We start from the raw sequence: 44,600 nt of genomic DNA on the forward strand, positions 1-44,600 counted from the left end.
AGCTGCTTCGCGCGGGCGGCGCCATGTGCGTGGTCCCCACCAAGGTCGGCTATATTATCGCCACCACCGATTCGGCCGGGCTGGAACGCAAATTCGCGGTGAAGAACCGCAAACGCAATAAGCCCGCCGTGGTGCTGTGCGGCTCCATGGAAGAACTGGAAACCCTGGCGCAACTCACCCCGGAAATTCGCGATTTTTACCAGAAGAACTGGGACGAAGACATCCTCATGGGCTGCATCCTGCCCTGGCGTGCCGAGGCTGCCGAACACTACATTCCGGAAGAAGGCGAAGCGCGTAATCTGGTGCGCGACGGACGCGGAACCTCCTGTTTCGTGATTCGCTACGGTAGGGCTGCCGAGCAGATCGCGGCGGAGCTGTGGGAGAAGGATGAGAAGCTGGTCTTTGCCTCCTCGGCGAACCCTTCCGGGCGCGGGAACCGCGGCAAGGTGGAAGGGATCGGAACCGATATCGCCACCGAAGCGGACCTGGTGATCGAAGCCGATGACTACGTGACGTCCATCCAGCCCGATGCCTCAGAAGCCACGCGATGGGAGCAGGGGGTAATGGTGTCTTTCGTAGATGAATCCGGGAAACTGGTGCCCGAACAGAACGGGCAGCGCATGGTTGCCCCGGCGCCGGTACTTATCCGTAAGGGTGTGTACCTGGATCGGATTCTCCAGCTGCTTTCCGAATCATTCCTCAGCTGGGATTTCCGGCAGGGAGCATACTACTAAGCCACTAAAGAGCTTCGCGAATCCCGAGCCACTGGTTCCACCCGTGGTGGAGCACCAGCCAGGCCATAAGCCCGTAACCGGCCTGGCGGGGCGTATAGCCCCCGCTCAGGTCCATATCGGTATTCCACTGCTCGTGGTCAACCAGCGGGCTAAAAGTATCCACGAAGGGGAAACGGCGCCGCTCCGTGACATCCCGGTAGGCATTGGACAAATTGAGCTGCACATCGCGGGGCAGATCCGGGCGCGGGGGCGGGCCCACCACGAAGGGGCGCATCCGCATACGGTCCGCGGAATCCAGCAAGTTCGCCAGGTGCAGGCGCGCCCGCGCCATGGTGCCCCCGCGCTCCAGATCGTGACTACCCAGCCCGATAACCAGGCGCGCCTCAATATCCGGTCCGGTACGCAAAGCAACTTCCCGCTCCCAGCGCTCCGCCATCTCCGAAATCGTTTCACCGGGCACAGCCAAAGTGAGGGGGAGAAGCGGAGGATCGGTGAGAGTGCGTGCCATAACGCGGCCCGTCCATCCGAGGGCCCGCGCATCGCCGTACCCGGCCACCAACTCATCGCCTATGAAGATGACACGTAAAGAATCCACGGCTGCCTCCCTTGTTACTACGTAAATCCTACCGTGCTCGCCGCGCGGGACGCAGGAATCGCTAGACTGCAAGAAGTACCTACCCTGGAGTTTATGTGACCAACGCTCTTCTCTTACTTCTTGGCATCCTCCTCACGCTGGGAACCGCGCTTTTTGTGGCCGCGGAATTCTCCCTGGTGGCCCTGGATCCTGCCGCGGTGGAATCACGCGCCGCTGAGGACCCGGCCGCCGCCAGTGTGGCCGGACGCCTCCACCACCTCTCCCTCTTCCTGTCCGCCTGCCAGGTGGGCATTACCATCACCACGATCCTGCTCGGCTACGTGGCTCAACAACCCCTCACGGAAATATTGACGGGCTGGCTCGGTGCGGCCGGGGTGGCACGTGCTGCGGCGGTTGCTATTGCCGCGGCCGCGGCCTTCCTCCTCGTCAATCTCTTCTCCATGCTCGTCGGGGAATTGGTGCCGAAAAATATGGCGCTGGCCGAACCTCTGCGCACCGCGGCCCGGGTGGGCGGGCCCCTGCACGCCTTCAGCGTGGTGTTCAAACCCGTGATCGTGTCTTTCAACGCCACCGCGAACTGGTTGCTGCGCCGCATGGGCGTGGAACCGGCCGATGAAATCTCCGGGGCGCGCTCGGGTCCGGAACTGGGTGCCCTGGTGCGCCAATCCGCGGCAGCAGGAACCCTGGAGCCCTCCACCGCACGCCTGCTGACCGCCTCCATCGGCGCGGGCGGGCTCACCGCCATCGATATTATGACCGACCGTGGCCGGGTGGAGTACCTGGAAGAAAGCGCCTCCGCCGCGGATGTGATCACCGCGGCGCGTACCACCGGCTTCTCGCGATTCCCCGTGGTGGGTGAGGGCGGCCTCGACGATATTCGTGGATTCGCGCACCTGCGCCCCGCCGTGGCCATTCCCGCCGAACGTCGCGCGGAGGTGCCCGTTACTTCCTCCTCGGTGATGCGCGAAGCGTTTGCGGTACCCGAAACGATGGAATTACCCGAGCTCCTCGTGGTGCTCCGAGATATCGGTGGCCAAACGGCCGTCGTCGTCGACGAATATGGCGGCACCTCCGGAATCGTGACGCTCGAGGACGCCGTGGAAGAAATCGTCGGCAATATTTCGGACGAACACGACCGCCGCGGCGGAGGCGCGCGCTGCACCGCCCCGGGAACCTGGGTGGTGCCCGGATTGCTGCGCCCGGACGAAGCTTTCCGTATCTGCGGGGTGCGCCTGCCCGAAGACGGTCCCTACGAAACCCTCGGAGGGCTGATTATGGCCGAACTTGGCCGCATTCCCGTGGTGGGGGATACGGTGGAGGTCGACGACGCCCAGCTGACCGTGCGCGCTATGGACGAACGACGCGTGGAAACGGTGGAGGTGAAAATCCATGAGTAATACCCTCGCCCTTATTCTCACCGTGCTGCTGCTCGCCGGAAACGCTTATTTCGTGGCATGCGAGTTTGCGCTCACCGCCTCGCGGCCCTCTCGCCTGGAACCCCTGGCGGAAAGTAATCCGCGCGCCGCGAAAACCCTGGCGGCCTCCCGCAACCTCAATGAAATGCTGGCCGCCTGCCAGCTCGGCGTAACCCTGTGCTCGGTGGCCCTCGGGGCGCTCGCGGAACCGGCGCTCGCGGCCCTGCTGCTGGTACCGCTGGCCGCGGTGGGTGCCGGGGCGGTCCTCGCCCACACCATCGCTTTTGTGCTGGCCCTGCTCCTGGTGACCGCCCTGCACGTGATCCTGGGAGAAATGGTGCCGAAGAATCTCGCGGTCACCCATCCCGAACGCCTCGGAATGCTTTTCGTGCCCTCGCTGCTGATTTTTGACAGAATCTTCCGCCCGGTAACCGGATCCCTCAACTGGCTCGCGGTGCATATCGTTTCCTGGATGGGTATGAAACCCAAAGATGAGGTCATCTCCGCTTTTACCGCTTCCGAAGTAGCAGCGATTGTGCACGCGTCCCAAGCGGCCGGGGTGCTCCAAGATACCCAGGGTCTTATTACCGGGGCGCTGGAATTTTCCGAACACCAGGTGGGGGACACCATGCTGCCCCTAGATAAGGTGGTGACCTGCCCGCGCACCGCCACGCCCGCGCAGGTGGAACGGCTGGTGGCGGACCACGGGTATTCGCGTTTCCCGCTGGTCAGTGGCGGGAATATCGTCGGGTATATTCACGTGAAAGATATTCTCGACGCCGCCCAGCGCGAACTGCCCATTTCCGCCCGCTTGGTGCGGCCGGTGCGCAGCCTGGCCGCCAGTACGGGTGTGGAGGATGCCCTGCGGACTATGCAAACCTCGGGTACGCATATGGCCATCGTGGAAGATAACGGAAAGGTAACGGGTGTGATCTTCCTCGAAGACGTGATTGAGGACCTCGTCGGAGACGTGCGTGATTCCATGCAGCGCCGTTCCTAAAACCGCGAGATAGCGCCGATATAGTGGTGTGTCATGAGTGTGCTTCGGGAGCGGGATGGCGTGGCTAGCGTGCGGGGCACGACGGGTCATGTGGCGAAAACTCTTTGCCTTTCGAGCGCTGACCGTTATCATTTTGTAACAGTAATAGGCCGGTGGAATGACCGGTCTCGGGGTGGAAATTATAAGGAGAGCAGTGAGCGCGGCACACCACACCTCTCGCGGCGGGCGCAGGGCTGTCCGGGCGAGCGAGGCTCCGCAGGAGCGCGTTGGGAAACGCGCCGTGCGCAGCACCGCGGATGTGGGTGCGGAAAGCTCGCGGCTTGCAGGCTCGCACACGGCCCCGTCACACGCCGCGCGCGCATCACACGTAGCGCCTGCTGCGGATGCGATTCCCACTTCGCATGCCGTGTCTGCTTTGCCTGAAACTTCTGCCGGCCGTGCCCGCCGTGCTGCCGCTCCGGTATCCCGTTCAACTTCCCGGGCGGTGCCTACCGCAGAAGGTACTGACCGGGTGCGCGCCCCCGGCAAACGGGCTGAAGCATCACAATCCGCGCGGCGCGGGCGTCGCGCTGCTGCCATCGCCCCGGTCGCAACCGTAGAAACGGCCGCAACGGTAGCAACAGCTGCAGCGCTCGCTCCGGTTGCTTCAACCTCAACACACGCACCGCTCGCAACGGTGCGTGAGCTTCCCGCGCGCGGCAAACGGGCCTGCACCGCGGTACCCGCAAGCACCGAGTCAGATACCGCAGCGCTCCCCACCCCGGAACTGAAACCGCAGGTAGAAGTGGGGCGCGGGGCCGCTTTCGGCGTCGTTCTTCCTTCTTCTTTGACCGTCGCCGCTTGCGAGGCAGCGCCTACCGCAGGAATCGGCGCCGCGGGGGGAATTACCGATAGCGAGGGCACGGAAGTCCTCTCCGAATCGGAAATTGGCGCGGCGCTGCGTGCGGGTGAAGCCCGCGGGCGCGCGCAGAACCGGGAACGTTCAGACCGTATCCTGGCCGGTGCTGCCGCGCAATGGGCGGTGGCGCGTTCCGTTTCTCCCTACCGCAATATTCTTATTGGCGCGGTGGCCTGCCTGGGTATGGTACTTCCCGTCATGTCCACCTTGCAGGGGAATGCGGCGCAGGCCGCCAACCCGGCTTTTGTGGCACCCGTAGCGGAAGAATTCACCACCCCCGCCCAGCTCACCGGGGAAGTCGGTGCGATTCAGCGCGCCCAGGCCCGCACCGCGGCAGAAAATCCGCGTCGTGCCTGCCCCACTTCCGCCGGGGCTTCCGGCACCCGCGCCGCTTTTGATATCCCCACGGATCGCCTTATCGTTAAGCCACTTCCCGAGGGCAGCTACCGCCTCACCTCGCCTTTCGGCACCCGCGTGGATCCGATTTCCGGTGAGGTATCCTCCCACGCCGGGCAGGACTTCGGCGCTCCGGCCGGTACCCCGATCCATGCCATTGCCGACGGTGTGGTCAAGCACGCTGGCGAAGGCATCCAGGGTCGCTCCAATAATCTCATTATTATTGAGCACACCATTAACGGGGAAAAGTTCAGCTCCTGGTATATCCATATGTACGACGACGGAGTTTTCGTCAAGGCCGGTGACAAGGTCAAGGCCGGTGACGTGATCGGAGCGGTGGGTTCGAATGGCTATTCCACCGGCCCGCACCTCCACCTGGAGATTCACGCCGCCAATGACGAACTCCTCGACCCGCTCGCCTTCCTGGAAGAACGTCAAGCCCAGCCTCTCGAGGCGGATTGTAAGTAATGGGGCGACTCTACGATATTGATGGGCCGGCGCTCATCATCGCCCACCGCGGTGGCGGTAACGAATACCCGGAAAACTCCCTGCGCGCTTTCGATGCTGTTTACCGCGCGGGATTTCGGCATATCGAATCGGATGTGCATACCACCGCGGACGGGGTGGCGGTTATTCTCCACGATCCGCTTCTGGACCGCACTACGGACGGGGTCGGCCCGGTCAGTGCACACACCTGGGCGGAAGTTGCGCAGGTCCGTAACGAAGCCGGGGAACGCCCGCCGCGCCTAGACGAAGTCCTTGACGCCTTCCCGGATGCTGTTTTTAATCTCGACGCGAAATCCGATGCGGCCGTGGAACCGCTGGTGGCGGCGGTGCGGCGCACCGGGGCTGCCAGGCGGGTGTGCCTGGCAAGTTTCTCCCAGCCTCGCGTGGAGCGTATGCGGAGTCAGCTCCCGGGAGCCACATTTTCACTGGGCCGCTCCGCGGTGGCCTGGCTTATGGCTCTCTCCCGCTTGCCCGGGGTGCAGGGGGTGCGCATCGCCAAATTCCCCGGCTCGCAGCGCGGCTTCCAGGCCGTTCAGGTGCCGGTCGATATCGCGCTGCCCCGCCCGCGCTCGCTACCCCGCACTCTTTCACGCTTGCGCCGCCGCGAGGAGGAGGACGGTAAGCTCGGGCGCCCGGTTCCCGTGCTCACCGCTCGTTTTGTGCAGCTCGCTCACGCGCAGGGTCTGGCGGTACACGCCTGGACAATTAATTCGGCCGCGGAGGCGGAGAGACTCCTTGACCTGGGTGTTGATGGCATTATTACCGACGAACCGAGCACTATGCGCAACTATTTCGACCGCTCGCAGTACTCGGTGCGGATTTAAACCCCGGTAGCGGGAGGGGAGCGCGGCAGGTAGCGGCGGCGTCGTACCATCTCCCGCACCGCGCTCGCATCGCACGCTCTCAGCGCAACCATCGCGTAAATAGTGACGAAACAAACAAGAAATGCTAGGCTTAAAGTCCCTTGCGGTGCACCGAAGCGCCGCACCGCCACATAAAAGGAGTTGTGATGAAGGCTTGGCAATTTACCAATACCCATGAACCTCTTGTTCTCAATGAGGTTCCTGAACCCACGGCAGGTCCGGGCGAAGTAGTTCTGGAGATGAAGGCGGCCGGTATTTGCCACTCGGATGTTGGTCTGCTCACGGACGAGGGCTGGCTATCTATGCTCGCCAAACGGCCTATCACCATCGGGCATGAAAATTCGGGCGTTGTGGCCGAAGTGGGCGAGGGTGTCACCGAATACCAGGTCGGGGACCGCGTAGGTGTGTGCCCCACCACCGCGGCCGGCGCCCCGGGCTACAGTTTCGATGGCGGTTTCGCTCCAAAAATGGCGGTTCCGGCCGAAGCGCTTGTCCCGCTTCCGGACGGGGTTGATTTTGTTCTGGGCGCCGCGGCAACCGATGCCGGGATGACGTCCCACGCGGCGGTTGTGACCCAGGGTGGCCTGCAAAAGGGCCAAACCGTGGGAATTATTGGCCTGGGTGGGCTCGGGCAGATCGGTGCGCGGGTGGCGGTCCTCGCCGGCGCGGATGTGTACGTGGCTGAAATCAACGAAAAGGTGTGGCCGCTGGCCGAAAAGATCGGCGCCAAGGGCGTAAAAGGGAGCATCAAAGACTTCTCGGATATTACCTTTGATCTCATCGTAGACTTTGCCGGTTTCGGCACCACCACCGCGGACGCCGTGGATATTATCCGCCGTGATGGCACCGTGGTGGTTGTGGGAATGGGCAAGCTGGAATCCCTTATTTCCACGAAGAGTCTCATCCTCAACCAGTGCCGCCTCGTTGGCTCCAACGGCGGTACCAAGGCAGATATTGCCGGGATTTACGAGTTCATGGCCACCGGCAAACTCACCCCGCAGGTCACCACCATCCCCTTCGAGGAGATTCCCGAGGGTATCGAGAAGCTCAAGAACCACGAGGTCGTGGGGCGCCTGGTTGTTGAGTATTAAGTAGCGGTGGCGTGTTGCGCCCGCGCGCGTTGCGGAACGACGGGGCGCTTGTGGAACGACGGCGCAGCTCGGGCCACCAGCGTAGCGCGATGGGCCCGCATATCTTTCGATACGCGGGCCCATCTTGATGCGATTTGTGCCCCGAACAGGATTCGAACCTGCGGCCTTTCGCTCCGGAGGCGAACGCTCTATCCCCTGAGCTATCGGGGCGCACTGCGCTACTTTACCACGTTGGTAGGCGCCGGGAAAAATACCTGGATTCTTACTTGGAGTTTCGCATCTTGTGCGTCCGCGGGTGGCGGTGCAATTTTGTCGGGGTTAGCACGTACACTTAGACACGTGACTCCGGAAGAACTCAGTGCATGTATCGCGGCGGAAATTAACGCCGCACGTAATGAAGGTCAGCTTCACCTCGATGGTGATATTCCCGCGGTGAAAATCGAACGTCCGCGTTCGCGTGAGCACGGGGATTGGGCCACGAATGTGGCCATGCAGCTCGCCAAGCGCGCGGGAATGCCCCCGCGCGATCTAGCCACCCTGCTGGCCGGGCGCCTCGAGGGCGTCGCCGGCATTGCCCAGGTAGAGGTAGCCGGCCCCGGTTTTATTAATATTCGCCTCTCCGCGGGTGCCGCTGGGGAATTAGCCCGCACCATCGTGGAGCAGGCGGAGCGCTACGGCTCCTCGCAAGCCGGCGCCGGGACCACCGTCAATTTGGAATACGTCTCCGCGAACCCCACCGGTCCTATCCACATCGGAGGAGCGCGTTGGGCCGCGGTGGGGGATACCCTCGCCCGGATTCTCAGCTTTACCGGCGCTAATGTCGTGCGCGAATACTATTTCAATGATCACGGCAACCAGATCAACCATTTCTCGGAAAGTTTGCTGGCCGCGGCACTGGGCCGTGAAACACCGGAAGATGGCTACGGTGGAACATATATTTCCGATATTGCGCAGCAGGTTATTTCCCAGGAACTAGCTGCCGGGCATCCCGATCCGCGCACCCTCCCGGAAGCCGAAGCTCAGGAAGTATTCCGCGCCGGTGGTGTGGAGCTCATGTTCGCGGAGATCAAGAATTCCTTGGCTGATTTCCGGGCTGAATTCGATGTGTTCTTCCACGAACAATCCCTCCACGATTCCGGAGCGGTTGCCGCGGCCATCGAAAAACTCCGTGAACGCGGTGTTATTTACGAAGAAGATAACGCGGTATGGCTGCGCTCCACCGATTTCGGTGATGATAAAGACCGCGTCATCGTGAAATCGGATGGGGAAACCGCCTACTTCGCCGGTGACATCGCCTACTACCTCGATAAGCGCCACCGCGGTGCCGATCATGCCGTCTATATGCTCGGCGCGGATCACCACGGTTACATCGGGCGCATGTACGCCATGGCCCGCGCGTTTGGGGATACCGCCGGCAAGGGCGGCAATATGGAAATCCTCATCGGCCAGCTGGTCAACCTCAAGCGTGACGGCGTGCTGGTGCGTATGTCCAAGCGCGCTGGCACGGTGGTGACCCTGGAAGACCTGGTGGAAGCCGTGGGAGTGGATGCGGCACGCTACTCGCTGGTGCGGGCCTCGGTGGATACCACCCTGGAGCTGGACCTCAATGTGCTGGCCTCGCATACCAATGACAACCCGGTCTACTACGTGCAATACGCGCACGCGCGCACCGCTAATGTGGCTCGTAACGCGGCCGAACACGGGGTGCGGCGCGCGGATGCCTTCACGCCGGAGCTGCTGGAACAAGCCGATTCCGATCTCATCGGGCAGCTGGCCCGTTTCCCGGAAGTGATCTCCCTGGCCGCGGCCAATCGCGAACCGCACCGGGTGGCCCGCTACCTGGAAGAACTGGCCGGCGCCTACCACACCTGGTACGGCAAGGCCCGGGTCACCCCGCGCGCGGATGAAGAAGTCAGCGATCTGCACCGCACCCGCCTGTGGGTTAATGATGCAACCCGTCAGGTTCTCGCTAACGGGCTGCACCTGCTCGGGGTCAGCGCTCCGGAGAAAATGTGAGCGCCGCTGTGAGTGCTCTCGAGCAGCTGCCCGCGCCCGTCCCGGATGGTTCACCCACCGGGGTGTGGTCAACTACGGTGCGCCGGGTTCCCGGCGATCTCGAGGTGGGTGGCTGTTCGGTAAGCGGGCTGACCGCGCAATTCGGCACCCCGCTCTACATCCTGGACGAAGTAGATGCCCGCGCTCGCGCCGCCGCCTGGGTGAGCGCTATGCGCGAGGCTTTTGCGGAGTTGGCGGGAGCGGATGTTTACTACGCCTGCAAGGCTTTTGCCAGCGTGGGTGTAGCTAGGTGGATGCTGGAAGAAGGCCTCCACCTGGACACCTGCTCCGAAGGAGAGCTGCGCATCGCCCTGGCGGCCGGAGCGCGGGGGCACCAGCTCGGATTGCACGGAAATAATAAATCCGCGGCGGAAATTGAGCTGGCCCTGGAGCATGAGGTCGCCCACCTCGTAGTTGATTCCTTAGCCGAAGTGGAGCTGGTGGCGGAGGCTGCCGCGCGCCGCGGGCGGGTAGCGGCCGTTGTTGTGCGAATAACCTCCGGTATCCACGCGGGCGGCCACGATTTCATTGCTACCGCTCATGAGGACCAAAAATTCGGCCTGTCACTCACCAGCGGTGCCGCCTGGGAGGCTATCCGGCGTATTAGCGCCAATCCGTGGCTGCGCCTGGTGGGATTGCATTCGCATATCGGCTCCCAAATCGTGGCCACGGATGCTTTTGTGGCTGCGGCACGCGCCATCCTTGACCTGCGGGCTCGGGTGGCGCGCGAGCTGGGGAGTGTTATCCCCGAAATAGATCTGGGCGGTGGCTACGGGGTGCGCTACACCGGTGCGGATCCGATTCCGCCTTCCCCACGTGACTTCGCCACCGTGCTCGCCACGGAAGTTGCCCGGCACAGCGCCCAGAGTGGCATTCCTGCCCCGCGGATATCCGTGGAACCGGGCCGTTCCATTATTGCCCCGGCCGGTATGACGCTCTACACGGTGGGAACCATCAAAGATGTCCACGTGGATACTACCCGCACCCGCACCTATGTTTCGGTAGACGGGGGAATGTCCGATAATATCCGCCCCGCTCTCTACGGTGCGGATTACACCGCGGCACTCGTGGATCGAGTCCAGGCCGAGGATGCAGATTCTTCGCGCGTATGCCGAGTTGTCGGTAAACATTGCGAATCGGGCGATATTGTGGTGCGCGCCGTCGCCCTCCCGGAAGATATTCACGCCGGTGACCTGCTTGTCACGCCGGGAACCGGCGCCTACGGCCGGGTGATGGCCTCCCATTACAATATGCTTCCCAGCCCGGGAGTTATTGCGGTGCGTGATGGCCGGGCCCGCTGGCTTATTCGCGGGGAGACCGTGGCCGATCTCTTCGCGCTGGATGCGGATTACCCGGCCGCGGATTCCCCGGCCACCACTGCTGAAAACTAGGGCGGGTGCCGGCCCTTAGCGCACCTTCAGACCGGCAACCTGCACGGTTAGGACGCTAGCTCTCCGGAAGCACGGCCTCTTTTACCTGCGCGGGCTTTTGCCAGGTATCCGGGGCGCTGCTCCAGGCTGAGATAGCGTCCACTACCGGGCGCAGCTCGGCTACCGCAATCTGCCCGGCTGCCGTGGTATGCCCGGCCTGACCCCAGGTTCCCGCGGACCCGAAAATAGCGGAAGTAATGCGGCTCATGGTGCCCAACGCCCCCATGGCGATGGTGATAAGAGGTATGTGCAATTCCTGGCTGGCCCGATAGGTTGCATTGAGCACCGTGACCACGTCGCCCGGATGGGAGGGAGTCACCGCAATTTTCGCGATGGAGGCCCCGTGCACCTGCAAGAGCCGCAAGCGATTAACGATCTCATCTTCGGGCGGGGTGGAACGGAAATCATGGTAGGAGCCAATCACCGGTATCTGGGCCCGCGCCGCTTCCTGAATAATACGTTCGGTCCAGGCTTCGGTGCGGAACAGCTCCGCATCCACCGCATCCACCAGCCCGGATTGGATGAGGCGTATCACCAGGGGGCCGTAATCATCGGGCAGAATTGCCTTCTGGCCGCCCTCCGCCGCGGAGCGGAAGGTGCCCAGAATCGGTAGGTTCGTGGATGTACGCAAAAGGGTTCCCACCTCGGTGAGGGTGGAAAGGTCCTCGAGGAAATCCACGCGCCATTCCAGGACGTCAATGTCCTGTGCGGGAAGCTTCGCTACCTGTGTCCGCAGCTCGTCACCGTTGGCGGGCGTTATGGACACGAGGATTTTCGTCGGCCCGGAGCCGAAGGCGACGTCCTTGATTTTCACAGTGGGCATCGCGCACCTCGCTTTCTCTTCGTGCATCACTCGATGCATTTTCCATGGGGATATTGTACCCATCTGCGTGGTGAGCACCACACCTCGTTTCGGTGCCACGCGGAGCCCATGCATCGGTAGCGGGCGGGCCAACAGCGCGCATCGGCTCCACCTTCGCTAGGCTAGGACACGCGAGGACAGCTAGGGGGCCGGCACCCGCGCAGGCCGAGCCGGCAGTCGCGCGGCGCGTTCGTCAAGATAAGGAGTAGGCGTGAAGGAAGTCAAGGTTGCCCTGCTGGGGGCGGGAACGGTAGGAAGCGCCGTCGTCCGCCTGCTGCAAGCCAATGCGGAAGAATTTAACCTGCGAGCCGGAGCGCGCCTGCGCGTGATCGGAATTGCGGTGCGTAACCTGGAGGCCCCGCGCGATCCTGCGATTGATCGCGCACTGCTCACCACCGATGCCCACGCCATTATTGCCCAGGCGGATATTGTTATCGAATTGATGGGCGGTATCGAACCGGCGCGCGAATATATTTTGGCTGCTTTTGCCGCCGGTGCCTCGGTGGTCACCGGAAATAAGGCGCTGCTGGCCGAACACGGTCCAGAATTGTACGACGCCGCGGCGCGTGCCGGCGTTGACCTCTATTACGAGGCCGCGGTGGGCGGGGCCGTTCCGGTGGTGTACGGACTGCGCGAATCCCTCGCCGGGGATCGCGTTACCCATATTCTCGGAATCGTCAATGGCACCACCAATTACATTCTCGACGAAATGACTACCAACGGGGAAAGTTTCGATGCCGCGGTGAAAAAGGCGCAGGAGCTTGGCTATGCCGAAGCTGATCCGAGTGCCGATGTGGACGGGTACGACGCCGCGGCAAAATGCGCCATCCTGGCCTCTCTCGCTTTCCACACCCGCGTCCAGCTTTCGGATGTGCATACCCATGGAATCCGCGATATCACCCCGGAGATGATCGCTTCGGCCGGGCGGGGCGGGTACGTGGTCAAGCTGGTGGCTTCCGCCAAGCGGCGCGCGAACGGCATTGAATTGTACGTGGGCCCCACCCTTATTCCTGCTCAGCATCCGCTCGCCACCGTACACGGAGCCTATAACGCCATTGTGGTGGAGGGTGAAGCCGCTGATCGGCTCATGTTTTACGGGCCGGGAGCTGGCGGGAATCCTACCGCCACCGCGGTGCTCTCCGATCTGGTGGCCGCCGCGCATCACCGCGTGCACGGCGGGCTGGCCCCGCGCGAACTGGCTTACGGAGAGCTGCCGATTCTGCCTCCCGCCCAGGCGCGTTCGCGTTTCCAGCTGAGCATGGACGTGGCTGATCACGTGGGTGTTCTCAGCGAGGTTACCGGTACTTTTGCCCGCCACAATGTGTCCATTAGCGGGGTTACTCAAGAATCGCCCACCGCGGACCACCTGTGCCGTCTCACGGTCACCACCCACGAAGCCCTCCAAGCTGATGTGGAAGCGACCATTGCGGATCTCTCCGCCGCCGCGGGGCCGGCAACGGTGAGCACCGCGAGCTTTGTGCGGGTGGAGGTGGCCTAATGCGTATCGCCACCTCCGAAGCGCGGGTGCGGGTCCCGGCGACCTCCGGCAACCTCGGTCCCGGTTTTGATTGCATGGGTATGGCGCATAACCTCTGGGACGAGGTCAGCGTGCGCCTCACCGCCGGTGCCACCCGGGTGAGTATCGAAGGGGAGGGCGCGGATGTTCTTCCCACCGGAGAAGATCACCTCATCGTACGGGCCCTGCGCCGCGGTTTTGAGGCCGCGGCCCTGCCCGGCGTCGGCTTCGAGCTGCACTGCGTTAACGCAATTCCGCAGGGGCGCGGCCTCGGTTCTTCCGCGGCGGCCGTGGTGGCCGGCTTACTTTTAGTGCGCGGCCTCGTGGATCGCCCCGATATATTCGACGACGGCGTGCTCCTCTCCCTCGCCACCGAATTTGAGGGACACCCCGATAATGCCGCACCGGCAATTTTCGGGGGCGCCGTCGTTACTTGGATGGAAGGAACGCAGGCCCGGGCGGCGCGTATCCCCACCGCGGTGGAAACCACTCTCCTTATTCCGGGTGAACAACTCCTGACTGAAAAGGCGCGGGCCGCATTACCGGATACCGTTCCGCACGCAGATGCAGCTTTTAATGCTTCGCGCACCGCGATGCTTGCCCTCGCCCTCGAGCACTACCCGGATTTGCTGTGGCAGGCCACCGAAGATCGCCTCCACCAGGACTATCGCGCCGGGGCGATGCCGGCATCCGCGGACGCGGTACGGGCCTTGCGCGCGGCCGGGTTCCCGGCCGTTATTTCCGGTGCGGGCCCATCCGTGCTAGTATTTTCACGCCTTGACGCTGACACAGTATCTATGATGCAGCGGCGTGGATTTACGGTGAATACTGCTGGAATGTCCACACAGGGCGCCTATCTGGTGTAGACTAAGGTCTAACCGACGTTCTTATACCGGTTATTTCCCACGTACTTGAAATTGTCATAAGTGCGTTAACAACCCCTGAATTCCGAGGAAGGAACCTCGTGACGGAAACCCCAACATCAGGCGCAATCTCAACGATGCGGGTGCCGCAGCTGCGCGCGCTCGCCGAAGAACTCGGCCTGGACATTGACCCGAAAGCTAAGAAGGCGGACCTGCTCGCGGCCATTCGCGAAGTTCGCCCCGCGCGGCGCGGGCGGCCCCGTAAGGAAGATAGCCTCGCCAATATCACGAAGCCGCGCGAAAAGTCCGCTGCTGCCACCACGGCCAAGACCGCAGCGAAGAAAGAAAGCGAAGCGGTTGCTACCGAAGCCGCGGAAGCTGTCGCTCCGACTCGGAAAACACGAACTGTTACCCGCGCAGCGGTATCGGCACCCAGTGCGGAAAGCGCCCCGGTAGCAGCTCCCAGCCGTGAAGAACGGGAAGATCGTGAGGAGCGTAAGGTGCGGCGCCGGGTGCGCCGGGATCACCGCGAACCGGTTCATATCGATTTGCCTGAACCAAAGCCGGAAGCCGGCCAGGCCGCGCGTCGCTCCGATTCCCTCAGCGATGAAAATACCCTCGCGGTTCTGGATGCCATTGGCGATGCCGCGGAACGCCGCGCCGGTGACCACCATGACACCACCTCGGAACGCCGCCGCCGTAAGCGCAACCGGCGCGGTGAAGAACATGACGAGGCCCGCCGCTCTCGGCGCACCGCGGAACGCACCGAACGTACTGATCGCACGGATCACGAGGCGGAGGAGTCCGCGCCGGCTTCGAAGCCCGAACGTGAGGAACGCCAGGAGATTCCGGCCGGCAAGCGCCAGGCGGAGGATACCCTCGTTCCCGTTGCCGGCATTGTGGACGCCCAGGGTAACCAGATGGTGCTGCGCACCGGCGGCTACCTGCCCGGCCCCAATGACGCGCAGATTTCCACCGCGCTGGTGCGCCAGTACGGGCTGCGCCGCGGGGATGCTGTGGTGGGCGCTATTCGTCAGCACGATGAGGATAATTCCTCGCATAATAACCGTAATAACAAGCGTAATCCGCGCCGTCGTTACAATAACCAGAACAATAACCGTTCCGGTAATCAGCTTGTCCAGGTAGATACTATTAACTCCCTGCCCGCAGCCGAAGCAGCGCGCCGCCCGGACTTCAATAAACTCACCCCGGTCTACCCGGATGAGATTTTGCGTCTGGAAACCGAACGCAAGGGCCTGTCCACCCGCGCTATCGATCTGGTTGCTCCTATTGGTAAGGGCCAGCGTGGTCTCATTGTTTCTCCGCCGAAGGCCGGGAAGACCATGATTATGCAGCAGATCGCCAAGGCGATTGCCGCTAATGATCCCGAGGTTCATATCATGGTGGTCCTCGTGGATGAACGCCCCGAAGAAGTGACGGATATGCGTCGCATCGTCAAGGGTGAAGTGATTGCTTCTACCTTTGATCGCCCGGCTTCGGATCACACCATCGTCTCTGAACTCGCTATCGAGCGCGCTAAGCGCCTGGTGGAACTCGGTCAGGATGTGGTGGTTCTCCTCGATTCCCTCACCCGCCTTTCGCGTGCCTACAATCTCGCGGCCCCGGCCTCGGGGCGCATCCTCTCCGGTGGTGTGGATGCCGCGGCACTCTACCCGCCCAAGAAGTTCTTCGGTGCGGCGCGCAATATCGAAAATGGTGGTTCGCTCACGATTATCGCCTCCGCGCTGGTGGAAACTGGCTCGAAGATGGACGAAGTTATTTTCGAAGAGTTCAAGGGCACCGGCAATATGGAACTGCGCCTCTCGCGCCAGCTCGCGGACCGGCGTATCTTCCCGGCGATCGATATCAACGCCTCGGGTACCCGCCGCGAAGAACTGCTTTACAAGCCCGAAGAACTCAAGGTCATCTGGCAGCTGCGCCGGGCCCTGGGCACCCTCGGGGTGGATGAAGCGGCGGACTTCGTGCTCAAGCGGATGCGGAATACCGAAAATAACGCGGAATTCCTCGTGTCGATTATGCGTTCCATGCAAGGATCGCGCGGCGAATAAGCCGAATAAAACACGGCGGGAAGATCCGGCCGGGGGTCGGGTACCGAGCACGCGCAGCACGTCATGATGTGATACGCGCACGGTACCTTGTCTCGGCCGGGCCGCCCGTGCCATAATTTTCTGTCGGCTCCCGGTTCACCGTGATACGGAGAACCGTGCTCGGACCCGGGAGCAGCTACGAACCAAGGAGAGATAATGAAGCAGGGAATCCATCCCGATTACCACGAGGTCTCCGTGACCTGTACCTGCGGTAATGAGTTCACCACCCGTTCCACCTACAACGGTGACCACATGCGCGTGGAAGTGTGCAATAACTGCCACCCGTTCTACACCGGCAAGCAGAAGATCCTGGATACCGGTGGGCGTGTGGCTCGCTTCGAGGCACGCTACGGCAAGCGCAAGAAGTAAGCGCCACGGAAAGGAGCGTCACCGCAAGGGCGCTCCTTTTCTTTTTGCACTATTGTCGGTAGAGCTGCCACAGTCCCGTGGCGGTAGGGCACGCGCGGGGTGCGCGTGAAGAAAGGTCCTCGTTATGGCTGATACACGTCGTGAGGTTGCCGAGCACCATCTCGCTGAATTTGAAAAAATCGAAGCGGATATGGCCAGCCCGGAAGTTCTCTCCTCCCCGGATAAATTGCGTTCACTCGGGCGGCGCTACGCCGAACTCGGGCGGGTGGTACGCGTGTACCGGCGTTTCCTCCAGGCCGAACAGGACCTGACCGAAGCCCGGGAGATCATCTCCCAGGGTGGGGAGGATGCTGAACTCTTCCGCCCCGAACTTCCCGGAATGGAAGAACGCTACGAGGCAGCCTCCCAGGAACTCACGGAAGTCCTCATTCCCCGCGATGAAGATGACGCCCGCGATGTCATTATGGAAATCAAAGGCGGGGCCGGCGGGGAAGAATCCGCCCTCTTCGCCGGGGATCTGGCCCGCATGTACGAACGTTACGCCACCTCCAAGGGCTGGACTTGGGAAGTGCTGGGTGCCAACCAAACCGAGCTGGGTGGCTACAAGGACCTCGAGGTCGCCATCCGTTCCCGCGGGCAGCTTGAGGATCCTTCCGACGGCGTATGGGCCCACCTCAAGTACGAGGGCGGGGTTCACCGGGTGCAGCGCGTACCCGTGACCGAATCCCAGGGGCGCATCCAGACCTCCACCGCCGGGGTGCTTGTTTTCGCGGAAGTGGACGACCCGGGCGAAGTGGAAATCGCCGCCAATGACCTGCGCATTGACGTGTACCGATCCTCGGGGCCTGGCGGGCAGTCCGTGAATACCACCGATTCGGCGGTGCGTATCACCCACCTTCCCACCGGGATCGTGGTGTCCATGCAGGACGAAAAATCGCAGATCCAAAATCGCGAATCTGCTATGCGGGTGCTGCGCGCGCGGTTGCGCCAGCTCCAGCTGGATCAGCAGGCCGCTGAAAACGCGGAATTGCGTCATTCCCAGGTGCGTACCCTGGACCGTTCCGAGCGCATCCGCACCTATAATTTCCCGGAAAATCGTATTTCCGATCATCGCACCGGCTACAAGGCCCATAATCTCGACGCGGTCCTCGATGGGGATCTGGATGCCGTTATTGATTCGGCCCGGATTATGGACGAAGCGGCTCGCATGGAAGCCGCGGAAGAAAAGTAGAGAGCAGCCGAGCGCTATGACCACCTGGGCGGAATTGCTGGCAGGTGCCACCGCGCAGCTCACCGCGGCCGGGGTGGATTCGCCGGCCGCCGATGCCCGCTGGTTGGCCGAAGCGGTGGCGGGCAGGCGCCCCCATCCGCGCGATACCCCATCTCCCGCCCAGTGTGAGCTTTTTGCAAGCTACCTGGCCCGCCGCGCCACGCGCGAGCCGCTGCAGCATATTACCGGGCGGATGTATTTTCGCTACCTCGAGCTGGTTTCCACGCCCGATGCGCTGATTGTGCGCCCGGAAACTGAGATCGTAGCCGAACGTGCCATTGAGCACGTGCGTGCGTGCGTGGCCGCGCAGAGCCGCGGTAACGCCGCATCTCTCAAGAACGACGGCGCAGCGGCGGCGCGCNCCCGCGCCGCCGCGCAGCAGGCAGGCCCCCTCGTCCTCGATTTGGGCACCGGTAGCGGAGCCATTGCCCTGAGTATTGCGACTGAAGTCCCCGCCGCCCGGGTGATCGGCGTCGACACAGATCCCCGGGCCCTGCAACTAGCTGCCACCAATAATGCCCGCTACGGGTCACCCGTCACTTTCCTACACCACGATGTAGCTGAGCCGCTCCCGGAACTGGACCACGCGGTGAGCGTCGTCGTCGCTAATCCTCCCTATATTCCACCCGATACGCCCGTTTGTGCAGAAGTACGGGCCGATCCGGCGCGCGCCCTGTGGGGCGGGGGAGCGGACGGCCTGGACCTGCCCAGGCTTTTTGTCGCGCGCGCGGCGCAGCTATTGCGGGACGGGGGTATCCTCGTTCTCGAACACGCGGAGACGCAGAGCGCGCCCCTGCGCGAGTATGCCCGCAGCGTCGGTTTTACCCGGGTGGCAACCGGCCGGGACCTGGCCGGGCGGGAACGTTTTTTGGAGGCAGAATATGGACACATGTGATGCCGCGGTAGCCGCCCTCGCGCGCGGCGAGCTCGTGGTTCTCCCCACCGATACCGTCTACGGGCTGGGTGCCGATGCGTTTTCGCGCGCGGCTGTCACCCGGCTCCTCACCGCGAAGGGGCGCGGGCGCGATAAGCCCTCCCCGGTTCTTGTCGCGTCGATGGACGACGCCGCACGTTTGACCTCCGGCATCCCGGCCGGCGCCCGCGCGCTCGCGGCGGCGTACTGGCCCGGGGCTCTTACCCTCATCCTCCCCGCGAATGACAGCATCGGCTGGGATCTGGGCGAAACCCACGGCACCGTGGCGCTGCGCATGCCCGATCACCCGCTCGCCCTGGAGCTGCTGCGCCGCACCGGTCCGCTGGCCGTATCCTCCGCGAATCTTACCGAGCACGCGCCGGCCCGCACCGCCGCGCAGGCTCGCGAGCAGCTGGGAGAGAAAGTCGCGGTATACCTGGACGGAGGCACCGCACCGGGCGGAGTGCCGTCCACCATCGTGAGTTTCGCGGGAGAACGGGCACACATCCTGCGCCACGGCGCTATTCCGGACGAGGATATTGCCGCGGTGGTGCCCTTGGGCTGAAGCGGTTCGGCGGCGGCGCACTGATGCAGGAGCCGGGCCGGCTAGACTGAACGGCAGCGGTCAAGGTAAGGAGAGAGCGTGCGCGTTTACCTGCTCATGATGGTGCTCAGCTGCGCCATCACCTACTTCCTCGTCCCCGCGATTCTGCGCCTGGCGCTACGCGTGGGTGCCATGACACAGGTGCGCGAACGCGATATCCACACCGTGCCTATCCCGCGGCTGGGCGGAGTGGCCATGTTCCTGGGCTTTTCAGCTTCTTTCGCTATTGCCTCTCAGATCCCCTACCTGCATCGGGTGCTCGGGCCCGCCTCGCAAGCCTGGGCGATCTGGCTGGGCGCCGGGCTCATGTGTCTGGTGGGTGCCATCGACGATATCTGGGAACTGGATTGGATGACGAAACTGGCCGGCGAGGTGCTGGCTGCCGGGGTCATGGCCTGGCAGGGCGTCCAATTCGTCACGCTGCCCTTTATGGGCCTGACCGTGGGCTCCACTCGCCTTTCGATTTTCTTTACCATCCTCATGGTGGTGATCACGGTGAATGCCGTGAACTTCATGGACGGTCTGGACGGGCTGGCCGCCGGGATCGTGGGCATTGCATCCCTGGCTTTCTTTATTTATTCCTATATTCTTACTCGCAATGCCACCCCGGGGGATTACACGTCGGTGGCCTGCGCGGCCGCGGCGGCCACGGTGGGGATGTGCGCGGGTATCCTGCCGCATAATTTCCATCCGGCCCGTATCTTTATGGGTGATTCGGGAGCGCTCATGCTCGGCATGGTGCTGGCCGCCTCCGCAATCCAGGTCACCGGGCAGATCGACCCGCAATCGACCTCCCTCGGTTACGCGCTCCCGGCATATCTGCCGCTGCTGCTGGCCCTCGCCGTGGTGGTGCTGCCGCTCTCTGATTTCATCTGGGCCGTCACCCGGCGCCTGGCCCGCGGGCAGTCTCCTTTCCACGCCGACGCCGGTCACCTTCACCACCGCCTGCTGCGCCTGGGGCATTCGCATACCGGCACCGTGCTCATCCTCTATTTGTGGACGGCCATTTTTTCATTCACCTGCATTTTGCTTATTGTGTTACCCGCCCGGCACGTCGCCCTGATTGGAGCGGCCGGGGTGGTGCTCGGTTGCGTGGTCACCTTCGGGATGTTCGGGCGACGGCGCAGCTCGGCAGCGCGCGGGGAGCGCATTCCGGAGGAGAATGCCGGAGATGCGCCCATTTCCGAAGTGGAGCCGGTGCGGGAAGCGGAGGAGGCATCATGAGAGCCCAATCCGGGTGGCGAGCTGCCCCGAGCGGAGGCGCCGGGCGATTGCTGCACCGTGCCCAGCTGAGCGCAACACTCGGTTGCGTCGTCGTCGGAATAATCGGGGTGGCGGGGTGCCTGCTTGCCGGCCAGGGCGAGCATGCCTGTGCCATGGGCTGGGCCACCCTCATTGCGCTGATACTCCAGGCGGTCACCTGGGCTAGTGCGCGCTACCTGCCCGGCGGGGCCGGGTGGGCCCTGGGCGGCTACGCGGTCAAACTCGCGGTGGTCTTCGGGGGACTCGGGGCAGTGCGAGCCCTCACGAGCGCGCCGGTGGGAACCGCGGCGCTGGCACTTGCCGGGCTCATTATCTGCGCGCTCGCAATGCAATCTTGGGTGGTGCTGCGCGCTGATCTGCGCGCGGACACACCGTGAGCCTGGCTCTGTGTAGGACTGCGCCGCGCGTACTCTTCGGGACCAGGGCGCTAAGTCCTAGTCGTGCAGAGGCGGCAAGAGTAACGTAGACCACTGTTCACGGCGGCGAAGTTCAAGGCCGTGCGGTGATGACAATTGTGATTTCCACGCTAAGATAAGTTAGCAGTGCCGTTCAGGCGGGGTTCCCGCCGCGGAAAGATTCGATGGAGAGGGTGAGCGCATGGCAGTCGGTTCGTTCGCGAATCTGAGCATGCTCGGCCTGCCGATGGAGAACGACGGGTTCCACGCCCCGGGAGTTGAGGAATTCTTCCCCGCCCCCATCTTCTTCGCCGGCACGCCATTTGAGATGAATCGCGTGATGGTGATTCGTCTTCTTGCGGCTTTAGTTCTTCTGGTTTTCTGCGTTATCTACGCCAAGCGCGCCAAGCTCATTCCGGGCCGCGCGCAGGCCGCGATGGAATCCTTGCTGGACTTCTCGCGGGTGCAGATCGGTGAAGAAATTCTTGAAGGGCAGGCACGGAAGTACCAGCCCCTGCTCGCTACCATTTTCCTCGGTACTCTCTTTATGAACCTGACCGGCGTTATCCCGGGCTTGCAGCTCGCGGGTACGTCGGTTATTGGTATGCCGCTCATTTACGCCGTGGTGGCGTACGTGGCTTTCATTATTGCGGGTATGAAAGAACGCGGGGCGGGTACCTTCTTCAAGGAACAGCTCTTCCCGCCCGGGGTGCCCTGGCCGATTTACATCATCATGACGCCCATTGAGTTGCTCTCCACCTTCATCATTCGGCCCGTCACACTGACGGTTCGTCTGTTGGCCAATATGCTTTCCGGGCACATGTTGCTCGTGCTTTGCTTCCTGGGTACTCACGCGCTCTACTTCTCCATGGGCGGGGGTCTCGGCATTGGCCTGGGTACGGTTACCCTGGTGGCCGGTATCCTCTTCACCGTTTTTGAACTTTTCGTGGCGTGCCTGCAGGCGTATATCTTCGCTCTGCTCACCGCCGCGTATATCCAACTTTCTATTTCCGCCCACTAAAAACAACAAGAAAAGGACAATCCCATGACTGGATCTGCAGCAGTTCTCGCGACCATCGGTTACGGTCTCGCGGCCATCGGCCCCGGCATCGGCGTCGGCCTCATCGGTGCGAAGAACCAGGAAGCTACCGCACGCCAGCCCGAGATCCGCGGCTACCTGCGTGTCAATATGTTCCTGTCCATCGCCTTTACCGAAGCACTCGGCCTGATCGGCTTCGCCGCGGGCTTCGTGTTCGGAGCTTAAGCAATGTATCTCGCTGAAGAACACAGTGTTATTATTCCGGCCATCCCGGATCTGCTGTGGGGCACGGTATCTTTTCTCATCGTCGCCATCGCGGTGTATAAATTCGCCTGGCCTACGTTGACGAAGATGCTCGATGAGCGGCGGGAGAAAATCGAAGAAGGTTTGCTCGCTGCCGAGCGTGCCCGCGAGGAAGTGGCTCAGGAACGTGCCACTATCCAGTCCGAAAAGGATGCCGCGGTGCGCGAAGCCGCGGATATCCGCGCCCAGGCACAGTCCAATGCCTCCGATATTATCGAGCGTGCGCGCCGGGAAGCCGGTGAAGAAGCGCGGCGCATTTCCGCCGCGGCCCAGGTTCAGATTAAGGCTGATACCGACGCCGCCGCGCGGATTCTCCGCGCGGATCTGGGTACCATGGCTTCGCAGCTGGCCGGTCGTATCGTGGGTGAGCAGATTCGCCTCGATCCGAGTGTAAATCAGGGCGTTGTCGATTCGTTCCTCGATAATCTCGAGGAACAGGCGCGAACGGGGGCGTAATGCGGTCCACGAGTAAGCAATCCGCCGCCGCGGTCACCGCCGAGTGGGACGCGCTGCTTCAGGAACATCCCGGCCGGGAAATTGACTTGGCGCGCGAACTTTTCGCCGCTGCAGACGCCATCAATGCCTCTCCCTCCCTGCGTGGAACCCTCGCGGATACCACCCGGGCTGGGGCGGCACGGGAAAGCCTGGCAGGTACCATTTTCGCCGCCCACGTGAGCGCACCGGTTCTTACGGTGCTGCGCGCGGTAGCGGGGCGGACGTGGACGGAGGACGCTGATCTCGTCACGACCGTGGATACCCTCGGCGCACACGCCGTGCTGGTGCGGGCGCGTGGCGCCGGGGTGCTCTCCGGCGTCGAAGATGAGCTCTACCAGCTTATGCGTACCCTTAAAGAAACTCCCGCTCTACGCATCGCGCTCTCCCGCGAGGAATACTCCGCGGAGGAACGCGCCGCGCTCTTTGATCGCGTGGTTCCGAATATTCGGGAGGAAACTCGGGTGCTCGCGCACCGCGCCCTCGCGCGAGTACGGGAGATGACCCTGGCCGCATCACTCATGGAGTACGCGGCCCAGGCAGCTGAGTTGGGTGATGTATCCGGAGTATCGGTGCTGGTAGCCCAGCCGCTCACTCCGAGCCAAGAGGAACGTCTCCAGCGCGCCCTGACCGCGATGTACGGAACTGAAGTTTCCATCCACGTCTCGGTAGATCCGACTGTGGTGGGCGGCATGCGTATCCAGCACGGTTCGGATGTTATTGACGCGACGCTGCAGTCCAGAATTAAAGATGTACGCGATAAAGTCGCGGCCATGCCGGCGGCACCGGCGAGCAACAGGTAAGGAAAAAGAATGGCTGATCTGACAATCCAGCCCGAAGAGATTCGGGCAGCGCTCGATAACTTCGTGCGTAGCTACACGCCGGAGCAGTCCGAGAGTGAGCAAGTTGGTCACGTCACCATGACGGCGGACGGCATCGCCCGCGTGGCCGGCCTGCCCGGTGCGATGGCCAATGAACTTCTCGTTTTCGAGGATGGCACCCGCGGACTGGCGATGAACTTGGAAGAGCGGGAAATCGGCGTTGTGGTTCTCGGCGACTTCTCCAATATTGAAGAAGGTCAGGAAGTGCGCCGCAGCGGTGAGGTGCTCTCCGTCCCGGTGGGCGACGGATACCTCGGCCGCACGGTGGATCCGCTCGGCAAGCCGATTGACGGCCTGGGCGAAATTGAGAATCTCAGTGGCCGGCGTGCCCTGGAGCTGCAGGCTCCCGGCGTAATGATGCGTAAGTCGGTGCACGAACCGCTAGAAACCGGTATCAAGGCGATTGACTCAATGACCCCGATCGGGCGCGGGCAGCGCCAGCTCATTATTGGGGATCGCCAGACAGGTAAAACCGCCCTCGCGATTGATACTATCCTTAACCAGCGTAAGAACTGGGAAACCGGGGATCCTTCCAAGCAGGTGCGCTGCATTTACGTGGCCATCGGCCAGAAGGGTTCCACCATCGCTTCGGTGCGCGGCACCCTGGCCCGCTACGGCGCGCTGGAGTACACCACCATCGTGGCTTCCCCGGCATCTGATCCGGCGGGCTTCAAGTACCTGGCTCCCTACACCGGTTCGGCTATCGGCCAGCACTGGATGTACGAAGGTAAGCACGTGCTCATCGTCTTTGACGATCTGTCCAAGCAAGCCGAAGCCTACCGCGCTGTGTCCCTGTTGCTGCGCCGCCCGCCGGGGCGTGAAGCCTACCCGGGCGACGTTTTCTACCTGCATTCGCGCCTGCTGGAACGCTGCGCCAAGCTCTCCGATGAGCTGGGCGGGGGGTCCATGACCGGCCTTCCGATTGTGGAAACCAAGGCGAACGACGTGTCGGCCTATATTCCGACCAACGTTATTTCCATTACCGACGGTCAGATCTTCTTGCAATCCGACCTCTTCAACTCCAATCAGCGCCCCGCTGTGGACGTGGGTATTTCGGTGTCCCGCGTGGGTGGCGACGCGCAGATCAAGGCGATGAAGAAGGTTGCCGGTACCCTGAAGATTACCTTGGCGCAGTACCGTTCCCAGGCGGCCTTCGCGATGTTTGCTTCCGATCTTGATCCGGCTACCCGCCAGCAGCTCACCCGCGGTGAGCGCCTCATGGAACTGCTTAAGCAGCCGCAGTACACCCCGTACCCCATTGAGGAACAGGTGGTCTCGGTGTGGGCTGGCTCGAAGGGATATCTCGATGATGTCCCGGTGGAGAAGGTGCACGATTGGGAAGCCCGCATGCTCGACTACGTGCGTCACAACTCCTCGGTGCTGGAAACCATTGCCTCGACCGGTGAGATGGATAAGGATCTCGAAGCCGAACTGGAAGCCACGGTAAGTGCCTTCACGGAGTCCTACCGCACTGCCGAAAACCTGCCCGCGGGTGGGGAAGAGGATGTCCCGGCCGAGCAGGCCCGTGAAACTCTCGCGCGGCCAACGAAGGGTTAATCGATGGCCGGCGAACAGAGGATTTACAAGAGCAAAATTCGTGCGACGAGCACCCTGCAAAAGGTGTTCCGCGCGATGGAGCTCATTGCGGCCTCGCGTATCGGCTCGGCGCGCCGGGAAGCGCAGGAACTGGACCCTTACGCGCGGGCGGTAACCCGCGCGCTCGGGCTGGTGGGGCGCCACGATTTTGACGCCCAGCACCCGCTGATGCGCGAGCGTACCGATACCAATCGGGTAGCGGTGCTCGTGGTGACCTCCGATCGCGGCATGGCGGGAGCTTATTCCGCCAACGTGTTGCGCGAAGCGGAACGCACCGTGGAGAATCTGCGCGCCGAAGGTAAGGATCCGGTGCTCTACGTGACCGGGCGGCGCGGCCTGCAGTACTTCAAGTTCCGCGGGGTGAATATCGCCGGGGAGTGGAGTGGCACCTCGGATAAGCCCGATCCGGAGCAATCCGATGAAATCGCGCGCACCCTCCTCGAGGCTTTCACCGCTCCGCCGGAAGAAGGCGGCGTCGCCGAAGTTCACGTGGTCTACACCCGTTTCGAATCGATGGTGAGCCAGGTGGTGCAGGTGCGCCATATGCTTCCGCTAGCCATTGTTGACTACGGGGAAGGTGATTTGGAGGATACCGGATCGGAATTCTCGGGCGGCGGCACGGAAGAAACCGAACCGCTCTACGATTTCGAACCCTCGGCACACGACGTTTTCGAAGCGCTTGTGCCCATGTATGTTCGCAAACGTATCTCCTCGATTCTTCTCATGGCGGCGGCCTCCGAACTCGCCTCGCGTCAGCAGGCGATGCACGCGGCTACCGATAACGCTGCTGAACTTATTGAGAAGTACACCCGGCTCGCCAATAACGCGCGCCAGGCTGAGATCACCACCGAGATCACTGAAATCGTCTCCGGTGCCGATGCCCTAAGTAACGGATAACGCGCTTCGTAACGGATAAGGAACACACTATGACTGCACAACTAGAGGAGCAGACCGCGGACCTGGCCACAACCGGCCGGATTACGCAGGTCATTGGCGCCGTCGTCGACGTCGAATTTCCGTCCGACGCGCTTCCCGATATCAATAACGCACTGAAAACCACGGCTACCCTCCCCGCCGGTGACGGAAGCGTCATCGAGCAGGAGATGGTCTTGGAAGTGGCCCAGCACCTGGGTGATAACGTGGTGCGCACCATCGCGATGAAGCCGACGGACGGTCTGGTGCGCGGCGCCGTCGTGATCGATACCGGTGCCCCCATCACCGTTCCGGTGGGAGACGTGACCCGCGGGCACGTCTTCAACGTCGTGGGCGAACCGCTCAACGTCTCTCCCGATGAGATCGAGGTGAAGGAACGCTGGTCGATTCACCGTCAGGCTCCCGCTTTCGACGAACTCGAGCCGGAAACCCAGATGTTCCAGACCGGCCTCAAGGTTATCGACCTGCTCACCCCGTACGTGCAGGGTGGCAAGATCGGCCTTTTCGGCGGCGCGGGCGTGGGTAAAACGGTCCTCATCCAGGAAATGATCCAGCGCGTGGCCCTCGACCACGATGGTGTTTCCGTATTCGCCGGGGTGGGCGAACGTACCCGCGAAGGTAACGACCTCATCCACGAAATGGACGAAGCCGGGGTTCTTGATAAGACGGCCCTCGTTTTCGGACAGATGGACGAGCCGCCGGGGGTGCGCCTGCGTATCGCGCTGTCCGGTTTGACCATGGCGGAGTACTTCCGCGACGTCGCCAACCAGGACGTGCTGCTCTTCATCGATAACATCTTCCGCTTCACCCAGGCAGGTTCGGAAGTATCCACCCTGCTCGGGCGCATGCCTTCCGCGGTGGGCTACCAGCCCACCCTGGCCGATGAAATGGGTGCGCTCCAGGAACGTATTACCTCCACGCGCGGGCATTCCATTACCTCGCTGCAGGCCATTTACGTTCCCGCGGACGATTACACCGACCCGGCGCCGGCAACCACCTTCGCCCACTTGGATGCAACAACCGAGCTCTCGCGTGATATCGCCTCCATGGGTATTTACCCGGCGGTGGATCCCCTCGCCTCGACTTCGCGTATTCTGGACCCGCAGATCGTGGGCCAGCAGCACTACGAAGTCGCGACCCGCGTCAAGGCAATCCTCCAGAAGAACCGCGAACTTCAGGACATCATCTCCATCCTCGGTGTGGATGAACTCTCCGAAGAAGACCGCCTGACCGTCGCCCGCGCGCGCCGGATCCAGCAGTTCCTCTCGCAGAATATGTACACCGCGGTGAAGTTCACCGGCGTGGAAGGCTCCACCGTTCCGGTTGCGGAAACCGTTGAAGCGTTCCGCCGTATTTGCGACGGCGAGTACGATCATGTCCCCGAGCAGGCCTTCTTCAATATTGGCGGCATCGAGGATCTGGAACGCAAGTACCACGAACTGCGGAGCGAATAATGCTGGACGTTGAGATCGTTTCCCAGCGGGAGTTGGCGTGGCGCGGGAATGCCGAATCGGTGACCGCGCCCGGCACCGAAGGCTCGGTGGGTATCCTCACGGACCATACCCCGCTCGTTGCTCTCCTCACGGAAGGCAACGTCGAGGTGCGCGGCTGCGCGGACGGGCGCGATCGCAGCTTCACAATGTCCGGCTCCGGCTTCCTCACGGTGACCGCGAACCAGGTTATTGTGGTGGCCGATTCGGTCAGCGAGCAGTCGGTCAACGGGCAGTAGGCGGAGAGCGCGAATGAGCTGGCAAAGCGTAGCACTGATCGTCGTGCTGGTTCTCCTCGCGCTCCTCATCTACTTCCTGGCGCGGGTGCGGTACCTCTTCAACCAGTGGGGGTCCTCCCAGGCGGCAGTACGCCGGCAGCACCGCTGGCATACCGGAGTGGTGTTTTTCCGCACCGATGCGCTGGAATGGTTCCGGGTGGTCTCCTTATCGTGGCGCCCGGCGCTGCGCCTCGACCGGCGTTCCCTGAGCATCAACCTGGTTAAAATGCGTGACGATATCGCCACCGCTCGCGTGGGGGATGCTCATACAGAAATTGATATGGCCATGAGCCGCCAAGCGCATACCGCGCTGGTGGCGTGGGCGGATTCGGCCCCGCCCCGGGGAGATTGGGTGTTGTTCTAGATGCGCGTTGTTTTTGCTACCTGTTCGGTGGATTATTCCGGACGTCTCGACGCGCATCTCGAACCAGCCACCCGGCTCCTCATGGTCAAGGCGGACGGCTCGGTGCTGGTTCATGCAGATACCGGTTCCTACAAGCCCCTCAACTGGATGATGGGCCCGACCCTCTTCACCGAAGAAGAACCTAGTGCCGCCGAACGCGAGGCGGGTGTGCGCACCATCTGGAACGTGGAGCACAAGAAAACCGATGACCGGCTGGTTATTCGGATCTATGAGATCTTTTCCGATTACGAGCAAGACCTCGGGGAGGATCCCGGCCTTATCAAAGATGGTGTGGAAGCGCATCTGCAAAAATTGCTCGCCGAACAAGTGGAGCGCATCGCCCCGCAGGCCACGTTGGTGCGCCGGGAATACCCCACCGCTATCGGCCCGGTGGATCTTATGGTGCGCGACGGCGAGGGGGGATATATCGCCGTCGAAATTAAACGCCGCGGCGAAATCGACGGGGTTGAGCAGCTCACCCGCTACCTCGATTTGCTGCGCCGCGACCCCCTTCTCACCCCGCTGCGCGGTATTTTCGCAGCCCAAGAAATTAAGCCCCAGGCTCGTGTGCTGGCCGAAGACCGTGGTATTGACTGTATGATCTTGAACTATGACGATATGCGTGGCATAGACCACCCGGAGGATCGACTGTTTTAGGACGGGATAATGGGGTTCTTATACGGCCGGGCAGCGTTGCCCGGCGGCGTGCGCGAATGCGATATCGCGTGGGACGAAGGAGTTTTCACGCGGGTAACGCCTACTGAAACGCGAACACACACAACTACTAAGAACGACGACGCAGCTCCCGGCCAACAGGCCGCCGCGGCCGCGGGTGCTGATTCCGGCGGGGAGCTGCCCGAGGGTTGGCTTATCCTGCCCGGGCTGGTGGATGAACATTGCCACGGCGGGGGAGGAGCATCCTTCCCGGACGCGCAGGATAGCGCGGAGGTGGCGCAGGCAGCCGGGGAGCACCTGGCCCACGGCACCACCTCCATAGCCGCGGCCCTGACCACCCTGAGCGTGGAGCGTATGGAAGCCGGGGCGCGTCTGCTGGCCGACGCGGTCGAGGATGGGACCCTGGCGGCGATTCTTATCGAGGGGCCTTTCCTCTCCAGCGAGCGGGCCGGGGCCCAAAACCCCGCCTATTTGGAAACCCCGAGCGTGGAGATCGCCAACAGGCTCCTCGATGCGGCCCGCGGGCACGCCTGGGGGATGACGCTTGCCCCCGAGTTATCGGGGGCAAGCGAGGTGGTGGACCTCCTGCTCGAGCGCGGTGTGGTACCCACTTGGGGGCATACCCACGCGGAGGCAGGCCCGGCACGTGAGCTCCAGGAGCGGGCGGTGGCGGGCGGGGCAACCCCGGTGGCCAGCCACCTGTTTAATGCCATGCGCGAATTGCGTCACCGCGCGCCCGGCCCGGTGGCCGAGTATTTAGCTGCCGCGCGCCGCGGCAGCTGCGTCGTCGAACTTATTGGAGACGGCGTGCATATTAGCTCCGAGCTGGTGCGCAATGTGGTTGAAATCGTCGGCCCGGAAAATATTGCACTTATTACCGACGCCATGGCGGCCGCAGGCATGGCGGATGGCACCTATGAATTGGGTGGGCTGCGTGTGCACGTGACCGACGGGCAGGCGCGGCTGCGCGGGGGTAATCTCGCGGGCGGCACCTCGCATCTCCTTGATATTGTGCGCACCGTGGTCGGCGCGGGTGTTGAGTTGAACGACGCCGTCACCATGGCGAGCGCCACTCCGGCCCGTGTGATGGGCTTGGATGACCGCGGGGTGCTCGAAGTGGGCAAACGCGCGGATCTGCTGGTGGTGGATGAGGAACTGCGCCCGCGGCGGGTCTACCGGGCCGGGAAGCTGGTCGCGCAGGACGGCAAGCTGGTGGCGTAGCGGGCGCGCGCATGCTGTAGTGCAGTGTGTGCATGCATGGTCCGGCGAGTGCATGGATATAGCCGGGCGGCTGCGGCGTCGCACGGCGCGCTAGTGGACTCAGCGCGCCAAGCGGCTACCATGGAAGAATGCGCCGGTCGAAAAAGTACTCCCGTCCCGTTCGCCCGCTGAATATCAGCGCGGCGATGGGTGGGCTGCGCTATGAGAACGGCCGGGATGGCGCCACCTACAAAGTGCGGCGCATCGCCAGTGCCGCGAAGGACTATGTGTGCCCGGGCTGCGGCGGGATTATCCGGATTGGCGAACCTAATATCGTGGCCTGGACGGAGGACACCATTTGGGGTGCCCAGTACGGGGTGGATTCGCGCCGCCACTGGCATCCGGGCTGCTGGCAGCACCGCGGCCGCGCCTAAACAGTAGATATCGCTGCCTATGAGCATGCCAAGCGTACTGATAATGGCAGGCGCGTGCCCCTGGAAGATTTCAAGGCGGGTCTCGCGGAAGAGGGCTGAAGAAGCCCGGTGAGGATCGCCAGGGCCGCGGTACCCGGGTTAGGTTCCGGGAACGGCGTTACAATCGAGTTATGAAACTTGCCACACATATTCACGAAGGTGCGGGTATTCCGCTTGTTCTGCTCCACGCTATGCCGATGACGTCCCGGATGTGGGAGGGCGTGCGCGCTGAACTTTCGGATCTGCACACGATTGCTATTGACGCCCCCGGTTTCGGAGACTCGCCTTCCGGTCCTGAGGTCGACGACGCCGCGGGCGCCACCACGCCACATATCAATTCCTACCTGACCGCCCTCGAAGAAACTCTGGCGGAATACGACTCCATCGTCCTCGCCGGAATTTCCATGGGCGCTACCGTCACCGCTGCTTACGCCCTGCGCAATACCCGGCAGATCGCCGGGCTCGCCCTGCTGGACGGCTCGATCTTGGGGCCGGAGCCTTCGCCCTCTCCGCGAGAAAAAGCCATTGAGAAGCTCGCCTCGGGCCAGAGCTGGGATGTGCTGGCAGGCTGGGTGAATACCATGCTGAGCTCGGATGCCAGTCCGGAGCTTAAGGACAAGGTTGCCGCCTATTTCAAGACGGTAGATGCCGGGGCTTTCTCCTGGTTGCAGCAGATGATGCTGACCCGCCCGGATACTCGCGGGGTTATGGAGCTTGATGTTCCCATTCTGCTGCTGCGCGGGGTGGATGATCCGAATGCCAAGCATGAAGAATTTGCTCAGCTGCATGAGGCACGTCCGGATCAACCGTTCGTGGAACTTGAAGGTGCCGGCCACTTCTCCGCGGTGGAAAAGCCGCACGAGGTCGCTACCGCACTGCGCGAGCTCTACCAGGCAGCTACTCGTTAGCCGCTCAGCGCTTGGGCTAACTGCGCCTGAGGGCGTGGCCGGGGGACACGAGAAGTGCTCCGGCCACGCCCTCAAACTATGTTGGTAGATGCTATACGGCACGGCTGCGACCCGCGGGAGTTGTGTTCTAGCGCTGAGCGGCCGCCGTCGTGAGATTCGGGAATCACACGGCTCTCAAGAATCGCATGAGTCTTAGCGGGGCCACGAGGTGTTTTCAGAGCTGTAGTGCATATGTCGTACGTGCGAAGTACACCTCGAAAAAACACCTCTGCCCCAGCTCGTGAGAAGACGCTACCGGTTGTCGGTGGAATCTCCGTGTTCTTCTCTGGCAGTATTGGATTCTGCCGCTGCGGGAGACTGATCCCCTGCCTGATCTCCTGCCTGTTCTCCGGCCTGTGCCTCGCCCGCGGAAGGTGCGTCCGTTCCGGAATGTTCGCCACCCGCGGTACGTTCCTCGGCGCTGCCCACGATTTCATCCAGGGCCAGCGGGATATTCGAGGTAGCCAGCATGGTGCGCATATCCTCCAGGTAGGAGGTGAGGGTGCGCCGCTGTTCTTCCAGGCCCGCCACGTGGGCATCGGCCTGGCGCTGCGATTCTTCCGCGGCTTCACGCGCTTCGCGGCGCATCCGCTCGGCGTCTTCCCGGGCCGCGCTCACCAGTTCACGGGCCTCGGTCTGGGCTGCGCTCAGTGCCGCACTTGCCTCAGCTTCCGAAGATGAAGTCAGGGCATTAGCCCGCTTCGTGGCTTCCGCCAGGCGGCGTTCCGCACTGGCGGCCCGAGTCTCGGCGTCGTCGACAAACTTCGCCATGGCGGTACGCGATTCTTCATCGGAACGCGCGCGGGCCGCGGCCGAATCCGCCCGCAATTGCGCAACTTCACGTTCAGCCTCCGCGCGGATCTTCGCGACCTCTGCCTCTGCTTCGCTCCGCAAACGTGCCACTTCAGTTTCAGCCTCGGTGCGCAATTGCGTGACCTCTTCTTCGGCTCGGGTACGCGCCTGCGCCAATTCCTGGGCGAGAGTCGCGCGCCGCTCCTCTTCCTCGTGGGTGAGCCGGGTGGCCTGCTCGGCCTCATCGTGACGCATTTTCGCCTCCAAACGCTCAGCTTCGCGCTGGGCCGACGTCACCAGCTCCTCGGCTGTGCGCCGCGAGGTCGTTGTCAATTCGGTGGCTTCCGCCTCGGCACGCTGGCGCACCTGAGCGGCCTCGGTACGCGAGGTATCCAAAGTTTCCTGCGCTTCTTTTTCCGCGGCGGAGGTGAGATTTTCCGCCTGCGAGCGCGCCCGGGAGAGCAGTAGCTCCGCATCGGCATTCGCCCGGCTCATGACGTCCATCGCTTGCTGTTCCGCCCCGCGCAACAGTCGCTCCACTCGGGTGCCCAAGCCCGAATAGGACGGGCGTTCATCCTCGCGCAAACGGCTGTGTAATTCGGTGAGTTCACCGGACATACGCAAAACCTGGGCATCCAAACCCGCTACTCGCGACCGAGCTTCGGCGAGCGCATCCGCCAGCTGGTGAATGCGTTCATCGACCTGAGCTTTGTCGTAACCCTTGCGTACTGTTGGAAACAGTTCTAAATCCGCCATAACACCCTCTCCGCGCGCTGCTGGATAGAAATTGCTGCCCTAAGCCTACCGGTCAGCGCACCCGGTGGGGGTAGTGCTTGGCATGTGGTGAACGCTGTGGAGCTCACCACCATCGGCCGGAACGGAGTTTTATAACGGTTAGATAACGGTTAGGCTTTTCTCTAAGCCTAAAAGCGCGGCCTTGCGCCGAAAAATTCCGCCACCGAGCAGGTCACGCGGTAGTTTTAACGTAGGAATTGTCGTCGATGGTCTTTCGCCGGTGCGGTTGTACCGGGCCGCAAGCCGGAGTGAGAAGGGGAATGATGAAGAAGAACGGAGGAGTCGGTCTCGCGCTCGCGGGCTTGGCGATCCTGGTGGTGGGCATTTTGCTCGGCACCGTGTGGAAGCCTGCCTCCAGCGTCTCCGCCACCGTGGCGCCGAGCGGGAAAGGCGTGCTCGTCACGGCCCCCGGCGTTCTGGATATGGGCGGGACCGATGTGGACGTAGCCGTCTCCGGCCCCGCGCAGGACACCATTTCTGTAGGCGCCGGCTTTTCCGGTGACGTGCTCGCGTACGCGGAGGGCGCACCCGGCGCCACCATTACCGGTATGAACGACGACGCCGCACTGACGCTGACCACCTCCCAGGGGGAAGCGGACCCGGGCAAGATCCTCGCCTCGGATATGTGGTTCTCCAAGGAAGAAGCTAAGGGGAAGGTGGAATTCACCTATACCGTGACCTCCCCGGGCGCGGAATCCCTCATTATGCAGACGTCCTCCGGAGCGCTTCCGCAGGTGGAACTCACCTGGGCGCTACCGGGTGGGCGGAATTGGTCTCTTCCCGTGAGTCTCCTCGGGCTTGTTGTGGGGCTTATCGGGGTGGCATTGCTGATGACCGCCACCAAGGACCAGCGCACCTTCGCGGCGAAGGTGCGGGCTGGGCAGGATGAGCGTGTGTCGCGCGCGAAGCGGGCCGCGGATGAAACGACCATTATGCCGGCGGTGCCCGCGGGAGTTGGCGGTGCCGCCAGCGTGGATGCCGCGGCTCGGGCCGCTGCGGATTCTGCTGCCGGTGACCGGGTTGCGGCAACCGGGGGAGCGCTGGGCGCGGGCATCCTCATGGAAAGCCCACGTGCCCAGGAACTGCGCGAACGCCCCCTCGATCCGGCTGACCGTATCGAGCTGATCGCTCCGGAGGAAGGAGCTCCGGAGGAAGGAAAGCCGGAAGAAGGTACGGAAGTCGCGGCAGAACAAGACACCGCAGAAGAATCGGTTCCGGAAGAAACGCCCGTGGAAGAACCCGAGGCTGAAGAGCCAGCAACCGAGGAAGCGGAAATTGAAGAACCGGCGGCCACGCTCCCCGGCCCGGATGAGGAACCCGGCTACCGCGGCTCGCGCGCTGAATGGCAGGCCGCGGCGGATTCCGGCATCCTTCCCGCCATCCAGATGAAGGACGGTGTGCCCGTCAAGCCCGCGGAGCTCAGCGATGCAGACCGCTCGGACAACTCCGACGCCACCGGCAGCGATAGCGATACCGCCGCGGAATCCGATCCGCAAAGCTGGTGGACGATCTGGGGGCAAAACCGGCCCCGCGCGGGTGCCGGCGCGCCCAGCTCCGCGCAGACCGCGCAGCCCGGCGAACCCGAACAGCCCACACAGAACGACGACGAGGAAGGAACGACCCATGCGTAAGGCCCTGGCCGCCCTCGCGGCACTGGCATTACTGGGCGGATGCTCGGCAAGCGCCGTCGTCCTGGAACCCACCCCGGCTCCGGCAAGCCCGCGTGCCGCGCTTTCCGATAAACACTTCACCGAGCGGGTAGCCCCCGCGATTTTCGAGCAGCTAACCAAAGCCGATGCCGCGGCCAGCCCCGAAGAATTTAGCGGGCGCGGTTCGGGCCCCTTCAGCGTGGAACGCAGCGCCCACTACGCGCTCAAACGCATTCTGGCCGATAGCTACGACATGCCCGCGCTCTCCACCACCATTGATTCGGTGGCAATTTCCGGGGCGGAAGGTTTCCCGCGCAGCGCACTAGCGGTGGTGAAATGGCCGGCGAATACCACCTCCCAGGGACTCAATGTCTTTACCCAGGGTGCGGCCCGGGAAAATTGGGCGCTGTGGGCCGCCATGGATATTCTGCCCGGCAGCGTCATCCCGGAAATTCCCGCCGGCCAGGCCGGTGCGCAGCGCGTGGCCGCGGATAACGGCGAAGGCGCGGTGGCTTCTCCCCAGGCCGCCCATGATGGCTACCTCGGTACTCTCAACGCCAAGGGAAGCGCTCTTAGCTATGGCTCGGATGCCGATCCGGGTGCCCCGGACGCGGTGCGCACCCAGCTCTCCCAGACCTATGACTCTCTGGCCGGCGCGGTGCAGGGCGTGGGCGCGGTTAGCCAGGCCTTCGGCCCGGCCCAAACCACCCCGGAGAGTTTCCGCGCCAGTGACGGCGGCATCCTCACCGTTTTCCAGGTCAATCAGGCCCTCGAAATTCGCCACACCGCCCAGGGCGGCTCCATTAAGGTCACGGACGCAAAAATTGCCGGGCTGGCCACCGGTCAGGCCAATACTGAGGTCACGGTTCAGGGAACCATGCGCCTCAACTATTCCTTCACCGTGGCCCTGAAAATCCCGGCGGCAGGCGCCGGTAACACAACGATCACCACGGTAGCGGCATCGAAACCGGTGCTTACCTCGGTGCAGAACGGAGGTTAATATGGCAGATATATCCATGCGCGGCCCGGTCGATTTAGCGGCCCTGGCAGCGGCGAAGAAGCAGGAAAACGCGGCCCCCGTGCCCGGTGCTTACCTGACCACCCTCACCGCGGCCGGCCTCAACGCCGAAGTGCAGCTCTCCGCGCAGGTTCCGGTTATCGTGCTTTTTGTGGCCGACGGCGAGGCCGGCGAGCTGGGCACCACCCTGGAAGGCGAAGCACGCCGGCGCGATGGCCAGATCCGTATCGCGGTGGTCAACGCCAGCACCGAAGCGGAACTCGTCCAGGCTTTCGGGGTGCGGACCATCCCCATGGGTATCGCGCTTGTCGGCGGTCAACCCGTCCCGCTTTTCCAGGGGGCACCCACCACGGCGCAGCTCACCGAACTCGTCAACCAACTTCTGGCTGCGGCCAACCGTGCCGGCGTGGCCGGCCGGGTGAGCGGGAAAGCCGATGAAGCGGGCGAAGCACCCGTCAATCCCCATCACCTGGCGGCTCTTGAAGCCCTGGACCGGGGAGACCTTGACGCTGCGGAAGCCGAATTTGAGGCACTCGCGGCAGCGGAACCCGATAGCGAGGTAGCCCAGGTGGGCCGGGCCCAGGTGCGCTTGCTGCGCTCCACCCGCGGGCAGGATCCGCAGGCCGTTATGGCTGCAGCGGATGCGGGTGGGCCGGGTGATGCGGCGGCGCAGATCGCCGCCGCCGATATCGAGGTAGCTGCCGGTCGCCCTGATCTGGGATTCGCCCGGCTTATCACCGCTATTAAGGTCACCAGTGGGGATGCGCGTGAAGAATTACGTACCCACCTCCTGGAGCTTTTCACCGCGGTGGGGGCGGATACCGAAGTTGTGCGCAAAGCCCGCCGCGACCTTGCCTCCGCGCTCTTCTAAAGCGGGCGCGGGCTAGCTCGCCGCAAGTTTACTGGTAGCGCTCAACGTGAGGCGCCCGATCCCTGATGGTTCGGGCGCCTCACACGTGACGGGTTATTCCACCGGAACCAGCCACACGGTGGTATCCGCCGGGATCATCTCTCCTTCACCCAAGGAACTGGCCGCCGGATCCGAGGCCAGCAGGACCCGCCAACCTGAGGGAAGCGGAGCGGCGTCGTCGAAGACCGTGAGCATAAGAACCGGTGGACGCTGCGCATGCGCAGCCCGGTTGCTGTTCGCGGCGCGATTGACATAGGCGAGCACGCCGGCGCCGTACTCATCGCACACATCCTCGAGGGAACCCACCCCGAGCTCCAGCTCATCGCGCAGGCGCAGCAGGGTGCGGAAGAAGTGGAGCGGTGAGTGCGGATCAGCCTCCTGCACATCCACCGTATAGCGCGCCCAATCTTCGCCCTGCGGGAGCCAGGTGGCACCGTCCGGGGAGAAACCGAAACCGGGGCGATCCGATTCCCAGGGGAGCGGAACCCGGCAGCCATCCCGCCCCAGTTCCGCACCCTGTGTACGGGCGAAAGTGGGATCTTCGCGCACATCGTCCGGGAGCGACGTATGCTCGGGCAGATTACGTTCCTCGCCCTGGTAAATGTAGTAGACTCCCGGCAGTCCGGCGGTGAGCTGATGCCACGCCAGGGCGCGGCGGGCCCCCAGCTCACGGTCCGGCTGCGGATCATGAGCCCCGATGCCGTTGGCTCCGCGGGAAGTGTCCCGGTAGCCCAGGCGCGAGCACACGCGCACGCCGTCGTGGTTTGAGAGCACCCAGGTGGTGGGCGCGCCCACCCGATCCGATTGGCGCAGGGACTGCACAATAATGTCGCGGAGTGCCTCGCGCTCGAAAGGCGCGGCCAAATAAATGAAGTTGAAAGCCTGGTTCATTTCATCTGGGCGGATATAGCGAGCCAGGCGCTCCTCGGTATCCGCCCAGGCCTCCGCCACCAGAATACGTTCGGGAGAGTACTCATCCAGCACTGCACGCCACTCGCGGTAAATCTCATGGACCTCATCGCGGTCAAAGAACGGCGCCGGTTCGGGTTTCTCCGTCACCCCGGCCATTTCCACCGCTCCGGACCAATCGGGAAGTGCCGGATCTTTCATGAGCCCGTGGGCCACATCCACCCGGAAGCCGTCCGCCCCCCGATCCAGCCAGAAACGCAACGTCTCTAAGAATTCTGTCCGTACCGCGGGGTTGCACCAGTTGAGATCAGGCTGCGAGCGATCAAAAAGGTGCAGGTAGTAGAGGTCCTCCTCCGCAGCCGGGGTACCGGCAACGAAAGGCAGATCGCGGACCCGTGACCAGGCCGGCCCGCCGAAAACGGAACGCCAATTGGTGGGAGGCTCGCTACCCCCGTTCTTCCCCGCGCGGAACCAGAACAGCTCGCGTTCGGGGGAGCCGGGGCCGGCTGCCACCGCGCGCCGGAAAAGCTCGTGATCCCACGAAGTATGGTTGGGGACGATATCAACGATGATTCTCAGGCCGGCTTCGTGCGCGGCCTCGATGAGGTGTTCGGCGTCCGCGAGGGTCCCGAAACGCGGATCGACATCGCGGTAATCGGACACATCGTATCCGGCGTCGAATTGCGGGGAGCGGTAGAACGGCGAAAGCCACACCGCGTCAATTCCCAGATCAGCTAGGTAATTCAGCCGGCCCTCGATGCCGCGCAGATCCCCGAGCGGCCCGCCCGAGGAAGCAAAAGAACGCGGGTAAATCTGGTAAATAACCGCGTCACGCCACCAGTTTTCACGCTCGGAAGCAGGGTGGAGGAGCATGGGCTGTCCTTTCAGTTAGGGGGAGGATCAGTTAGGGGAGGAGGGAGTGGCCGAAGTGGGGGAGGGCGCGGCTGTACCGCCGGTTTCCCCTCCGGGTGCCGCAAGGGGCGCGGCCGCGGTGGTGGAACGCACCAGTAATTCAGCCGGGAAGGTCATGGATGCCCCTGCTTTGGTGCGCTGGGTTGGCGTCAGATCCTCCATGGCTGCCCGCAGCGTAGCGCAGGCGGCGTGCGCGATAGCTGCCACCGGCTGACGCAAGGTTGTGAGCGCCGGGCGCATGAACCGAATAAGTGGAGAATCATCAAATCCAACAATCGATACATCCGCGGGCACGCGCACCCCGCGCCTCTCCAGGGCATCCAGCGCGCCGAGCGCCATAATATCTGAGCCGAACACCATGGCGGTGCACCCGCGCGCGAGGAGAGCTTCGGCCGCCCGCGCACCACCGTGGGCGGTGAAGAAAGTTTCTGCAACAATCACATCGGCCCCGGGTAGAACCTGGGCGATAGCCTCGCTAAAACCGGTTTCTTTGCGCTGGCCGGGGATATAGCGGCGCTGCCCGATGCCCAGGCCGATCCGAGTATGCCCGAGCCCGGCTAGCAGCCGCACGGCCTGGTGCATGGATTCGGCGTCGTCGGTAGAGAAATCAGGTGCCGGAACCCGCGGATTCGCCCCGTTGATCGTGACGAAGGGAAGGCGTTCGGCCAGGTGCACGTACCGTTCTGGGGAGGCCTTGGAATCCGCGTGCATACCCGAGACGAAGACCAGCCCGCACACGTCGCGGGCCGTGAGCGATGCCACCGCTTCATCTTCGGTGAGGGCTCCGGGGGCCTGGGTCGCCAGGGTGGTGGTGTACCCGGCAGCGTTAAATTCCCGTTCGAGCTCCTGGTAGAACACCGGGAAAATTGGGTTGGTCAGTTCGGGAAGAAGCAGCCCCACGGTGCCACTCGCCTCGCTCAGACGCGGCGGGCGCTCATAGCCGAGCATATCGAGAGCTGCCAGCACCGCGGTGCGGGTTTCCTCGCTAACATTGCCCTTCTGGTTAATCACGCGCGACACTGTCGCCACGGACACTCCCGCGTGGGTGGCAACATCTTGCATGCGAATTTTACTCATGGGTACCGAGACGTCCTTGTGCTGGTCGGCGCGGTGTGCGCCGTCGTGAAACATCGTACTGAGGCTTTTCTGAAAACTCCAGCGCGGGAGTGGAGCTGCGGCGCGTGAAGAGTGGGAACGTGTTCGCAGCCCGCGTGTTTGCGCGCCGTTACGCAAAGAACGACGACGCAGCTACCCACCGGCCACCACCCCTACTCTGAACGTGTTTCTGAAAACAAAACAACGCTAAAAGGCCGTAATGCTGCGGAAAAGTCCGCAGGAGTCTCCGGGTGGAATGTAACAGCGTAAAAATGACTGCAAAAAGGGGTGAAAATTACCGAATGATGCGCTAGTCTCAGAGATAACGGGGAGCGTGATGGTGCGATCCCGCGTAGCGAAGAATCAACGCAAGGAGTAAAAATGCGACGGAGCATAAGCGCGATGGCCGCGGTATCGGCGCTGGCCTTTGTTTTAGGCGCCTGCGGTGGCAATGGCGGTGCGTCGGATAAGAGCGAAGCACCTGCCGGAGCCAGCTCGGCAGCACCGGCGGCCGGCGGCGGGGCCACCATTACGGTGTGGACGGATTCTAACCGCCAGCCGGCCCTGGCAAGCGCCGCGAAGAAATTCGAATCGGAAACCGGCAACCACGTGGAACTCGTGGTCAAGGAATTCGGGGATGTCCGCGCGGAGTTCCTCACCCAGGTCTCTAACGGCCAGGGCCCGGATATCACCGTGGGTGCCAATGACTGGCTCGGTGAGTTCGTGGCGAACGGCGTCGTCGCCCCTATCGAATTGGGCGATAAGGCGAAGGACTTCAATGACGTGGCCACCACGGCCTTTTCCACCGGCGGGAACCTGTACGGCCTGCCCTACGCGCTGGAGAACCTCGCGCTTATCCGCAATACCGCGCTGGTGGATTCCACCCCGGCCACTTTCGATGAGATGATCGCCAAGGGTAAGGAAGCCGGCGTCAAGTACCCCTTCCTCATCCAGACCACCGATAAGGGCGATCCTTACACCTACTATCCTTTCCAGCAGTCTTTCGGGGCGCCCGTTTTTGAGACGAATGCGGACGGTTCCACCTCTAAGAACCTCGGCATGGGCGGGGCGAACGGCGAAGCGTTTGCCACCTGGCTGAGCGAGCAGGGCAAGGCCGGCGTTTTCGAAACTGCGATGACCTACGATATTGCGGTCGATGCCTTCAAGAAGGGCGAATCGCCCTATATCCTGGGCGGCCCGTGGATGATTGAGGACTTCCGCAGCGCTGGCCTCAAGGTCGCGGTGGAGCCGATTCCGGCGCCCGGTCCCAAGGCGGCCACCCCGCTGGTGGGCGTGCAGGGCTTCTATGTTTCCGCGCAGTCCAAGAACCAGATTGTGGCCAACCAGTTCCTCGTTGATTACATGGCCACCCCGGAGGTACAGCTGGATATTTACAAGACCGGCAACCGCCTCCCGGCGCTGACCGCCGCGGCTCAGGAAGCCCAGAAGGACGAGGTCACCGCAGGTTTCGCCAAGGCGGCCGAAGGTGCCCAGCCGATGCCCACCATCCCGGAAATGGGTGCGGTGTGGGTGCCCTGGGGCGTCACCGAAGCTCAGGTCATTGACGGCGCCGAACCGGTAGCCGCATGGCAGAGCCTCATCCAGAATCTGCAGGCAGAACTAGCCAAGTAAGCTGCGAACGCGAGGGTGGCTCGGAGGTGTCCGGGTCACCCTCGCGTCAGCGAAGAGGTAAGTCATGAGTACGGAAACGGAGAACCGGGCCGGGCGTGCGGCGTCGTCACGCTTCAGCGGCTGCGCGGAAAAGAAGGTCCCGACGGCGGAAACCTCGCACGCGCGCACCTGGTCGGTGGGTTTTGTTATCAAGCTGGTCCTCATGGCGCTGGTCAACGCGCTGGGGATCTACATTATCGCGGCGGCTTTTAACGAAGGGTCGTGGATCCTGGTAGCCGTCTTCACGGTACTGCTGGTCATTGTGGATTACGTGTATTTCTCGCGGAAACACCTGGCACCCAAGTACCTCACGCCGGGGCTGGTATTCCTCGCGATTTTCCAGGTGTTCGTTATCCTCTACACCGGATATATCGCGTTTACCAACTACGGCGACCGCCATATGCTCACCAAAGAGCGCGCCACCGAAGCACTGCTGCTCACCTCCACCCAGAGGGTCGAAGGCAGCGCGCAGTACCCCCTCGCGGTCGTGGATGCGGGCGGGGAACTTGGCTTCGCTATTGTGAACGACGACGGTGCAGTGCTCGTGGGCACCGAGGATGCACCCTTCGTACCCGCAAAAAATGCCCAGGTCAGTGGCAAACGGATCACCGAGGTGCCCGGATATGAGATCCTCACGCCCGCCCAGATCGGGGCGCGGCAAGCGGAGATCACCGCGTTGCGTGTCCCCATGAGCGAGGACCCGGGCGATGGATTTATTGGAACTCAAACAGCCACAACCGGTTTTGTTTTCCAATCAACCCTCAAGCACGACGCCGCGGCCGATACCCTCACCGATATCACCACCGGCAAGGTCTATCACGCGGATTCCAGCGATGGCTTCTACCGTGCTGACGACGGTGAAACTCTCAGCACCGGCTGGCGGGTGACCGTGGGATTCAAGAATTTCGCCGATGCCTTCGGAGATGCCCGCTACGCCAGCCCCTTCCTCAAGGTGCTGGTGTGGACTTTCGCTTTTGCCTTCCTCTCGGTGGCGACCACCTTCCTGCTGGGTATGTTCTTCGCGCTGGTCATGAATGATGAGCGGATGCGCGGGCGCAAAATCTACCGCACGATAATGCTGCTGCCTTATGCCTTCCCCTCCTTTATGACGGCTTTCCTTTTCGCCGGCATGCTCAACCCGAAGTACGGTTTCTTCAACCAGGTGCTTTTCGGGGGTGCGGAGATCGGGTGGCTCACCGATCCGTGGCTGGCCAAACTTTCGGTGATCCTGGTGAATTTGTGGATGGGCTTCCCCTACATGTTCCTCATCTGCACCGGGGCACTGCAATCTATTCCGTCCGAGCTCAACGAGGCGGCGGAGATCGACGGTGCGGGTGGGCTTAAGCGGTGGCGGTATATTACCTTGCCGCAGCTAATGATCCAGGTGACCCCGCTCCTTATTTCCTCCTTCGCCTTCAACTTCAATAACTTCAACCTTATCTACATGCTCACTCGCGGTGGCCCGCAATTCGCGGATGCCTCGGTTCCGGTGGGCTCCACGGACATCCTCATTTCGATGGTGTACCAAATTTCCGGGCTTTCGGGTGCGGCAACGAAGAATTACGGCCTGGCTTCGGCCATGTCCATCCTCATCTTCGTTATTGTCGGCACGATTTCCCTCATCAGCTTCCGGCGTTCGCGTTCAATTGAGGGGGCACAGTAATGGCAAGCGAATCTACAGTCATGGCGGTTCCCGGGGGTGCTGGCGCCTCCGGGCGCGGCGGTGCATCCGGCGGCGGTGCAAGTGTGACCTCGCGCGGCGCTGTTCCCGTGATCGAGGAAAAGATCAGCCATAAGGAGCGCCATCACAATAAGGTGAGTTTCGGACGCTGGTTTTCCCAGGTGGGCTTCCGGCACTTGGTCGGGCTTTTTGCCGTCGTTTATTCGGCCTTCCCGATTATCTACGTGCTTTCGGCGGCTCTCAATCCGAATACCAAAACGACGCTGACCTCGGCGAACTCCCTCTTCTCGGAGATCTCCACCCAGAACTTCGCCCAATTGGGCACTTCCACGATGTTTTGGCGTTGGTTCGCCAATACTCTGGAGATCGGAATTTTCTCCGCGCTCGGGGCTGTTCTCATGGGCGCGGCCGCGGCCTACGCATTTTCGCGCTTCCGCTTCCGGGGGCGTAAAGGTGGGTTGCTGGCCCTCATGGTCATCCAAATGTTCCCGCAGCTGCTGGCATTCGTGGCAATTTTCTTGCTGCTCAGCCAGCTCGGGGAGATTGTGCCGGTGCTCGGCCTGGATTCCAAGCTCTCGTTGATCTGCGTGTACCTGGGCGGGGCTTTGGGCGCCAATACCTTCCTCATGTACGGAACCTTCAACTCCATTCCTATGGAGCTGGACGAAGCGGCGAAGATCGACGGCGCTAGCCATTCGCAGATCTACTGGACTATCGTGCTCCCGCTGGTGACCCCGATCCTCGCGGTGGTGGGGCTGTTGGCCTTCATCGGAGCTTTCAACGATTTCATTCTGGCCTCCACGATCCTCTCCAAAGAAGAGAATTGGACCCTGGCCATCGGTATGAACATCTGGGTAGGCGGCAATGAGAAGCAGTGGGGCTGGTTCACAGCCGGAGCGGTGATATCTGCTCTCCCGATTCTGCTCCTCTTCCTCTTCCTGCAGCGCTACATCGTTTCGGGACTGACGGGCGGGTCGGTGAAGGGGTAGCCCGGTGCCGGTTCGGGCGGTCGGTCACCTGGTGGCGCATCGCCGGAGCTAAGCGGCTGCCCCCGAAATAGTTGCTCATAACCCGGACTTTCCGTCGGTGATATGCCGAGGAAAGTCCGGGTTATTGGTTTTTCAGCGGAGAGGGACTATGTGTTTTCCGGGGTGTACTTCGTATGTACAACATCCGCAGTACACCCCGGAAAAACACCTCTGCCTCGCCGCACCGCTGCCGTGGATCGACCAAAGTGCAAATCCTGAACCGTTGGGGTCGCGTAGTGCAAGCCCAGTGCGGAAATCGGGCCAAAATGGTGCGCAGATTTGC

41 protein-coding genes and 1 tRNA gene (1 of these 42 only partly in view) are annotated in these 44,600 nt (G+C 62.8%); 36 read left to right on the forward strand and 6 right to left on the reverse strand.

Annotated elements, in window-relative coordinates:
* Positions 1-734, forward strand: partial view of an L-threonylcarbamoyladenylate synthase gene (locus AC5RK6_RS08020; RefSeq protein ID WP_435730760.1) — the 3' portion only. 52 nt of this gene lie to the left of the window's left edge; 734 of the gene's 786 nt are visible here — the last part of the coding sequence; its start codon lies beyond the left edge, outside the window; it ends in the stop codon at positions 732-734.
* A gap of 4 nt (positions 735-738) precedes the next feature.
* Here the strand turns inward: AC5RK6_RS08020 and AC5RK6_RS08025 are convergent, their stop codons facing one another.
* A complete protein-coding gene (locus tag AC5RK6_RS08025) occupies positions 739-1,329 on the reverse strand; it encodes a GDSL-type esterase/lipase family protein (RefSeq protein WP_016441749.1) in 591 nt (196 codons plus the stop codon).
* Between the two features lie 95 nt (positions 1,330-1,424).
* On the opposite strand from AC5RK6_RS08025, the gene AC5RK6_RS08030 reads away from it, so the two are divergent.
* The 5 genes from AC5RK6_RS08030 (at position 1,425) to AC5RK6_RS08050 (ending at position 7,499) form a co-directional block, all read left to right on the forward strand.
* The gene (locus AC5RK6_RS08030; protein WP_435730761.1) at positions 1,425-2,726 is read left to right on the forward strand and encodes a hemolysin family protein; all 1,302 of its coding nucleotides are present in this window, start codon (positions 1,425-1,427) and stop codon (positions 2,724-2,726) included.
* A complete protein-coding gene (locus tag AC5RK6_RS08035) occupies positions 2,719-3,744 on the forward strand; it encodes a hemolysin family protein (RefSeq protein ID WP_394532895.1) in 1,026 nt (341 codons plus the stop codon). The genes AC5RK6_RS08030 and AC5RK6_RS08035 overlap by 8 nt, the downstream gene beginning before the upstream one ends.
* Positions 3,745-4,159: 415 nt before the next feature.
* A complete protein-coding gene (locus tag AC5RK6_RS08040; RefSeq protein WP_435730762.1) occupies positions 4,160-5,506 on the forward strand; it encodes a M23 family metallopeptidase in 1,347 nt (448 codons plus the stop codon).
* Positions 5,506-6,369 (forward strand): glycerophosphodiester phosphodiesterase family protein, encoded by an 864-nt coding sequence (locus tag AC5RK6_RS08045; protein WP_394532897.1) that lies wholly within the window; start codon positions 5,506-5,508, stop codon positions 6,367-6,369. Before AC5RK6_RS08040 ends, AC5RK6_RS08045 begins: the two co-directional genes overlap by 1 nt.
* Before the next feature lie 185 nt (positions 6,370-6,554).
* Positions 6,555-7,499 carry a zinc-binding dehydrogenase gene (locus tag AC5RK6_RS08050; RefSeq protein ID WP_394532898.1) on the forward strand — a complete coding sequence of 315 codons (945 nt, stop codon included), beginning with the start codon at positions 6,555-6,557 and terminating at the stop codon, positions 7,497-7,499.
* Between the two features lie 137 nt (positions 7,500-7,636).
* Here the strand turns inward: AC5RK6_RS08050 and AC5RK6_RS08055 are convergent.
* Positions 7,637-7,709: transfer RNA gene (locus AC5RK6_RS08055), tRNA-Arg, on the reverse strand.
* 129 nt (positions 7,710-7,838) lie between these two features.
* On the opposite strand from AC5RK6_RS08055, the gene argS reads away from it, so the two are divergent.
* Both argS and lysA read left to right on the forward strand, forming a co-directional pair.
* Positions 7,839-9,515, forward strand: a complete 1,677-nt coding sequence (gene argS, locus AC5RK6_RS08060) for an arginine--tRNA ligase (protein ID WP_394532899.1) — start codon at positions 7,839-7,841, stop codon at positions 9,513-9,515.
* A gap of 8 nt (positions 9,516-9,523) precedes the next feature.
* Complete coding sequence (gene lysA / locus AC5RK6_RS08065) at positions 9,524-10,945, forward strand: diaminopimelate decarboxylase (protein ID WP_155875748.1); 1,422 nt, start codon at positions 9,524-9,526, stop codon at positions 10,943-10,945.
* A 55-nt stretch (positions 10,946-11,000) separates the two neighbouring features.
* Here the strand turns inward: lysA and aroD are convergent, their stop codons facing one another.
* On the reverse strand, positions 11,001-11,807 hold the full coding sequence (gene aroD, locus AC5RK6_RS08070) for a type I 3-dehydroquinate dehydratase (RefSeq protein ID WP_394532900.1): 807 nt from the start codon (positions 11,805-11,807) through the stop codon (positions 11,001-11,003).
* Between the two features lie 250 nt (positions 11,808-12,057).
* On the opposite strand from aroD, the gene AC5RK6_RS08075 reads away from it, so the two are divergent.
* From AC5RK6_RS08075 to AC5RK6_RS08180, 22 genes are all read left to right on the forward strand, one after another.
* Positions 12,058-13,344, forward strand: a complete 1,287-nt coding sequence (locus tag AC5RK6_RS08075) for a homoserine dehydrogenase (protein WP_016441740.1) — start codon at positions 12,058-12,060, stop codon at positions 13,342-13,344.
* Entirely contained in the window at positions 13,344-14,228 is an 885-nt protein-coding gene (thrB, locus tag AC5RK6_RS08080; protein ID WP_435730763.1) for a homoserine kinase, read from the forward strand. Before AC5RK6_RS08075 ends, thrB begins: the two co-directional genes overlap by 1 nt.
* A gap of 98 nt (positions 14,229-14,326) precedes the next feature.
* Entirely contained in the window at positions 14,327-16,294 is a 1,968-nt protein-coding gene (gene rho / locus AC5RK6_RS08085; protein ID WP_016441738.1) for a transcription termination factor Rho, read from the forward strand.
* 195 nt (positions 16,295-16,489) lie between these two features.
* Positions 16,490-16,702, forward strand: coding sequence for a 50S ribosomal protein L31 (gene rpmE, locus AC5RK6_RS08090; RefSeq protein ID WP_016441737.1), 213 nt, complete (start codon positions 16,490-16,492; stop codon positions 16,700-16,702).
* Positions 16,703-16,826: 124 nt separating this feature from the next.
* The gene (prfA, locus tag AC5RK6_RS08095; RefSeq protein WP_016441736.1) at positions 16,827-17,933 is read left to right on the forward strand and encodes a peptide chain release factor 1; all 1,107 of its coding nucleotides are present in this window, start codon (positions 16,827-16,829) and stop codon (positions 17,931-17,933) included.
* Between the two features lie 16 nt (positions 17,934-17,949).
* Positions 17,950-18,867 carry a peptide chain release factor N(5)-glutamine methyltransferase gene (gene prmC / locus AC5RK6_RS08100; protein WP_493926424.1) on the forward strand — a complete coding sequence of 306 codons (918 nt, stop codon included), beginning with the start codon at positions 17,950-17,952 and terminating at the stop codon, positions 18,865-18,867.
* Complete coding sequence (locus AC5RK6_RS08105) at positions 18,854-19,450, forward strand: L-threonylcarbamoyladenylate synthase (RefSeq protein WP_016441734.1); 597 nt, start codon at positions 18,854-18,856, stop codon at positions 19,448-19,450. The genes prmC and AC5RK6_RS08105 overlap by 14 nt, the downstream gene beginning before the upstream one ends.
* A 78-nt stretch (positions 19,451-19,528) precedes the next feature.
* On the forward strand, positions 19,529-20,713 hold the full coding sequence (locus AC5RK6_RS08110; RefSeq protein ID WP_016441733.1) for a glycosyltransferase family 4 protein: 1,185 nt from the start codon (positions 19,529-19,531) through the stop codon (positions 20,711-20,713).
* Positions 20,710-21,129, forward strand: a complete 420-nt coding sequence (locus AC5RK6_RS08115) for a hypothetical protein (protein WP_016441732.1) — start codon at positions 20,710-20,712, stop codon at positions 21,127-21,129. Before AC5RK6_RS08110 ends, AC5RK6_RS08115 begins: the two co-directional genes overlap by 4 nt.
* A gap of 220 nt (positions 21,130-21,349) precedes the next feature.
* Complete coding sequence (atpB, locus tag AC5RK6_RS08120) at positions 21,350-22,168, forward strand: F0F1 ATP synthase subunit A (protein ID WP_016441731.1); 819 nt, start codon at positions 21,350-21,352, stop codon at positions 22,166-22,168.
* A 24-nt stretch (positions 22,169-22,192) separates the two neighbouring features.
* Entirely contained in the window at positions 22,193-22,411 is a 219-nt protein-coding gene (gene atpE, locus AC5RK6_RS08125; protein WP_016441730.1) for an ATP synthase F0 subunit C, read from the forward strand.
* 3 nt (positions 22,412-22,414) lie between these two features.
* Positions 22,415-22,945, forward strand: a complete 531-nt coding sequence (gene atpF, locus AC5RK6_RS08130) for a F0F1 ATP synthase subunit B (RefSeq protein ID WP_016441729.1) — start codon at positions 22,415-22,417, stop codon at positions 22,943-22,945.
* Complete coding sequence (locus tag AC5RK6_RS08135; RefSeq protein ID WP_394532922.1) at positions 22,945-23,784, forward strand: F0F1 ATP synthase subunit delta; 840 nt, start codon at positions 22,945-22,947, stop codon at positions 23,782-23,784. The genes atpF and AC5RK6_RS08135 overlap by 1 nt, the downstream gene beginning before the upstream one ends.
* 9 nt (positions 23,785-23,793) lie before the next feature.
* On the forward strand, positions 23,794-25,419 hold the full coding sequence (atpA, locus tag AC5RK6_RS08140; RefSeq protein WP_016441727.1) for a F0F1 ATP synthase subunit alpha: 1,626 nt from the start codon (positions 23,794-23,796) through the stop codon (positions 25,417-25,419).
* Between the two features lie 3 nt (positions 25,420-25,422).
* Entirely contained in the window at positions 25,423-26,355 is a 933-nt protein-coding gene (locus tag AC5RK6_RS08145) for a F0F1 ATP synthase subunit gamma (RefSeq protein ID WP_016441726.1), read from the forward strand.
* 29 nt (positions 26,356-26,384) lie between these two features.
* Positions 26,385-27,845 carry a F0F1 ATP synthase subunit beta gene (atpD, locus tag AC5RK6_RS08150; protein WP_016441725.1) on the forward strand — a complete coding sequence of 487 codons (1,461 nt, stop codon included), beginning with the start codon at positions 26,385-26,387 and terminating at the stop codon, positions 27,843-27,845.
* Complete coding sequence (locus AC5RK6_RS08155; protein WP_016441724.1) at positions 27,845-28,120, forward strand: F0F1 ATP synthase subunit delta/epsilon; 276 nt, start codon at positions 27,845-27,847, stop codon at positions 28,118-28,120. Before atpD ends, AC5RK6_RS08155 begins: the two co-directional genes overlap by 1 nt.
* Before the next feature lie 13 nt (positions 28,121-28,133).
* Entirely contained in the window at positions 28,134-28,523 is a 390-nt protein-coding gene (locus tag AC5RK6_RS08160; RefSeq protein ID WP_394532923.1) for a DUF2550 family protein, read from the forward strand.
* The gene (gene nucS, locus AC5RK6_RS08165) at positions 28,524-29,219 is read left to right on the forward strand and encodes an endonuclease NucS (protein ID WP_320757378.1); all 696 of its coding nucleotides are present in this window, start codon (positions 28,524-28,526) and stop codon (positions 29,217-29,219) included. It begins immediately after the preceding gene.
* A 9-nt stretch (positions 29,220-29,228) separates the two neighbouring features.
* Entirely contained in the window at positions 29,229-30,458 is a 1,230-nt protein-coding gene (locus AC5RK6_RS08170; protein WP_394532924.1) for an N-acetylglucosamine-6-phosphate deacetylase, read from the forward strand.
* Between the two features lie 128 nt (positions 30,459-30,586).
* A complete protein-coding gene (locus AC5RK6_RS08175) occupies positions 30,587-30,871 on the forward strand; it encodes an Rv1322 family protein (RefSeq protein ID WP_016441720.1) in 285 nt (94 codons plus the stop codon).
* A 170-nt stretch (positions 30,872-31,041) separates the two neighbouring features.
* Positions 31,042-31,818, forward strand: coding sequence for an alpha/beta fold hydrolase (locus tag AC5RK6_RS08180; protein ID WP_394532926.1), 777 nt, complete (start codon positions 31,042-31,044; stop codon positions 31,816-31,818).
* A gap of 291 nt (positions 31,819-32,109) precedes the next feature.
* Here the strand turns inward: AC5RK6_RS08180 and AC5RK6_RS08185 are convergent, their stop codons facing one another.
* Entirely contained in the window at positions 32,110-33,405 is a 1,296-nt protein-coding gene (locus AC5RK6_RS08185; protein WP_016441717.1) for a hypothetical protein, read from the reverse strand.
* A 299-nt stretch (positions 33,406-33,704) separates the two neighbouring features.
* Here AC5RK6_RS08185 and AC5RK6_RS08190 point away from each other — a divergent pair, with 299 nt between their 5' ends.
* The 3 genes from AC5RK6_RS08190 to AC5RK6_RS08200 are packed head-to-tail and all read left to right on the forward strand — an operon-like array spanning position 33,705 to position 36,982.
* The gene (locus AC5RK6_RS08190) at positions 33,705-35,075 is read left to right on the forward strand and encodes a hypothetical protein (RefSeq protein ID WP_435730764.1); all 1,371 of its coding nucleotides are present in this window, start codon (positions 33,705-33,707) and stop codon (positions 35,073-35,075) included.
* Complete coding sequence (locus tag AC5RK6_RS08195; RefSeq protein WP_320757372.1) at positions 35,068-36,093, forward strand: DUF8094 domain-containing protein; 1,026 nt, start codon at positions 35,068-35,070, stop codon at positions 36,091-36,093. The genes AC5RK6_RS08190 and AC5RK6_RS08195 overlap by 8 nt, the downstream gene beginning before the upstream one ends.
* Position 36,094: 1 nt before the next feature.
* Positions 36,095-36,982: a tetratricopeptide repeat protein gene (locus tag AC5RK6_RS08200; RefSeq protein WP_320757371.1), complete on the forward strand. Its 888-nt coding sequence runs from the start codon at positions 36,095-36,097 to the stop codon at positions 36,980-36,982.
* Positions 36,983-37,075: 93 nt separating this feature from the next.
* Here AC5RK6_RS08200 and AC5RK6_RS08205 read toward each other — a convergent pair whose 3' ends face one another.
* Positions 37,076-38,803 (reverse strand): glycoside hydrolase family 13 protein, encoded by a 1,728-nt coding sequence (locus tag AC5RK6_RS08205; RefSeq protein WP_320757370.1) that lies wholly within the window; start codon positions 38,801-38,803, stop codon positions 37,076-37,078.
* A 27-nt stretch (positions 38,804-38,830) separates the two neighbouring features.
* Positions 38,831-39,919 carry a LacI family DNA-binding transcriptional regulator gene (locus AC5RK6_RS08210; RefSeq protein ID WP_320757369.1) on the reverse strand — a complete coding sequence of 363 codons (1,089 nt, stop codon included), beginning with the start codon at positions 39,917-39,919 and terminating at the stop codon, positions 38,831-38,833.
* 399 nt (positions 39,920-40,318) lie between these two features.
* Between AC5RK6_RS08210 and AC5RK6_RS08215 the strand changes: the two genes are divergently transcribed.
* The 3 genes from AC5RK6_RS08215 (at position 40,319) to AC5RK6_RS08225 (ending at position 44,278) form a co-directional block, all read left to right on the forward strand.
* The gene (locus tag AC5RK6_RS08215) at positions 40,319-41,569 is read left to right on the forward strand and encodes a sugar ABC transporter substrate-binding protein (RefSeq protein WP_320757368.1); all 1,251 of its coding nucleotides are present in this window, start codon (positions 40,319-40,321) and stop codon (positions 41,567-41,569) included.
* A gap of 64 nt (positions 41,570-41,633) precedes the next feature.
* Positions 41,634-43,271: an ABC transporter permease subunit gene (locus AC5RK6_RS08220; RefSeq protein WP_435730765.1), complete on the forward strand. Its 1,638-nt coding sequence runs from the start codon at positions 41,634-41,636 to the stop codon at positions 43,269-43,271.
* Entirely contained in the window at positions 43,271-44,278 is a 1,008-nt protein-coding gene (locus AC5RK6_RS08225; RefSeq protein ID WP_320757366.1) for a sugar ABC transporter permease, read from the forward strand. The genes AC5RK6_RS08220 and AC5RK6_RS08225 overlap by 1 nt, the downstream gene beginning before the upstream one ends.
* Positions 44,279-44,600: the final 322 nt, after the last annotated feature.

It is taken from the genome of Actinotignum sp. usb-actsch-213, from assembly GCF_059085665.1.

Coding starts and splice junctions, on each gene's coding strand:
- AC5RK6_RS08175 (WP_016441720.1), top strand. CDS start 30,587: ATGCGCCGGTCGAAAAAGTACTCCCGTCCCGTTCGCCCGCTGAATATC.
- AC5RK6_RS08205 (WP_320757370.1), bottom strand. CDS start 38,803: ATGCTCCTCCACCCTGCTTCCGAGCGTGAAAACTGGTGGCGTGACGCG.
- AC5RK6_RS08170 (WP_394532924.1), top strand. CDS start 29,229: ATGGGGTTCTTATACGGCCGGGCAGCGTTGCCCGGCGGCGTGCGCGAA.
- nucS (WP_320757378.1), top strand. CDS start 28,524: ATGCGCGTTGTTTTTGCTACCTGTTCGGTGGATTATTCCGGACGTCTC.
- atpD (WP_016441725.1), top strand. CDS start 26,385: ATGACTGCACAACTAGAGGAGCAGACCGCGGACCTGGCCACAACCGGC.
- AC5RK6_RS08115 (WP_016441732.1), top strand. CDS start 20,710: ATGAGAGCCCAATCCGGGTGGCGAGCTGCCCCGAGCGGAGGCGCCGGG.
- AC5RK6_RS08210 (WP_320757369.1), bottom strand. CDS start 39,919: ATGAGTAAAATTCGCATGCAAGATGTTGCCACCCACGCGGGAGTGTCC.
- aroD (WP_394532900.1), bottom strand. CDS start 11,807: ATGCCCACTGTGAAAATCAAGGACGTCGCCTTCGGCTCCGGGCCGACG.
- AC5RK6_RS08160 (WP_394532923.1), top strand. CDS start 28,134: ATGAGCTGGCAAAGCGTAGCACTGATCGTCGTGCTGGTTCTCCTCGCG.
- atpB (WP_016441731.1), top strand. CDS start 21,350: ATGGCAGTCGGTTCGTTCGCGAATCTGAGCATGCTCGGCCTGCCGATG.
- AC5RK6_RS08190 (WP_435730764.1), top strand. CDS start 33,705: ATGATGAAGAAGAACGGAGGAGTCGGTCTCGCGCTCGCGGGCTTGGCG.
- AC5RK6_RS08155 (WP_016441724.1), top strand. CDS start 27,845: ATGCTGGACGTTGAGATCGTTTCCCAGCGGGAGTTGGCGTGGCGCGGG.
- AC5RK6_RS08195 (WP_320757372.1), top strand. CDS start 35,068: ATGCGTAAGGCCCTGGCCGCCCTCGCGGCACTGGCATTACTGGGCGGA.
- AC5RK6_RS08135 (WP_394532922.1), top strand. CDS start 22,945: ATGCGGTCCACGAGTAAGCAATCCGCCGCCGCGGTCACCGCCGAGTGG.
- AC5RK6_RS08185 (WP_016441717.1), bottom strand. CDS start 33,405: ATGGCGGATTTAGAACTGTTTCCAACAGTACGCAAGGGTTACGACAAA.
- atpA (WP_016441727.1), top strand. CDS start 23,794: ATGGCTGATCTGACAATCCAGCCCGAAGAGATTCGGGCAGCGCTCGAT.
- AC5RK6_RS08215 (WP_320757368.1), top strand. CDS start 40,319: ATGCGACGGAGCATAAGCGCGATGGCCGCGGTATCGGCGCTGGCCTTT.
- AC5RK6_RS08050 (WP_394532898.1), top strand. CDS start 6,555: ATGAAGGCTTGGCAATTTACCAATACCCATGAACCTCTTGTTCTCAAT.
- AC5RK6_RS08200 (WP_320757371.1), top strand. CDS start 36,095: ATGGCAGATATATCCATGCGCGGCCCGGTCGATTTAGCGGCCCTGGCA.
- AC5RK6_RS08145 (WP_016441726.1), top strand. CDS start 25,423: ATGGCCGGCGAACAGAGGATTTACAAGAGCAAAATTCGTGCGACGAGC.
- AC5RK6_RS08045 (WP_394532897.1), top strand. CDS start 5,506: ATGGGGCGACTCTACGATATTGATGGGCCGGCGCTCATCATCGCCCAC.
- prfA (WP_016441736.1), top strand. CDS start 16,827: ATGGCTGATACACGTCGTGAGGTTGCCGAGCACCATCTCGCTGAATTT.
- atpF (WP_016441729.1), top strand. CDS start 22,415: ATGTATCTCGCTGAAGAACACAGTGTTATTATTCCGGCCATCCCGGAT.
- AC5RK6_RS08180 (WP_394532926.1), top strand. CDS start 31,042: ATGAAACTTGCCACACATATTCACGAAGGTGCGGGTATTCCGCTTGTT.
- thrB (WP_435730763.1), top strand. CDS start 13,344: ATGCGTATCGCCACCTCCGAAGCGCGGGTGCGGGTCCCGGCGACCTCC.
- rpmE (WP_016441737.1), top strand. CDS start 16,490: ATGAAGCAGGGAATCCATCCCGATTACCACGAGGTCTCCGTGACCTGT.
- AC5RK6_RS08225 (WP_320757366.1), top strand. CDS start 43,271: ATGGCAAGCGAATCTACAGTCATGGCGGTTCCCGGGGGTGCTGGCGCC.
- atpE (WP_016441730.1), top strand. CDS start 22,193: ATGACTGGATCTGCAGCAGTTCTCGCGACCATCGGTTACGGTCTCGCG.
- AC5RK6_RS08220 (WP_435730765.1), top strand. CDS start 41,634: ATGAGTACGGAAACGGAGAACCGGGCCGGGCGTGCGGCGTCGTCACGC.
- AC5RK6_RS08105 (WP_016441734.1), top strand. CDS start 18,854: ATGGACACATGTGATGCCGCGGTAGCCGCCCTCGCGCGCGGCGAGCTC.
- AC5RK6_RS08035 (WP_394532895.1), top strand. CDS start 2,719: ATGAGTAATACCCTCGCCCTTATTCTCACCGTGCTGCTGCTCGCCGGA.